At 71.4% G+C, this 56,542-nt stretch carries 56 protein-coding genes (1 of these 56 cut by a window edge); 9 read left to right on the forward strand and 47 right to left on the reverse strand.

All coding sequences use genetic code 11. The features are described from left to right. The first annotated feature begins 508 nt into the window (after window positions 1-508). Window positions 509-1,783, forward strand: a complete 1,275-nt coding sequence (locus WFI00_RS11320) for a CoA transferase (RefSeq protein ID WP_336632417.1) — start codon at window positions 509-511, stop codon at window positions 1,781-1,783. An 83-nt stretch (window positions 1,784-1,866) separates the two neighbouring features. Here WFI00_RS11320 and WFI00_RS11325 read toward each other — a convergent pair whose 3' ends face one another. The 6 genes from WFI00_RS11325 to tyrS form a co-directional block, all read right to left on the reverse strand. Beyond that, window positions 1,867-2,985 carry a sugar-binding protein gene (locus WFI00_RS11325; RefSeq protein ID WP_336632418.1) on the reverse strand — a complete coding sequence of 373 codons (1,119 nt, stop codon included), beginning with the start codon at window positions 2,983-2,985 and terminating at the stop codon, window positions 1,867-1,869. A gap of 47 nt (window positions 2,986-3,032) precedes the next feature. After that, entirely contained in the window at window positions 3,033-4,376 is a 1,344-nt protein-coding gene (gene mmsB / locus WFI00_RS11330) for a multiple monosaccharide ABC transporter permease (protein WP_336632419.1), read from the reverse strand. Continuing rightward, window positions 4,373-5,920, reverse strand: coding sequence for a multiple monosaccharide ABC transporter ATP-binding protein (gene mmsA / locus WFI00_RS11335; protein WP_336632420.1), 1,548 nt, complete (start codon window positions 5,918-5,920; stop codon window positions 4,373-4,375). Before mmsA ends, mmsB begins: the two co-directional genes overlap by 4 nt. Before the next feature lie 140 nt (window positions 5,921-6,060). Further along, window positions 6,061-7,116 (reverse strand): LacI family DNA-binding transcriptional regulator, encoded by a 1,056-nt coding sequence (locus WFI00_RS11340; RefSeq protein ID WP_336632421.1) that lies wholly within the window; start codon window positions 7,114-7,116, stop codon window positions 6,061-6,063. A gap of 51 nt (window positions 7,117-7,167) precedes the next feature. Continuing rightward, window positions 7,168-7,992, reverse strand: coding sequence for a DUF4184 family protein (locus tag WFI00_RS11345; RefSeq protein ID WP_336632422.1), 825 nt, complete (start codon window positions 7,990-7,992; stop codon window positions 7,168-7,170). A 13-nt stretch (window positions 7,993-8,005) separates the two neighbouring features. Further along, a complete protein-coding gene (gene tyrS, locus WFI00_RS11350; RefSeq protein WP_336632423.1) occupies window positions 8,006-9,337 on the reverse strand; it encodes a tyrosine--tRNA ligase in 1,332 nt (443 codons plus the stop codon). 73 nt (window positions 9,338-9,410) lie between these two features. Between tyrS and WFI00_RS11355 the strand changes: the two genes are divergently transcribed. Beyond that, on the forward strand, window positions 9,411-10,013 hold the full coding sequence (locus WFI00_RS11355; RefSeq protein ID WP_336632424.1) for a hypothetical protein: 603 nt from the start codon (window positions 9,411-9,413) through the stop codon (window positions 10,011-10,013). A 4-nt stretch (window positions 10,014-10,017) separates the two neighbouring features. On the opposite strand, the gene WFI00_RS11360 is transcribed toward WFI00_RS11355, so the two are convergent. The 21 genes from WFI00_RS11360 to infC form a co-directional block, all read right to left on the reverse strand. Then, a complete protein-coding gene (locus tag WFI00_RS11360) occupies window positions 10,018-10,671 on the reverse strand; it encodes a SatD family protein (RefSeq protein WP_336632425.1) in 654 nt (217 codons plus the stop codon). Between the two features lie 62 nt (window positions 10,672-10,733). Continuing rightward, entirely contained in the window at window positions 10,734-12,164 is a 1,431-nt protein-coding gene (gene argH / locus WFI00_RS11365; RefSeq protein WP_336632426.1) for an argininosuccinate lyase, read from the reverse strand. Window positions 12,165-12,173: 9 nt separating this feature from the next. Then, window positions 12,174-13,295: a DUF418 domain-containing protein gene (locus WFI00_RS11370; RefSeq protein ID WP_336632427.1), complete on the reverse strand. Its 1,122-nt coding sequence runs from the start codon at window positions 13,293-13,295 to the stop codon at window positions 12,174-12,176. Beyond that, window positions 13,274-14,197 carry an ornithine carbamoyltransferase gene (argF, locus tag WFI00_RS11375; RefSeq protein ID WP_336632428.1) on the reverse strand — a complete coding sequence of 308 codons (924 nt, stop codon included), beginning with the start codon at window positions 14,195-14,197 and terminating at the stop codon, window positions 13,274-13,276. Before argF ends, WFI00_RS11370 begins: the two co-directional genes overlap by 22 nt. Beyond that, a complete protein-coding gene (locus WFI00_RS11380; RefSeq protein WP_336632429.1) occupies window positions 14,194-15,459 on the reverse strand; it encodes an acetylornithine transaminase in 1,266 nt (421 codons plus the stop codon). Before WFI00_RS11380 ends, argF begins: the two co-directional genes overlap by 4 nt. Then, a complete protein-coding gene (gene argB, locus WFI00_RS11385; RefSeq protein ID WP_336632430.1) occupies window positions 15,456-16,364 on the reverse strand; it encodes an acetylglutamate kinase in 909 nt (302 codons plus the stop codon). The genes WFI00_RS11380 and argB overlap by 4 nt, the downstream gene beginning before the upstream one ends. After that, window positions 16,361-17,518, reverse strand: coding sequence for a bifunctional glutamate N-acetyltransferase/amino-acid acetyltransferase ArgJ (gene argJ / locus WFI00_RS11390; RefSeq protein WP_336632431.1), 1,158 nt, complete (start codon window positions 17,516-17,518; stop codon window positions 16,361-16,363). The genes argB and argJ overlap by 4 nt, the downstream gene beginning before the upstream one ends. Then, window positions 17,515-18,564, reverse strand: coding sequence for an N-acetyl-gamma-glutamyl-phosphate reductase (gene argC, locus WFI00_RS11395; RefSeq protein WP_336632432.1), 1,050 nt, complete (start codon window positions 18,562-18,564; stop codon window positions 17,515-17,517). The genes argJ and argC overlap by 4 nt, the downstream gene beginning before the upstream one ends. A gap of 239 nt (window positions 18,565-18,803) precedes the next feature. Further along, a complete protein-coding gene (locus WFI00_RS11400; RefSeq protein WP_336632433.1) occupies window positions 18,804-19,784 on the reverse strand; it encodes an NAD-dependent epimerase/dehydratase family protein in 981 nt (326 codons plus the stop codon). Between the two features lie 96 nt (window positions 19,785-19,880). Next, window positions 19,881-21,464, reverse strand: a complete 1,584-nt coding sequence (locus WFI00_RS11405) for a hypothetical protein (RefSeq protein WP_336642364.1) — start codon at window positions 21,462-21,464, stop codon at window positions 19,881-19,883. Beyond that, window positions 21,446-22,216 (reverse strand): ABC transporter ATP-binding protein, encoded by a 771-nt coding sequence (locus WFI00_RS11410; RefSeq protein ID WP_336632435.1) that lies wholly within the window; start codon window positions 22,214-22,216, stop codon window positions 21,446-21,448. The genes WFI00_RS11405 and WFI00_RS11410 overlap by 19 nt, the downstream gene beginning before the upstream one ends. A 48-nt stretch (window positions 22,217-22,264) precedes the next feature. Next, the gene (gene pheT, locus WFI00_RS11415) at window positions 22,265-24,772 is read right to left on the reverse strand and encodes a phenylalanine--tRNA ligase subunit beta (RefSeq protein ID WP_336632436.1); all 2,508 of its coding nucleotides are present in this window, start codon (window positions 24,770-24,772) and stop codon (window positions 22,265-22,267) included. Then, window positions 24,772-25,812: a phenylalanine--tRNA ligase subunit alpha gene (gene pheS / locus WFI00_RS11420; protein WP_336632437.1), complete on the reverse strand. Its 1,041-nt coding sequence runs from the start codon at window positions 25,810-25,812 to the stop codon at window positions 24,772-24,774. The genes pheT and pheS overlap by 1 nt, the downstream gene beginning before the upstream one ends. A gap of 56 nt (window positions 25,813-25,868) precedes the next feature. After that, a complete protein-coding gene (locus WFI00_RS11425; protein WP_336632438.1) occupies window positions 25,869-26,819 on the reverse strand; it encodes an amino acid ABC transporter permease in 951 nt (316 codons plus the stop codon). After that, window positions 26,816-27,463: an amino acid ABC transporter permease gene (locus tag WFI00_RS11430; protein WP_336632439.1), complete on the reverse strand. Its 648-nt coding sequence runs from the start codon at window positions 27,461-27,463 to the stop codon at window positions 26,816-26,818. The genes WFI00_RS11425 and WFI00_RS11430 overlap by 4 nt, the downstream gene beginning before the upstream one ends. A gap of 80 nt (window positions 27,464-27,543) precedes the next feature. After that, window positions 27,544-28,461, reverse strand: coding sequence for a glutamate ABC transporter substrate-binding protein (locus WFI00_RS11435; RefSeq protein WP_336632440.1), 918 nt, complete (start codon window positions 28,459-28,461; stop codon window positions 27,544-27,546). 68 nt (window positions 28,462-28,529) lie between these two features. Next, window positions 28,530-29,318 (reverse strand): amino acid ABC transporter ATP-binding protein, encoded by a 789-nt coding sequence (locus WFI00_RS11440; RefSeq protein ID WP_336632441.1) that lies wholly within the window; start codon window positions 29,316-29,318, stop codon window positions 28,530-28,532. A 107-nt stretch (window positions 29,319-29,425) separates the two neighbouring features. Further along, window positions 29,426-30,226, reverse strand: a complete 801-nt coding sequence (locus WFI00_RS11445) for a TrmH family RNA methyltransferase (protein WP_336632442.1) — start codon at window positions 30,224-30,226, stop codon at window positions 29,426-29,428. 79 nt (window positions 30,227-30,305) lie between these two features. Beyond that, the gene (gene rplT / locus WFI00_RS11450; RefSeq protein WP_336632443.1) at window positions 30,306-30,686 is read right to left on the reverse strand and encodes a 50S ribosomal protein L20; all 381 of its coding nucleotides are present in this window, start codon (window positions 30,684-30,686) and stop codon (window positions 30,306-30,308) included. A 45-nt stretch (window positions 30,687-30,731) separates the two neighbouring features. Continuing rightward, complete coding sequence (gene rpmI, locus WFI00_RS11455; protein ID WP_005048908.1) at window positions 30,732-30,926, reverse strand: 50S ribosomal protein L35; 195 nt, start codon at window positions 30,924-30,926, stop codon at window positions 30,732-30,734. A 63-nt stretch (window positions 30,927-30,989) separates the two neighbouring features. Continuing rightward, complete coding sequence (gene infC, locus WFI00_RS11460; protein ID WP_336632444.1) at window positions 30,990-31,658, reverse strand: translation initiation factor IF-3; 669 nt, start codon at window positions 31,656-31,658, stop codon at window positions 30,990-30,992. Window positions 31,659-31,957: 299 nt separating this feature from the next. Between infC and WFI00_RS11465 the strand changes: the two genes are divergently transcribed. After that, window positions 31,958-32,311, forward strand: a complete 354-nt coding sequence (locus WFI00_RS11465; protein WP_336632526.1) for a DUF1844 domain-containing protein — start codon at window positions 31,958-31,960, stop codon at window positions 32,309-32,311. A gap of 25 nt (window positions 32,312-32,336) precedes the next feature. On the opposite strand, the gene WFI00_RS11470 is transcribed toward WFI00_RS11465, so the two are convergent. From WFI00_RS11470 to WFI00_RS11495, 6 genes are all read right to left on the reverse strand, one after another. Next, the gene (locus tag WFI00_RS11470; protein WP_336632445.1) at window positions 32,337-33,134 is read right to left on the reverse strand and encodes an SseB family protein; all 798 of its coding nucleotides are present in this window, start codon (window positions 33,132-33,134) and stop codon (window positions 32,337-32,339) included. Next, the gene (gene priA / locus WFI00_RS11475) at window positions 33,118-33,864 is read right to left on the reverse strand and encodes a bifunctional 1-(5-phosphoribosyl)-5-((5-phosphoribosylamino)methylideneamino)imidazole-4-carboxamide isomerase/phosphoribosylanthranilate isomerase PriA (protein ID WP_336632446.1); all 747 of its coding nucleotides are present in this window, start codon (window positions 33,862-33,864) and stop codon (window positions 33,118-33,120) included. The genes WFI00_RS11470 and priA overlap by 17 nt, the downstream gene beginning before the upstream one ends. Window positions 33,865-33,940: 76 nt before the next feature. Then, window positions 33,941-34,585 carry an imidazole glycerol phosphate synthase subunit HisH gene (gene hisH, locus WFI00_RS11480; protein ID WP_336632447.1) on the reverse strand — a complete coding sequence of 215 codons (645 nt, stop codon included), beginning with the start codon at window positions 34,583-34,585 and terminating at the stop codon, window positions 33,941-33,943. Beyond that, window positions 34,582-35,193 carry an imidazoleglycerol-phosphate dehydratase HisB gene (gene hisB, locus WFI00_RS11485; protein ID WP_336632448.1) on the reverse strand — a complete coding sequence of 204 codons (612 nt, stop codon included), beginning with the start codon at window positions 35,191-35,193 and terminating at the stop codon, window positions 34,582-34,584. The genes hisH and hisB overlap by 4 nt, the downstream gene beginning before the upstream one ends. 40 nt (window positions 35,194-35,233) lie before the next feature. Next, the gene (locus WFI00_RS11490) at window positions 35,234-36,328 is read right to left on the reverse strand and encodes a histidinol-phosphate transaminase (protein WP_336632449.1); all 1,095 of its coding nucleotides are present in this window, start codon (window positions 36,326-36,328) and stop codon (window positions 35,234-35,236) included. A 49-nt stretch (window positions 36,329-36,377) separates the two neighbouring features. Further along, window positions 36,378-36,752: a LysM peptidoglycan-binding domain-containing protein gene (locus WFI00_RS11495; protein WP_336632450.1), complete on the reverse strand. Its 375-nt coding sequence runs from the start codon at window positions 36,750-36,752 to the stop codon at window positions 36,378-36,380. Window positions 36,753-37,042: 290 nt separating this feature from the next. On the opposite strand from WFI00_RS11495, the gene lexA reads away from it, so the two are divergent. Genes lexA through WFI00_RS11510 form a run of 3 tightly spaced genes read left to right on the forward strand, consistent with a single transcriptional unit; the run spans window position 37,043 to window position 40,705 of the window. Beyond that, window positions 37,043-37,705 (forward strand): transcriptional repressor LexA, encoded by a 663-nt coding sequence (gene lexA / locus WFI00_RS11500; RefSeq protein ID WP_336632451.1) that lies wholly within the window; start codon window positions 37,043-37,045, stop codon window positions 37,703-37,705. Between the two features lie 46 nt (window positions 37,706-37,751). Beyond that, window positions 37,752-38,765 carry a hypothetical protein gene (locus tag WFI00_RS11505; protein ID WP_336632452.1) on the forward strand — a complete coding sequence of 338 codons (1,014 nt, stop codon included), beginning with the start codon at window positions 37,752-37,754 and terminating at the stop codon, window positions 38,763-38,765. Then, window positions 38,765-40,705: a S9 family peptidase gene (locus tag WFI00_RS11510; protein WP_336632453.1), complete on the forward strand. Its 1,941-nt coding sequence runs from the start codon at window positions 38,765-38,767 to the stop codon at window positions 40,703-40,705. Before WFI00_RS11505 ends, WFI00_RS11510 begins: the two co-directional genes overlap by 1 nt. 21 nt (window positions 40,706-40,726) lie before the next feature. Here WFI00_RS11510 and WFI00_RS11515 read toward each other — a convergent pair whose 3' ends face one another. Next, window positions 40,727-41,776: a methionine synthase gene (locus tag WFI00_RS11515; RefSeq protein WP_336632454.1), complete on the reverse strand. Its 1,050-nt coding sequence runs from the start codon at window positions 41,774-41,776 to the stop codon at window positions 40,727-40,729. Next, window positions 41,773-42,777: a putative oxygenase MesX gene (locus tag WFI00_RS11520; protein ID WP_336632455.1), complete on the reverse strand. Its 1,005-nt coding sequence runs from the start codon at window positions 42,775-42,777 to the stop codon at window positions 41,773-41,775. The genes WFI00_RS11515 and WFI00_RS11520 overlap by 4 nt, the downstream gene beginning before the upstream one ends. A gap of 125 nt (window positions 42,778-42,902) precedes the next feature. Here WFI00_RS11520 and WFI00_RS11525 point away from each other — a divergent pair, with 125 nt between their 5' ends. Then, window positions 42,903-43,844: a LysR family transcriptional regulator gene (locus WFI00_RS11525; RefSeq protein ID WP_336632456.1), complete on the forward strand. Its 942-nt coding sequence runs from the start codon at window positions 42,903-42,905 to the stop codon at window positions 43,842-43,844. A 27-nt stretch (window positions 43,845-43,871) separates the two neighbouring features. Here WFI00_RS11525 and hflX read toward each other — a convergent pair whose 3' ends face one another. After that, window positions 43,872-45,422 (reverse strand): GTPase HflX, encoded by a 1,551-nt coding sequence (gene hflX, locus WFI00_RS11530; protein WP_336632457.1) that lies wholly within the window; start codon window positions 45,420-45,422, stop codon window positions 43,872-43,874. A 71-nt stretch (window positions 45,423-45,493) separates the two neighbouring features. Here hflX and WFI00_RS11535 point away from each other — a divergent pair, with 71 nt between their 5' ends. Together WFI00_RS11535 and WFI00_RS11540 are read left to right on the forward strand one after the other, a co-directional pair. After that, the gene (locus tag WFI00_RS11535) at window positions 45,494-46,141 is read left to right on the forward strand and encodes a class I SAM-dependent methyltransferase (RefSeq protein WP_336632458.1); all 648 of its coding nucleotides are present in this window, start codon (window positions 45,494-45,496) and stop codon (window positions 46,139-46,141) included. Further along, window positions 46,134-47,102: a Dyp-type peroxidase gene (locus WFI00_RS11540; protein WP_336632459.1), complete on the forward strand. Its 969-nt coding sequence runs from the start codon at window positions 46,134-46,136 to the stop codon at window positions 47,100-47,102. Before WFI00_RS11535 ends, WFI00_RS11540 begins: the two co-directional genes overlap by 8 nt. 13 nt (window positions 47,103-47,115) lie before the next feature. Here WFI00_RS11540 and dapF read toward each other — a convergent pair whose 3' ends face one another. The 11 genes from dapF to WFI00_RS11595 all read right to left on the reverse strand — a co-directional run. After that, window positions 47,116-47,982, reverse strand: coding sequence for a diaminopimelate epimerase (dapF, locus tag WFI00_RS11545; RefSeq protein ID WP_336632460.1), 867 nt, complete (start codon window positions 47,980-47,982; stop codon window positions 47,116-47,118). Between the two features lie 19 nt (window positions 47,983-48,001). Then, window positions 48,002-48,427 carry a GNAT family acetyltransferase gene (locus WFI00_RS11550; protein ID WP_336632461.1) on the reverse strand — a complete coding sequence of 142 codons (426 nt, stop codon included), beginning with the start codon at window positions 48,425-48,427 and terminating at the stop codon, window positions 48,002-48,004. Beyond that, a complete protein-coding gene (gene miaA, locus WFI00_RS11555) occupies window positions 48,424-49,359 on the reverse strand; it encodes a tRNA (adenosine(37)-N6)-dimethylallyltransferase MiaA (RefSeq protein ID WP_336632462.1) in 936 nt (311 codons plus the stop codon). Before miaA ends, WFI00_RS11550 begins: the two co-directional genes overlap by 4 nt. Continuing rightward, window positions 49,356-50,903, reverse strand: a complete 1,548-nt coding sequence (gene miaB / locus WFI00_RS11560) for a tRNA (N6-isopentenyl adenosine(37)-C2)-methylthiotransferase MiaB (protein WP_336632463.1) — start codon at window positions 50,901-50,903, stop codon at window positions 49,356-49,358. Before miaB ends, miaA begins: the two co-directional genes overlap by 4 nt. 68 nt (window positions 50,904-50,971) lie before the next feature. Further along, complete coding sequence (locus tag WFI00_RS11565; RefSeq protein WP_336632464.1) at window positions 50,972-51,634, reverse strand: regulatory protein RecX; 663 nt, start codon at window positions 51,632-51,634, stop codon at window positions 50,972-50,974. After that, complete coding sequence (recA, locus tag WFI00_RS11570; RefSeq protein WP_336632465.1) at window positions 51,631-52,686, reverse strand: recombinase RecA; 1,056 nt, start codon at window positions 52,684-52,686, stop codon at window positions 51,631-51,633. The genes WFI00_RS11565 and recA overlap by 4 nt, the downstream gene beginning before the upstream one ends. A gap of 249 nt (window positions 52,687-52,935) precedes the next feature. Then, window positions 52,936-53,157: a DUF3046 domain-containing protein gene (locus tag WFI00_RS11575; RefSeq protein WP_336632466.1), complete on the reverse strand. Its 222-nt coding sequence runs from the start codon at window positions 53,155-53,157 to the stop codon at window positions 52,936-52,938. 1 nt (window position 53,158) lies between these two features. Then, the gene (locus WFI00_RS11580; protein WP_336632467.1) at window positions 53,159-53,476 is read right to left on the reverse strand and encodes a helix-turn-helix domain-containing protein; all 318 of its coding nucleotides are present in this window, start codon (window positions 53,474-53,476) and stop codon (window positions 53,159-53,161) included. A gap of 158 nt (window positions 53,477-53,634) precedes the next feature. Continuing rightward, window positions 53,635-54,180: a CinA family protein gene (locus WFI00_RS11585; protein WP_336632468.1), complete on the reverse strand. Its 546-nt coding sequence runs from the start codon at window positions 54,178-54,180 to the stop codon at window positions 53,635-53,637. Beyond that, window positions 54,177-54,755, reverse strand: a complete 579-nt coding sequence (pgsA, locus tag WFI00_RS11590; RefSeq protein ID WP_336632469.1) for a CDP-diacylglycerol--glycerol-3-phosphate 3-phosphatidyltransferase — start codon at window positions 54,753-54,755, stop codon at window positions 54,177-54,179. Before pgsA ends, WFI00_RS11585 begins: the two co-directional genes overlap by 4 nt. Window positions 54,756-54,780: 25 nt before the next feature. Beyond that, window positions 54,781-56,542: the 3' portion of an FtsK/SpoIIIE family DNA translocase gene (locus WFI00_RS11595; RefSeq protein ID WP_336632470.1), read on the reverse strand. 959 nt of this gene lie beyond the right edge of the window; the window shows 1,762 of its 2,721 coding nt (coding positions 960-2,721); the start codon falls outside the window, past its right edge; the stop codon is at window positions 54,781-54,783.

Below are 56,542 nucleotides of genomic sequence, written 5' to 3' on the forward strand. Positions count from 1 at the left end.
TTGAACTGACCAAAGAGATACTCATTGCTGACTATCCGAATGCCGACACCCAAAGATGCCGGACTTTGATCCAAAGGAATCTCACCCAACCAAAAAGGTCGAGTCGAGGTTATTTGGCATATGACAAGTGCACGCTGTTGAGTTCTCAAGGATCGGACGCTCCCACACACCAGCCTCACAGCCAGCACACAGGGCAACTTCACCAGGCGGCTTGCGCCGCCGGTTCCGTCGCGATTCGTCGAAGACGATGTCACGAACGGATGACCCCTCACGAATCATCTCGCCGAGAAAGACTCGGGTTCTGATCGGTGTGGGGGTGGTTCTCCGCTTGAGGGGGCGAGGCCTTCCGGCTCTCCGCTCTTCCCTGTGGGGCGAACAAGTAATAACTTACGCGGGTCCCGGGGATCCGGCAAATCATGCTCGCATCCCGGGCGTGTCGCGCACCGCCGTCGTCGCGAATCCCCCGATCGGCCTGGGATTACGCGACCCCGCGGCGTACGGTTCCTCCATGAGCGCTCCCCTGGGGCTTCCCGCCCGCACCGATGTCGTCGGCCTCGCCGGGCGGTCGGTCGGCGCCGCGGCGGATGCCGCCGCGAGCCTCGCCGGGGTGGCGAGCCCGCTCGCTCCCGATCCCGTGCGCGTGAGCGTCGCCTACTCGAGCGAGCGCTGGTTCCGCGTGGACGGCGAACCCGTGCGCGCCTTCGCGCCGCTGTCCGGCTTCTTCCGCACCCGCGACGGGTGGGTGCGCACGCATGGGAACTATCCGCACCATCGGGCCGCGCTGCTGCGCGGCCTGGGGCTCTCGCCCCGCGACGGCGATCCCGCCGGCGAGCGCGACGCCGTCGCCGAGGCTCTCGCTCGGCGGGAGACCGCATCCGTCGTGACCGCCGTCGCCGCGGAGCACGGTCTGTGCGTGGCCGTGCGACCCGAGGACCCTCGCGCGGACGCCGCGCTCCGGTCCACCCCCGTCGTGGCGGTCCGCCCTCTCGGCGACGCCGCGCCGGTCCCCCTCCCGCAGGAGGATCCGGCGGCGCCCCTGCGGGGCGTCCGCGTGCTGGACCTCACACGGGTCATCGCCGGTCCCGTCGCGACCCGGACCCTCGCACTGCTCGGGGCGCAGGTCCTGCGCCTGGACCCTCCCCGCCTGCCGGAGCTGCCGAACCAGCACCTCGACACGGGGCACGGCAAGCGCTCCGCCCTGCTGGATGTCGCCACGCCCGCCGGAGCGGCGCGGTTCGACGAGCTCCTGGCGGCGGCCGACGTCGTCGCCCTCGGCTATCGTCCCGCGGCTCTCGACCGACTCGGGCTCTCCCCCGAGGCTCTCGCCGCCCGCCACCCCGGGACCATCGTGCTGCGCCTGTCGGCCTGGGGCGAGCCCGACCGACGCGGCTTCGACAGCCTCGTGCAGGCGGCGTGCGGCGTCGCGCTGATCGAGTCCGCCGCCGGTGAGCCGGGCGCCTTGCCCGCACAGGCGCTCGATCACAGCGCGGGGTACCTCCTTGCGGCGGCGGCGATGCGGCTGCTGCACCGCCGCGCCCGGAACGGCGGCTCGTGGCTCGCCGAGACGTCGCTGCGGCGCGTGGCGGCGGAGCTGCTCGGGATGCCGCGCACGGACGCCCCCGAGCCGCCTCCGCGGATCGGTGATCCCGCCGATCACACGCAGACGTTTGACGTGTTGGGCACCCGGATCACCACCGCGGCGCCCGCTGTGCGCTACCCGGGCGGCCCCGTGGAGTTCGCGCCGCCCCGCCCGTGGGGCGGGGACGAGCCCGCCTGGTGGTGATGCCCTCGTCATGCACGGCCGACGGCCCCCGCTCCGCAGAGCGAGGGCCGTCGGTGTGTGTGCTGCGTTCGCGCCGGTGCGGGTCAGCCCGCGGCCTTCACGATCTCGAGGAGCTTCGGGTTGTTGGCGTAGGCCTCGGCCGCGTTCTCCTTCGTGACGATGACGGGCTTCAGCAGGTACGCCGGGACGACCTTCACGCCGTTGTCGTACTGCGTCGTGTCGTTGACCTCGGGCTCCTGACCCTTCTGCAGCGCCTCGATCATGGTGATCGTCTGCTTCACGAGGAGGGAGGTGTCCTTGTTGATCGTCGAGTACTGCTCACCGGCCATGATCGACTTGACCGACTCGACCTCGGAGTCCTGACCCGTGACGGTGAACTTCGCGATGTCGGTGCCCGCCTGCTTCACCGAGGTGATGATCGCGCGCGCGAGGGTGTCGTTGGGCGAGAGGACGCCGTCGATCGGGGTGGAGCCGTAGTTGGCCACCATGAGCGAGTCCATGCGGCTCTGCGCGTTCTCGGCCTTCCAGCCCTGGGTCGCCGTCTGCGCGATCTCGGTCTGGCCCGACTTCACGACGAGGGTCCCGTCGTCGATCTTCGGCTGGAGCACCTTCATCGCTCCGTTGAAGAACACGGCCGAGTTCGCGTCGTCCGGCGAGCCCGAGAAGAGCTCGACGTTCCACGGTGCACCGTGGCCCGAGCGCTGCGCCAGTCCGTCGAGCAGGGCCTGGCCCTGCAGCTCGCCGACCTTGAAGTTGTCGAACGCGACGTAGAAGTTGACGTTCGGGGTGTTCTCGATCAGACGGTCGTACGCGATGACCGTGACGCCGGCATCGGCAGCCTGCTGGAGCTGCGTGCCGAGCTGCTTGCCGTCCTTCGCGCCGATGACGATGACCTTCGCGCCGTTGGTGATCATGGCGGAGATCTGGTTCTGCTGCTCGGCGACCGTGTTGGACGCGGGTGCGTACTGCACGTCGGGCTTGAAGCCTGCGTCCTTGAGGCCCTGCGTGAACAGGTCTCCCGCGAGCACCCAGTTCTCGGAGGTCTTGTCCGGCAGGGCGATCCCGATGGTCGCGTCGGCTGCGAAGCCCGCCGCCGCGCTCTCGGTGGCGGCGCCGCCGCCGCGCCCGGAGCCCGAGCAGCCGGTCAGCGCGAGTGCCGTGACGGCGGCCACAGCGGCTGCCGCAAGAGCGATTCTCTTCATTGATTCATCACTTTCTCTGGTGAGGGTGAGGCGAGTCGTTCCCGGACCTACACCTTGGGGAGGTCGGCCGGCTGGCTCGACTCGTTCGTGCCCGACGTCGGGACGACGGCGGGGACGGTTGTGATCACATCGGCGGTCTTCTCACGCCGACGCATGATCAGGCCGATGATGGAGGGGCCGCCGCGACGCTTGCTGATGACGTCGACGGCGACGGCGAGCAGCAGCACGAGGCCCTTGACGATCGAGACGGTGTCGGCTCCGGCGCCGATCAGCTGCAGACCGTTGTTGAGGAAGGCCATGACGAGCCCGCCGATGATCGAGCCGATGACGGTTCCGATGCCGCCCGAGACGGCGGCTCCGCCGATGAAGACGGCGGCGATGGCATCCAGCTCCCAGCCGTTGCCGTCCTGCGGTCCCGAGGCGGTGGCGCGTCCGACGTAGATCATGCCCGCGACCGCGGCGAGGACCGACATGTTCATCATGACCAGGAAGTCGACGCGGCGGTCCTTGACGCCCGACAGCGCGGCGGCGAGGCGGTTGCCGCCGACGGCGTAGATGTGCCGGCCGAACACGGTGTTGTTCGTGAGGAAGGAGTACACGACGACGAGCACCAGGAGGATCACGCCGGAGATCGGGAAGCTCGTGCCGGGGCGACCGGTCGCGAAGAGCCACGCGGCCCACAGGATCGCCGCGGACAGCAGCACGACCTTCACCGCGGACACCCACACCGGAGCCGAATCCGCGCCGATCGTGCGCTGCTGGCGACGCAGGCGGATCTCGTTGTAGACGATCCAGCCGACGCCCACGAGTCCGAGCAGCATCGTCAGGACGTTGAAGTCGAGCGCGATGGGCAGCTCGGGCAGGTAGCCCGACCCGATGAAGCTGAACTCGGGCGGCACGGGCGTCGTGGTCGACTGCCCGATCGCCTGGTTGGCGCCGCGGAAGATCAGCATGCCGGCCAGCGTCACGATGAACGCCGGGACGCCGACGTAGGCGACCCAGAAACCCTGCCACGCACCGACGAGCACACCCACGACGAGACCGACCGCGATCGCGAAGGGCCACGGCACGTTCCACTCGCTCATCGACTTGGCGACCACGATGCCGACGAAGGCGGCGACGGAGCCGACTGAGAGGTCGATGTGGCCCATGATGATCACCATCACCATGCCGATGGCGAGGATGAGGATGTAGGACTGCTGGCTGACCACGTTGATCAGGTTCTGCGAGGACAGCGTCGTGCCGCCCGTCCACACCTGGAAGACGAGGATGATCGCGATGAGGGAGGCGAGGATGCCGAACTGGCGCAGGGACGACGTCCCCGCTCCGAACATCTTCTTCAGGTCGGAGAGTCCGCCGCTGGACTTCGTGGAAACCGTCTCGGTGGTCATCGGTGTGCTTTCTGTCGTACGGAGGTCATGCTGCGCATGAGGGTCTCGGGGGTCGCTTCGGCCACGGGCAGATCGTCGGTGATCTGCCCCTCGAAGATCGTGTAGATGCGATCCGAGATGCCGAGCAGCTCCGGCAGCTCGCTGGAGATGAGGATCACGCCCTTGCCCTGCGCGGCGAGCTGCTGGATGATCGCGTAGATCTCGTACTTCGCGCCGACGTCGATGCCGCGCGTCGGCTCGTCGAGGATCAGCAGATCGGGGTCGGTGAACATCCACTTCGCCAGGACGACCTTCTGCTGGTTCCCGCCGGAGAGCTTGGAGACCCCGACGTCGACGTTCGGCGTCTTGATGCGCAGTCGCTTGCGGTAGTCCTCCGCGACGTCGCTCTCCGCATAGGGGTCGATGACCCCGCGCCGGGCGATCTTGCGCAGCTTCGCCGAGACGACGGAGCGCTTGATCGTGTCGAGCAGGTTGAGGCCGAGCACCTTGCGGTCCTCGCTGACGTAGGCCAGGCCGTGGTCGATCGCGGCTTCGACGTCCTTGAGGACGACCTCCTCGCCGTCGATGAAGATCTGGCCCGACTCCCACACGCCGTAGGAGCGCCCGAAGATGCTCATCGCGAGCTCGGTGCGCCCCGCGCCCATCAGCCCGGCGATGCCGACGATCTCACCGCGCCGGACGTACAGGTTCGAGTGCTTCGCGACGAGGCGCTCGGGGATCTGCGGGTGGCGCACCGTCCAGTCGCGCACCTCGAAGAACACCTCGCCGATGTGCGGCGTGCGGTCGGGGAAGCGGCTCTCCAGCGAGCGGCCGACCATCCCCCGGATGATCCGGTCCTCGTCGACGCCGCCGCCGCGCAGATCGAGCGTCTCGATCGTGCGGCCGTCGCGGATGATCGTGATCGAGTCGGCGATCTGCTCGATCTCGTTGAGCTTGTGGCTGATGATGATCGACGTGATCCCCTTGCCCTTCAGCGACAGGATCAGATCGAGCAGGTGCTGGGAGTCGTCCTCGTTCAGGGCCGCGGTCGGCTCGTCGAGGATGAGGAGCTTCACGTCCTTGGCGAGCGCCTTCGCGATCTCGACGAGCTGCTGCTTTCCGACGCCCAGGTGCTTGATCTGCGTGTCCGGGTCGTCGCGCAGGCCGACGCGCGCGAGCAGGTCGACCGCGCGCAGTCGCGCCCGGCCCCAGTCGATCACGCCACCGCGCTCGATCTCGTTGCCGAGGAAGATGTTCTCGGTGATCGACAGCTCGGGGATGAGTGCGAGCTCCTGATGGATGATCGCGATGCCGGCCTGCTCGCTGGCGCGGATGTCCTTGAACTGCACGACGCCGCCCCGGAACCAGATCTCACCGCTGTAGGTGCCGTGCGGGTACACCCCGGAGAGCACCTTCATGAGGGTCGACTTGCCGGCCCCGTTCTCGCCGCAGATCGCGTGCACCTCGCCCGCCTCGACCGTGATCGACACGTTGCTGAGCGCCTTGACGCCGGGGAACTCCTTCGTGATGGAGCGCATCTCGAGGATCGGAACTGCATCCGTCATTGTGCGCGACCTCCTCGTCGTCTCATGGTGGTCAGTCGTTGACTCGCAATGTGACCGTTCACATCGCTTGATCATCGTGCACCCTCGACGCGCCCGTGTCAATCGCGTCGTCGGGCCGTTATCGCCCTGTTATCGAGACGTCATCGACCGTGTGCGGCGGGCGGTGCGGAGGACTCGCGGGCGATGAGTCGGGGCTCCACATCGAGCTGCGTCGGCGCCGCGACCTCCGTCGCATCGGCCGAGCCGGGCTCCGCGCCGATCGCGCGCAGCAGCGCCTCGACGGCCCGTTCCCCGAGCCCGGCGAAGTTCTGATGCACCGTCGACAGGGGGGGCCACGCGTGGCGCGCGATGGGGATGTCGTCGAAGCCCACGACGCTCAGCTGGCGCGGGAGGTCGAGTCCGACGTCGCGGAATCCGTGCAGGAGACCCAGCGCCATGGCGTCGTTGGCCGCGAACACCGCCGTGAAGTCGAGCCGGCGGGACAGCTCCATAGCCGCGTGGTAGCCGAAGTCGGCCGTCCAGTCGCCGAGGATCGGCGGGCGCGTCGGGAGGTCGGCGTCCGACAGCGCGTGCAGATAGCCGCGCATGCGGCTCTCCGCCTCGATCCAGTCCTGGGGACCGGCGAGGTGGAGGATCTCGACGTGCCCGAGGGCGATGAGGTGCTCGGTCGCCAGCCGCGCGCCGCGCATCTGGTCGTCGGCGATCTCGGCGATCCCGCGCGCCGCCGAGTGCAGGCCGAGGTAGGGAACGTCGACGTCGAGGTCGGCGAGGACGTCGAACACGCGCACCTGAGGGGCGTGCACGATGATCCCCTCGACCGCCTGGCGGCGCAGGTGCTCCACCGCGGCGCGGATCGTCTCGGGACGCGTGTCGCCCAGGTACGCCGAGTTGACCCAGTACCCGCGCGCCCGGGCGGCGTCTTCGAGCGCGGCGACACTGGAGGACGGGCCGTACTCCCCCCTCGACCCGAGGATCACGCCGAGGGTGCGCGAGCGGCTGGTGACGAGGGCGCGTGCCGCCTGGTTGGGCCGGTACCGCAGCTCCGCCATCGCGTCCAGGACGCGCTGCTTGGTCTCGGGCCGGATGGACGGATGCCCGTTCAGCACGCGCGAGACCGTCTGGTACGACACGTCGGCGACGCGTGCGACATCGCGGATGCTCGCGGTGCGCGTGCGTTCCTCGCCTGTCGACACCATGCCCTCGCCTTCGATGCGCACGTTCACATTACCCTGCGACCAGGTGTTCGGCTATTCGCGTCCCGCGCGGCCGAGCTGCCGGCGGCGGAAGACGATCACCGCGCACAGCGCGACGGTGAGAGCGCCCCACACCGCACAGGCGGGGGGCAGCACCCGGTAGGCGAGATGCCGGACGGTCCACTCCGGCGTGAGCGGCCCGTAGACCGCGAGCCCGATGCCGACGGCCAGGACGAGCAGCAGCGGGAGGGCGGCGACCCAGGCGACGCGGACCCCGCGCGGCAGGACCCGGGGCGTCGGCGGGACGGTCGGACGGCGCGACAGCCACAGCGCGCCGAACACGGCGAGGACGACGAGTCCGAGCGCGCTCGACGCGTGCTGCACCCACGTGTAGCCCGCGAGGGGCCCCCAGGTGTCGGCGAGCGCCGGGAACAGGCGCGTCCCCCAGCGCCCCTCGTGCGTGAAGGCATCCCACGCGATGTGCGAGGCGACGCCCAGGAGCGCGGAGACGATCAGGAGGGCGATCCACGCCGCGGGCCCGCGCCACACGGCGGAGCGGGCCCCGGGACGGGAGGCCCGCACCGCGCGCCACGCGGCGACGCCCGTGGCATCCCACTCCTCCGGCAGCCGCCGCGCGATCGGCTCGGGAGCCAGTTCGCGCACGGCGGGCCGCAGCAGCAGCCACCAGACGAGGCACAGGGCGAGCGCGAGGCCCGCCGACAGCGCGAGGTTCGTGTGCGTCGTCTGGTAGCTGAACGGCGCGATCCGCACGAACAGCGGGAGGTCGGGTGCCATCGCACCGATGGCGATGGCCGCCGGGACCAACGGCGTGCGCGCGAACGGCAGCGCGACCACCGCGTGCGAGGGCGTGAACGGCATGGCGTCCGCGCGCTCAGCGCCCGGCGACGAACAGGCCCGCGAGCGTCTTCTTGCCGCGGCGCAGGACCGAGACCCCGCCCGGCAGTCGCCCCTCGACGCTCGCCCCCTCGTCCTCCACCCGGACGCCGTCGATCGAGACCCCGCCCTGCGCGATCGCCCGTCGGCCCTCCGAGAGGCTTGCGACCAGCCCCGTGTCCACCAGCGCCTGGAGCACCGAGGACCCCGGAGCGACCTCGGCGTGCGGCAGCTCCTCGAGCGCACTGCGCAGGGTCGACGCGTCCAGCGTCGCAAGATCGCCCTGCCCGAAGAGCGCCTCGGAGGCCGCGATCACGGCGGCCGCGGCCTCCGCGCCGTGCACGAACGTCGTCACCTCGAGCGCGAGCCGCTTCTGCGCCGCACGCCGGAAGGGCTCCTCCGCGACGAGGCGTCCGTACTCCTCGATCTCCGCGCGCGTCAGGAACGTGAAGATCCGCAGTCGCTCGAGGACGTCGGCGTCGTCCGTGTTCAGCCAGAACTGGTACATCCGGTAGGGACTGCACATGGCGGGATCGAGCCAGACGGCGTTCCCCTCGCTCTTGCCGAACTTCGTGCCGTCGCTGTTGGTGATCAGCGGCGTGCCGATCGCGTGGACCGACGTCCCCTCGACCCGGTGGATGAGGTCCGTGCCGCTCGTGAGGTTCCCCCACTGGTCCGAGCCGCCGGTCTGGAGCACGCAGCCGTACTGCCGGTACAGCTCGAGGTAGTCCATGCCCTGCAGGATCTGGTAGCTGAACTCCGTGTAGCTGATCCCGGCCTCGGAGTTCAGGCGCGCGCTGACGGCGTCCTTCTTGAGCATCGTCCCGACGCGGTAGTGCTTGCCCACCTCGCGGAGGAAGTCGATCGCGGACAGCGGAGCCGTCCAGTCGAGGTTGTTGACCATGCGTGCGGCGTTGTCACCCTCGAAGCTCAGGAAGCGCTCGACCTGCGAGCGCAGGTAGCCGACCCACTCGGCGACGGTGTCCTTGGTGTTGAGGGTGCGCTCGGCCGTCGGACGCGGATCACCGATGAGCCCCGTCGACCCGCCGACGAGCCCGAGGGGCTTGTGGCCGGCGAGCTGCAGACGGCGCATGGTCAGCAGCTGCACGAGGTTTCCCAGGTGCAGGCTCGGGGCGGTCGGATCGAACCCGCAGTAGAACGTGATCGGATCGCCCGCGAGCAGCTCGCGCAGCGACTCCTGGTCGGTCGAGACGTGCACGAGTCCGCGCCACACGATCTCGTCCCAGACGTTGTCGAAGGCCGGGTCGTTGGCGGGCGTCAGCGCGCGCGCGGGCGCATCGCCGGTCGGGGTCGCGACGTGTTCAGGCACGCGTCCCAGGCTATCAGCGCCTCTGCGGCGCTCCCGGGCGCCGATGTCCGCCGCCCGTGCCAGACTGGCCCGCGTGAGCGCGCCCGGCCTGGACCAGATCGCCCCGATCGTCGTGGCGGTCTTCGTGTTCCTCGCACTGTGCGGCGCGCTCGTGCTCGTGACGGTGTCCGTGCGGCGGCCGCGGACGGTGCCGCTGCTGGTGGCGGGAGGGCTGGTCGCCCTGTGCCTCGTCGTCGTCGCCGTCCTGCCCTGGCGCCTCTCGCCCGTCGTCGGCGCGGTGATCGCGCTGCTCGCTGTCGCCCTCGCCACGTTCGGCGGCGACCCCTTCGTGCGCTGGGTGCTGAGCATCGCGGACGGCGGCAAGACGGCCGAGGGCGATCGCGGCGGCATCCTCGTCGAGCTCATGGCGGACCGAGGCACGACCGGCGGCGCCCCGCGCCAGGAGGAGATCCTGCGCGGGGGGACGACGATCGGCTACCTCGAGCGTGTGGCCGCCGCGCTCAGCATCGTGGCGGGCTTTCCGGCGGCGATCGCGGTCCTCGTCGCCCTCAAGGGCATCGGCCGCTTCAGCGAGTTGGCCACCCCGGCCGCGCGCGAGCGCTTCATCGTGGGAACCCTCGCGAGCCTGCTGTGGGCGTGCGCGGTGGCCGGGATCGTGCCGCTCGCGCTCGTATGATCGCTCACGCCGCGCCCGCGGCGACCAGCTCCTCGTAGGCGGCGACGATCGCGGCGGCCCCGGCGGAGGAGAGGCTCTGCGACACCGCGGACTGGCTGACGCCCTCCGCCTCGGCGAGCTCCCGCTGCGTGGCGCCGCCGATACGGCCGGCGACGAGGCGACGTGCCCGGTCGTTCCACTGGCCGATGACGCGGTCACGCGCGAGCAGCCCCGCGTTGGCGATCCGGACGAGGTCGGCGGTGCGGGGCTCGTCCGTCGAGGCCCGCACCCACGTGCGCGCGGACGGCACGTCGCGTCGTGCGAGCTCCTCAGCGTGCTCGACGGCGGCGCGGGCGGCCCACCATGCCGGCCCCTCGGAGAGCTCTCCGACGGCGGAGGGCACCTGTTCGATCTCGCCGAGACCGATGCCGAACCGCAGGTCGATCCCGCTCGGGAGCAGGAGCCGCTGGAGCAGGGTCGCGGCCAGGGCGCTGCGCAGATCGGCGAACGTGCCCTGCAGCTCGTCGCCCACCACCGCACGAAGGGGGTGGATCCGGGTGACGGTGGGCGGGAGCATCTCCTCCGCTCGGGCCAGGGCCTCCTCGAGGGCGGCCTGGGCGGCGGCTCGGTCGGCGATCCCGCGCGATCCGACGATGTCGGCGATGACGGCAGCGATCATCTCATCAGTATATTACTGATACTTCCACAAAAAGAAGCCCCGGACTTATTTGATGGCGATGATCAGGCGAGCAGCGATGCCGCACTCGACTGCGCTCTCGCGATGAGCGCGGCGCGCTGCTCCGCCACCCGCACTCCCGCCGTCCCGCCGACGCCGGTGCGGCTGGCCACCGACCCGTCGATCGAGAGGACATCGCGCACCGCGGGCGTCAGCAGGGGCGACACCGCCGAAAGGAGGGCGTCGTCGGCATCCTCCAGGCCCATCCCCCGCTCCTCGCACGCCCGCACCAGCTCGCCGGAGATCTCGTGCGCGTCGCGGAAGGGGACGCCCTGCTTCACCAGCCACTCCGCGACATCCGTCGCGAGCGAGAACCCCGCCGGTGCGAGCGCGGCCATCCGATCGGTGTCGAAGCGCGCCGTAGCGACCATGCCCGCGAACGCGGGCAGCACGACCTCGAGCGTGGCGACCGAGTCGAAGACCGGCTCCTTGTCCTCCTGCAGGTCGCGGTTGTATGCCAGCGGCAGTGCCTTCAGCGTCGCGAGCAGCCCCGAGAGATTGCCGATGAGCCGCCCCGCCTTCCCCCGGGCGAGCTCCGCGATATCCGGGTTCTTCTTCTGCGGCATGATGCTCGAGCCGGTCGAGTAGCCGTCATCGAGCGTGAGGAAGCCGAACTCCCGCGTGTTCCAGATGATGATGTCCTCCGCGAAGCGCGAGAGGTCGACGCCGATCATGGCGGCGATGAACGCGAACTCGGCGACCACGTCGCGCGCCGCCGTGCCGTCGATGGAGTTCTCCGCGGGGCGGGCGAGACCGAGACGTTCCGCCACGAGCTGGGGATCGAGGCCCAGGGTCGCGCCGGCGAGCGCCCCGCCGCCGTACGGCGACACGGATGCACGCACGGACCAGTCGCGCAGACGCTCCAGGTCCCGCACCAGCGGCCACGCGTGGGCCTGCAGATGATGCGCCAGGAGAATGGGCTGCGCGTGCTGGAGGTGGGTGCGCCCGGGCATGATGGCATCCGGATGCGCCTCGGCCTGTGCCACGACGGCGTCGATGACGCGTAGCAGATCGCGCGCGATGATCCGGGCGTGGTCGAGCAGGTACAGCCGCACGAGCGTCGCGATCTGATCGTTCCGGCTGCGTCCCGCGCGGAGCTTGCCGCCCAGCTCGCTCCCGACCTCGGCGATCAGCGCCGCCTCCAGGGCGCCGTGGACGTCCTCGTCGCCCTCCGCCGCGACGAGCCTGCCGTCCGACCAGGCGGAGAGCAGGGCGTCCAGCCCCGCGTGCATCCGCTCCTCCTCGTCCGCCGTCAGATATCCGGCGGCAGCGAGCGCCGCCGCGTGGGCGTGCGATCCGGCCAGGTCGTACGGCGCGAGCACCCAGTCGAAGTGCGTGGAACGGCTCAGCGCCGCGAGCTCGGGCGACGGGCCGGAGGCGAAGCGGGCGCCCCACAGTGCGCCCTCGTTGGTGCCGTGCGCGGAGGTATCAGTCACCGGCCCAGCCTACAGAGCCCCGATCCCCCGCTTCGATCCCGTGCCCTCGGGCGGGACGACCCATCGGACCGCGCGCGCCACGAGACGCTCGAGCGGTCCACGGCCCCACCGCATCGCCCACAGCGTGCAGAACGACACCGTCCCTATCGCGAACGCCCAGAACAGCCCCAGACGCCGCATGCCGCCCAGATCCCCCACGTCGCCGAGCACGGCGGCGGCGACGACGGCCCACACCAGGATCTGGCCCGTGTATGCGGTCAGCGGCATCGAGCCGACCGCGCGCAGCGGGAAGGAGACCGCGGCCGCGGCGTCGAGGCGGCACACGAGCAGGCACAGACCGACCACTGCGAGCGCGAAGCCGCCCGAGCCGGCGACCTCCAGCAGCCCGCCGGAATGGGGGCGGGCGCTCAGGACCGTCGCGAGGAAGGAGCCGTCACCCCGGCTGCCGATCCCGGTCACGGCATCGAGGGCGGCGGCGAGTGCCGCGACCCCGCCACCCGCGGCCAGGAGCGCGACCGGCGTCCGCGAGGCCGTGAGGTCGGAGCGCGCCGCGGCGAGGCCCGCCACGAGGAACGTCGCCCAGATCGGCGCGGGGTAATGCCATCCCACCACCAGCATGAGCACCGCGCCCGATTCGCCGTGCCAGAGCGGCAGCGCGTCGACGACCGGCTGCAGCCACGGCGTCACGAGGGCGAGCGCGCCCGCGAGCACCCACAGCGTCCGCGCGCGCAGCCGGAGGAGCGGTACCGCGAGGAGGAACAGCAGCGCATAGGCGGGGAGGATCACGAACACGGGCACGTGCGTGGCGATGAGGCCGAGACCGATCACCCACAGCAGCGCCGCACGCGCCGTCAGCGCCCGCCGGGCGCGTGCCGGAGCGGGCCCGGGGGGAAGCGGCCGCGAGCCGCCGGTCACGAGCCCGATCGAGACCCCGGCGAGGGTCGCGAACAGGATGGACGAGCGCCCGTTGACGATGTCCGTCCACGTCGCGGGGTCGCGCCAGTCCCACGTCGGCAGGGCCACGAGGTGCGCGGCGAGCATCCCGAGGACCGCGAGCCCGCGCGCCAGATCGATGCCCTGCAGGCGCGCAGGGCCGGAGATCGCGCGGGCTACTGCTGACGCAGCAGCCACACCAGCAGAGCCTTCTGGGCGTGCAGCCGGTTCTCCGCCTCGTCCCACACGACGCTCTGCGGGCCGTCGATGACGGCGGCGTCCACCTCGTATCCGCGGTCGGCGGGCAGGCAGTGGATGAAGATCGCGTCGGCCGCGGCGAGGGCCATCGTCTCGGCCGTCACCTTGTACGGACCGAGGTCGCGCAGGCGTGCGGCCTTCTCCTCCTCCTTGCCCATGGACACCCACGTGTCGGTGACGATGACGTCGGCGCCCGCGGCCGCTTCGTCGGGGTCGGTGTACAGCGTCACCGAGCCGCCGGTCGCCTGCGCGATGCGGTCGGCGTCGGCGACGACGTCGGGGCGAGGCGCGTAGGACTCGGGCGAGGCGACGCGGACGTGCATCCCGGCCGTGACACCGGCGAGCACGTACGAGTGACCCATGTTCGAGGTCCCGTCGCCGAAGAAGGTCAGAGTCAGGCCCGTCAGCTCGCCCTTGTGCTCTCGGATCGTCAGGAGGTCGGCGAGCAGCTGACAGGGGTGGAAGTCGTCGCTCAGCGCGTTGACGACGGGCACGGTCGTCCCGCGGGCCATCTCCTCCAGGCCCGCCTGCGCGTAGGTGCGCCACACGATGGCGGCGACCTGACGCTCCAGCACGCGCGCGGTGTCCGACGGGGTCTCCTTGCCGCCCAGCTGGCTGTTGGCCGTCGAGATGATCAGGGGCGAACCGCCGAGGTCGGCGATCCCCACGGCGAACGACACGCGCGTGCGCGTCGAGCTCTTGTCGAAGATGACCGCGACGGTCTGCGGGCCGGCGAGCGGCTTCAGCTTCCAGCGGTCCTGCTTGAGCGAGAGCGCGAGATCGAGGATCTCGGCCTGCTCGGCGGGGCTCAGGTCGTCGTCGCGCAGCAGGTGGCGGGTCATGCGGGAACCTCCGTGGGTGTCTCGTCGAGGAGCAGGGCGTCCTGCACGGTGTGCAGGGCGCGGGCGAACAGGTCGACGAACTCGTCGATCTCGACGTCGCCGATCGTCAGGGCCGGAGCGATGCGGATCGTCGACTCGTTCGCCGCGTTGACGATGAGTCCGTGCTGCTGGGCGGCGGCGACCACCGCCGTCGCGACCGGCGCGGTGAGGGCGATCCCCACGAGCAGACCGCGGCCGCGGCATTCCGCCACGAGCGACGAGTCGATCCCGGCGATGGCGGCGCGCAGCTGCTCGCCGCGCACCCGCGCGTTCTCGACGAGCCCGGCGCGATCGATCTCGCCGAGGACGGCGAGCGCCGTGGCCGTGGCGAGCGGGTTCCCGCCGAACGTCGAGCCGTGCGTGCCCGGGGAGAACAGGTCGCTCGCCGCGCCGAACGTGATGAGCGCACCGATGGGGAAGCCCCCGCCGATGCCCTTGGCGACGGTGATGGCGTCGGGGACGATACCCTCCCGCTGGAAGGCGAACCACACGCCCGTGCGGCCGGCGCCGGTCTGGATCTCGTCGATGATCAGGAGGGCGCCGTGGCGCGCCGTGATCTCGCGGGCGGCGGCGAGGAACCCCTCGGGCAGGTCGAGGACGCCGGCCTCGCCCTTGATGGGCTCGACGATCAGAGCCGCGACGCGGTCGTCCATCGCCGCCTCGAGCGCCTCCACCGTCGATTCGATGAACTCGACGCCGGGCACCATCGGCAGGAACGGCGCCCGCATCTGCGGCTTGCCGGTCAGGGCGAGCGTTCCCATCGTCCGACCGTGGAAGGCGTTCTCCAGCGCCAGGATGCGCGGCTTGGCGGGGATGCCCTCACGTGCGGCGCCGTGCAGCCGCGCGAGCTTGAACGCGGCCTCGTTGGCCTCGGCGCCGGAGTTCCCGAAGTAGACGCGACCCTGCGGGCCCGTCCCGGCCAGACGCTTCAGCTCCGCGGCCAGGGCGAGCTGGGGCGGCGTGGCGAAGTAGTTGGAGACGTGCGCGAGCGTCGCCGCCTGCGTGGCGACCGCCTCGACGAACACGGGATGGGCGTGACCGAGGGAGGTCACCGCGATCCCGCCGAGGAAGTCGAGGTAGCGGCGCCCGTCCTCGTCCCACAGCGACGAGCCCTCGCCGCGCACGAAGAGCGCCAGCCGGTCGCCGGAGTTGCGCACGAGGTCGCGGGCCGCGTCGTCCCGCCAGATCGTCGTGCCGGTCTGCTGTTCTTCTGGCGCGGTCACCTCGCCACCACCTCTGTTCCGATTCCGTGTTCCGTGAAGATCTCCACCAGCACCGAGTGGGGCTGGCGTCCGTCGATGATCGCCGCCGTGTCGACACCCTGGTCGACGGCGTCGAGGCACGCCTGCATCTTGGGAATCATCCCCGACTCCAGGCGCGGCAGCATCTCGCGCAGCTCGTCGGCCGTCAGGTGCGAGACGAGCGAGTCGCGGTTCGGCCAGTCGGCGTAGAGGCCGGGCACGTCGGTGAGCACGACGAGCTTCGACGCGCCGAGCGCGACGGCGAGGGCGGATGCCGCGGCATCCGCGTTGACGTTGAGCGAGCGTCCCGGGCTGTCGCCGTCGGGTGCGATCGAGGAGACCACGGGGATGCGCCCCGCGGCGAGCTGGTCGAGCACCGACTGCGGGTCGACGGCCACCACGTCGCCGACCGCGCCCAGGTCGTGCTCGGTGCCGTCGATGACGACGCCGCGACGGCGCCCCCGGAACAGGCCCGCGTCCTCGCCGGAGATGCCGACGGCGAAGGGGCCGAAGGCGTTGATCCGCGCGACGAGCTGGGGGTTCACCTGGCCGGTGAGGACCATCCGGACGACGCTGATCGCCTCCGTGGAGGTGACGCGATAGCCGCCCTTGAACTCGCTCGGGATCGCGAGGCGGTCGAGCATCTGCGAGATCTGCGGCCCGCCGCCGTGGACGACGACGGGCTTGACCCCGACGAAGCGGAGGTAGGCGATGTCCTGCGCGAAGGCGTCCTGCAGCTCTTCGGAGACCATGGCGTTGCCGCCGTACTTGACGACGACGATCTGGTCGCGGAAGCGCTGCAGCCACGGCAGCGACTCGATGAGGACGGCGGCCTTCTCGGCCGCCTCCTCGGGCGTCGTGTGCTGGACGTTGTCGGCGCCGGTCATGAGCTGTACGCGCTGTTCTCGTGGACGTAGTCGTGCGTCAGGTCGTTCGTGAGGATCGTCGCCGCGGCGTCGCCCGCCCGGAGGTCGATGAGCACGTCGGTGGCGCGCGGCGTCAGGTCGACCTCCTCGCGCGGGCGGTCGGGGGCCCCCGCGCTGCACAGGCGGACGCCGTTGAAGCTCACGTCGACGGCGTACGGGTCGAAGGACGCCCGGGTCGTGCCGATCGCGGCGAGCACCCGCCCCCAGTTGGGGTCGTTGCCGAAGATCGCGGCCTTGAAGAGGTTGTTGCGGGCGACCGAGCGGCCGACCTCGACGGCGTCGTCCTCGGAGGCGGCGCCGACGACGCGGATCGTGATGTCGTGACTCGCCCCCTCCGCATCCTCCTGGAGCTGACCGGCCAGGTCGAGGCACACGTCGTGGAGCGCGGTGCGGAACGCGTCGGGGTCGGGCGTCGCCCCGCTCGCGCCGCTGACCATCAGTGTCACCTGGTCGTTCGTCGACATGCAGCCGTCGGAATCCAGCCGGTCGAAGCTCACGCGCGTCGCCGAGCGCAGGTGCGCGTCGGCCTCCTCGGCGGTGAGGACGGCGTCCGTGGTGATGACGACGAGCATCGTCGCCAGGCCCGGGGCGAGCATGCCCGCGCCCTTCGCCATCGCGCCGATCGTCCAGCCGTCGCCGCGGAACGTGCTCGTCTTGGGTACCGTGTCGGTCGTCATGATGGCCCGCGCGGCGTCCTCGCCGCCCTCGGGGGTCGCCCCCGCGATCGCGAGCTCGGTGCCCTGGAGCACCTTCGCGCGGAAGACCTCGTCGCCGGTGCCGATGAGGCCCGTGGAACAGACGAGCACGTCGCCCGGGCTCACGCCGAGGAGCTCCGCCGCCTTCTCCGCGGTCTGGTGGGTGGTCTGGAAGCCGAACGCTCCGGTGAAGCAGTTCGCCCCACCCGAGTTCAGCACGATCGCCTCGACGAGGCCGTCCTGGATGACCTGCGTGGACCAGAGGATGGGGTTGGCCTTCGCACGGTTGCTCGTGAAGACGGCCGCGCCGACCTTGAGAGGGCCCTGATTGACGACGACGGCGACGTCGGGCTTGCCGGTCGACTTGAGACCGACCGCGACGCCGTCGGCGGTGAATCCTGCGGGGGCGGTGACGCTCACGGGGCCACTCCGTTCACGGTCAGGCCCGTGGCCTCGGGGAGGCCGAGGGCGATGTTCATCGACTGGATGGCGGCACCCGCGGTGCCCTTGACGAGGTTGTCGACGGCGGCGACCACGACCACGCGGTTCGCCGCGCGGTCGATCGCCAGGCCGAGCAGGGCGGTGTTCGCCCCGAGGACGTCGGCCGTCCGGGGGAACCGCCCCTCGGGGAGGAGCTGGACGAACGTCTCTCCCCCGTAGGCCGCCTCCCAGGCATCCCGGACCTGCGCATCGGTGACGCCCGGGGCGAGCGGAGCGGTCGAGGTGGCGAGGATGCCCCGCGCCATCGGCACGAGGACCGGCGTGAACGAGATCCGCACGTCGCCGGCGGCGCCGGCCGCGACGAGCGACTGCCGGATCTCCGGGATGTGCCGGTGCGTGCCGCCGACGGCATACGGGTTGGCGGTGCCGAGGATCTCGGATGCCAGGAGGTTCGTCTTCAGGCTCTTGCCCGCGCCCGAGGGCCCGACCGCGAGGACCGTGACGATGTCGGACGCATCGATCACCCCCGCGGCGACGCCGGGGGCGAGACTGAGCGCGACCGTCGAGGCGTTGCACCCGGGGGCGGCGATCCGGGTCGCTCCGGCGAGCGCCTGCCGCTGCGTCCCACCGCCTGCGAGCGGCAGCTCGGGCACGCCGTACGCCCACGGCTCGCTGAACGCGCCGCCGTAGAACCGATCCCAGGCATCCGCCGACGTCAGCCGGTGATCGGCACCGGCGTCGATGACGAGGGGCACGTCGGCGAGGGCATCCGTGTACTGCGCGGACTGACCGTGCGGCAGGGCGAGGAACACGATGTCGTGGCCGGCGAGGACCTCGGGCGTCGTGTCCTGGAGGGTCAGGTGCGCGAGCGAGCGCAGATGCGGCTGGTGGTCGATGAGCGGCTGCCCGGCGTTCGCGTGCGCGGTGACGGTGCGGATGTCGATGTCGGGATGGGCGGCGAGCAGGCGCAGGATCTCGCCGCCGGCGTAGCCGGAAGCGCCGGAGACGGCGACCGAGTAGGTCATTGTTCAACCTTATTGTCTGGGTGGGTGCCGCCCCGCACGATGCGGGCGGCCGGGACCGGCGACGGCGACTCCCACGGCTCGACCCGGATGGCGGGGAGCGCGCGAGGTCGCCTAGAGTCGGCGGTCGCCCAGACGGGCGGGGCGTCGGCGCACGACGGACACCGTCGAGACGGTGGTCGCGGCCGAGAGCATGCCGTGACGATAGCGCCCCCGAACCCGCCGGGGCAAATCGAGGGGACTCACGGATGGCGACCGGTGAGCACCTCGAGCTCCTCGGCGCGGGTGAGCCCGGCCCGGCGCGGCCGGTCGAGACCGCGCCGGCGTTCGTCGGCGAGGGTGGCGTCGAGGGTGTCGCGCAGCGGGCGGAGCCGACCGCCGCACCGCAGGAACTCGGTGTGGGAGCGCGTCGCGAAGCCGGGCATGTCGGCGGGGAGCCACAACGGGAGCGAGCGCGGCCCCGCCCAGTGGCCGACGCCGAGGGCGAGGAGCTCGTCGGGCGCGACCGCGACGAGCCCGCCCGTGTGCCCGGCGGCGTCGCGCGCGGCGGCGATCATCTCCCCGAAGGGGACGACCTCGCCGACGGCGTTCACCGTCCGCGCGACGGCGTCGCGCCCGAGTCCGACGATGAACGCGGCGAGGTCGTCGACATCGATCACCTGCACGGGGGCATCCCGCGCGTCCGGGATCAGCACGGGTCCGTCGCCGGCCATCGCGAAGCGCGAGACCCAGTAGCCGAATCGATCGGTGGGATCGCCCGGGCCGACGATGAGTCCGGGCCGGACGACCGCCGCCCGGCGGGGGACGGCGGCGCGCACCGCGGCCTCGGCGGCCGACTTCTCGCGCGCATAGTCGGGCGGGTCGCCCGCCCGGGCGGGCGCGACCACCTCGGCGCCTTCGTCCGCGCCCCGCGTGGCCGAGTCGGCGTACACCGAGACGCTCGAGACGTAGGTCAGGTGCCGGGCGGAGCCCGCCAGCGCCGCGGCGGCCGCACGCACCTGCTCCGCCGACGAGGAGACGTCGACGACCTCGTCCCACTCCCCCTCGCGCACCGCGTCGTAGGCGTCGGACGCGTCGCGGTCGGCGACGATCAGGCGCGCTCCGTCGGGCGCCGGTCGTCCCCCGCGCGCGAGACAGGTCACGGAGGCACCGGAGGCCAGCCACGACGCCGCGATCCGGCCGCCGAGCCATCCGGTGCCGCCGAGGAGGAGAACGCTCGTCATCCGCCCACCCCATCACAGCGGGTCGTGGCGCGCACCCGTCGTCGCCGCGCGTTCTCTCTCGGCGCATCGGACGCCTCGCCTCGGCGCCGTGCGCGATCAGGCCACGGGGAACGCCTTGATCCGCTGGAGCAGGTCGGGTCCGGTGCGCTCCAGCGTGCGTCCGCCGACCGCGACGCCCACCGCGACCGCGACCGCGCCGACAGCGATTCCGACCCCGAGGGCGAGCCAGCCGAAGAGGCCCTGCCCGGTGCCCACCGCGATGCCGGTGAGGATGAGGGCGGGGGCGGCGAGCACGGCGCAGGCGGCCAGGACGACGAACACGAGCAGGCCGCTCACGAACGTCTGGCCCGGCACGGACTTGAACGGGTTGTCGCCGGGCGCCGCCACCGGGGTGACGAGGAGCGCGGAGGACACCGCGCTCACGGCGTATCCCGCGAGCAGGAGCCCCAGCGCGCCGCCGAGGATCGCGGGGAGGAGGCCGACGTGCCCGCCGATCACGGCCGTGACCACCGCCGTCAGCAGCGTGAGGGGAACCCCCACGCAGGCGGCGCCCAGGATCCGGCCCCAGCGATCCTGGCGCCCGCGGATTCCGCTGGAGAGCACCGACGCGAACGCGGTGCCGTCGTACGACACGTCGCTGTAGCCCGTGATGCACAGCACGAAGGCGACGAAGATGGGCGACGCGGCGAACATCGGCCCCTCCACCCCGCTGGTGAACGCGAAGAGGATCGGGAACACGGGGGCCGCGATCAGCTGGCGGAGGTACCGCGGATCGCGCAGCCACCCGGTGAGGGACCGGGCCCACGTCGCCCCCACTCCCCCGGTCGGCATGACGCCGAACAGGCCCAGCGCACCGGGCTTGACCGTGCGGGTCGCCGCCCGCGGGGGCGAGACGAGGGCCTGCTCCAGCGCCCACCGCCAGCACAGCCAGAGAGCGGCCGCGCTCGCGAGGGCGATGACCAGCTTCAGCGCCGCGATCAGCGGCGCTCCCGCCGCGATCTCGGCGGGCACCGACCACACCGCACCGAGGGGCGTCCAGGCGAGCACGCCGGCGGCCTGGCCGAGCTGGACCGCGATGTCGCGGGTGTCCGACACGACCGCGAGGATGCCGGAGAGAAGCGGGCCGGCGAAGATCACCAGGATGAGCACGATCGTGCCGACGATCTCCCGTCCGCGCCGCCCGCTGCCGAGCCCGCCCGCGAGGGACGCGGCGAGACGTGTCGCGAGGACGCACGTGAGGACGGCGAGGAGGGCGCAAGGGACGGCGACGATCGCCGCGACCGGCCAGGCGAGCCACAGGACCGCGCTGGCGAGCGCCGCGACGGTCGTCACGATGCCCGGGATGCCCGTCAGACCCGTCGCCGTCAGGATCGTCATCACCTGGCGCGTGCTCAGCGGGAACGGCGCGAGCTTGCCGGCGTCGACCGTCGCGTCGATGCCGGCGACCACGAGCGGGCCGAGCACCCACCCGATGAGCAGCGCCGAGCCGCCCAGCACCGCGATCGCCCGCGACACGGCGAGATCGTGCGCGGCCCCCGCGACCACGAGACCCGCGATCGCCGTGACGAGGATCGACAGCCCCCACAGGACGCCGAAGCAGAAGCCGACGAGCTGCCAGGGCCGACGCAGAAGCGTGTTGCCGAGGACGCGGTACCGCAGCCTCAGGACTGTCGCAACCACTGCGGCCCCTCCGAGGTGTGGCGCCCGCCCACGAGCGAGACGAACCGATCCTGCAGCGTCTGGCCCGCCCGCACCTCGTCGATCGTGCCGGCGGCGAGCACCCGGCCCTCCGCGATCACGGCGACGTGATCGCACATCCGCTGGACGAGGTCCATCGAGTGGCTCGAGACGATGACCGAGCCGCCGGACGCCGTGTACGACCGCAGCACGTCCTCGATGTTGGCCGCGGAGACGGGGTCGACCGATTCGAACGGCTCGTCGAGCACGAGGAGTCGCGGTGCGTGGACGAGCGCACAGGCCAGGGCGACCTTCTTGGTCATGCCGGCGGAGTAGTCCGCCACGACGGTGCCGGCGGCGCCGGTGAGATCCATGAGCTCGAGCAGATCGTGCACGCGCGGGGCGATGTCCTCGCGCCGCAGCGAGAACATCATCGCCGTGTAGGTGATGAGCTGCTCCCCCGTCAGCCGATCGAACAGACGCACGCCGTCGGCGAGGTTTCCGATCATCGCCTTGGCGGCGACGGGGTCGGACCAGACGTCCACGCCGTGCACCCACGCGGTGCCCGCGTCGGGTCGGAGAAGACCGGTGGCCATCGACAGCGTCGTGGTCTTGCCTGCGCCGTTCGGTCCGACGAGGCCGTAGAACGACCCGGACGGCACGACGAGGTCTATGCCTGCGACCGCGACCTTCCGATCGAAGTGCTTGACGAGGCCGGCGAGCTGGAGGGCGGGGGGATTCGGTGTCTCGCTCATCCCTGCCGAGCCTACTGGGTGCACGGCGGCGCACCCGGGGCGGCGCCGCTACTCCCGGATGGTCGCGCCGTAGCGCGCCGCGGCGACCCCCACGCCCGCGAGCTTCGCATCGGTGGCCTCCGCCGCCGTGAGGGTGCGATCGGGAGCGCGGAAGCGCAGCGCGAACGTCAGGCTCTTCGTCCCGTCGGGAACGCCCGCGCCGCGGTATTCGTCGACGAGCCGGAGCGACTCGAGCAGCTCGCCGGCCCCCTCGGCGAGCGCGTCCGCGACGTCGCCGGCGACGACATCGGACCCCACGACGAGGGAGACGTCCTGCGTCGCCGCGGGGAAGGCCGACAGCGACGCGGCCACCTCGGGCGCCGCGGCGAGCGCCAGCACACCGTCGAGGTCGAGCTCGACGACGTACACCCGACCGGGCAGGTCGGCCTGCGCCGACACCGCCGGGAGGACCTCGCCGAGGTAGCCGACCTCGACGCCGCGGACCGACAGGACGCCGGTACGACCCGGATGCAGCGCCGCGCGCCGGCCCTGGGCGATGTCGATCGCGACTCCCGCAGACACCGCGATCACGCGCACCGCCTCCACCGCGTCCGCGAGGTCGACGGGCACGGCGGGGCGTCCGGCCCGCTTGGCGACCACGTTCCCCGTGAGGAGCACCGCGACGTGACGCGGCTGCGGAGGGATCGACGCGTCGAGCTCGGCCAGCGTCGCATCGTCCGGACGCGCTCCCAGCGGCGGCACCGACGGCGTCCCGTAGGCGACACCCTCCTCCGGCGCGAACACGAGACCCGTCTCGAACAGGGCGAGATCGGTGAAGCCGCGGGACAGGTTGCGGTGCGCGACCTGCAGCAGGCCCGGCACGAGGGAGCGGCGCAGGCAGGGCGCCTGACCGTCGAGCGGATTGGCGAGGCGGATCGAGGCGACCGGCTCGCCCGATGCGGACCCGTGCAGCGCGTTCGCCTCGGCGCTCGTGAAGGGGAACGACGGGGTCTCGACGAACCCGGCGGCGGCGAGCGCGTTCGCGACGCGGCGGCGGCCCTTCTGCAGTGCGGTCAGCCCGCGGCCTCCGGGCGGGGTCGGCAGGATCGAGGGGATCCGGTCCAGCCCGTGGATCCGCGCCACCTCTTCGGCGAGCGTCCACCGGTCGGTGAGGTCGGGGCGCCACGAGGGCGGGATGACCTCCCACCCGTCGTCCGTCACGGACACCTCGCAGCCGATCGTCTCGAGGGCGCCCGTGATCTCGGCATCCGTGTAGTCGACGCCGATCAGCTGCGGGACGAACGCGCGGGGCAGCTCGATCGAGGCGAGGAACACCTCGCCGTAGAGCGCGCCGCCCAGCTCCTCGTCGAGGGTGCCGCCGGCGAGGTCGACCATCAGCTCGGCGACCCGGCGCGCGGCGACGAACGGCAGGAGCGGATCGACGCCGCGCTCGAACCGGCGCGACGCCTCGGAGGGCAGCTTGTGACGCCGCGCGGTGCGGGCGATCGTCACGGGGTCGAAGGTGGCGGCCTCGATGAGCACGGTGCGCGTCGCGTCCGTCATCTCGGTCGTGCCGCCGCCCATGACCCCGGCGAGGCCGATCGGACCGGAGTCGTCGGTGATCAGCAGGTCCTCGGGGCTGAGCGAGCGCTCCTTGCCGTCGAGGGTCGTCAGCTTCTCGCCGGGAGCGGCGCGGCGGACGGTGATGCCGCCCTGCAGCAGGTCGAGGTCGTAGCCGTGGACCGGGTTGCCGAGCTCGATCATCACGTAGTTGGTGATGTCGATCAGGATGCCCAGCGAGCGGACCCCGGCGAGGGTGAGACGCGAGATCATCCACGGGGGCGTCGGACGGGTCGGGTCGACCCCGCGGACGACGCGGACGACGAACTCGCTCGCGCCCACCCGGCCCCGGATGGGGGCTGCGTCGTCGACGACGACCGGGAAGCCGGCGCCGGGGCGGACGTCCTCCCACTCGTGCGCGGCGGGGTCGCGGAAGGCGGCGCCCGTCGCGTGGGCGTACTCGCGCGCGATGCCGCGCATCGACAGCGCGTAGCCGCGGTCGGGAGTCACGTTCACGTCCACGGCCACGTCGTCGAGGCCGAGCAGCGCGATCGCGTCGACGCCGACCTCGGGGTCGAGGCCGAGCTCCGCGAGCCGCAGGATGCCGTTGTGCTCGTCGCCGAGACCGAGCTCGCGCGCCGAGGCGATCATGCCGTCGGAGACGTGGCCGTAGGTCTTGCGCGCCGAGATCGGGAAGGGGCCGGGCAGCACCGCGCCGGGCAGCGAGACGACGACCTTGTCGCCGGGGGCGAAGTTCGACGCACCGCAGACGATGCCGCGCACTCCCCCGTTCGCCTCGCCGACGTCGACGCGGCACCACCGGATGGTCTTGCCGTTGGACTGCGGCTCGGACTCGAACGAGAGCACCTGACCGACCACGACCGGGCCGGTGAGCCCGAAGCCGATCGCCTCCTCCTCCTCGAAGCCGACCGAGACGAGCGCCGCGAAGACGTCGTCGGTCGTGGCATCCTCGGGAAGCTCGACGTACTCACGGAGCCACGACAGAGGGACGCGCATCAGACCACCATTCCGAACTGCTCGCTGAAGCGGACATCACCCTCGGCCATGTCGCGCATGTCCTGCACGTCGGAGCGGAACATCAGCGCCCGCTCGACGCCCATCCCGAAGGCGAAGCCCGAGTACACCTCGGGATCGATCCCCGCCGCGCGCAGCACGTTCGGGTTGACCATGCCGCAGCCGCCCCACTCGATCCAGCGTGCGCCGCCCCGGAAGGTCGGGTGCCACAGGTCGAGCTCGGCCGACGGCTCGGTGAAGGGGAAGAAGTTGGTGCGGAACCGCGTCTTGGCCTCCGGACCGAACAGCTGACGCGCGACATGGTCGAGCGTGCCCTTCAGGTTCGCCATCGAGATGCCCTTGTCGACGACGAGGCCCTCGAACTGCACGAAGGCGGGCAGGTGCGTCGCGTCGAACTCGTCGGTGCGGTACACCCGGCCCGGGCACAGCACGTAGATCGGCACCTCGCGCTCGAGCATCGAGCGCACCTGCACGGGGCTCGTGTGGGTGCGCAGCACGAGGTGGCGGTCGACGGGATCCACGAAGAACGTGTCCTGCATCTGGCGTGCGGGGTGATCGACGTCGAAGTTCAGCGCGTCGAAGTTGAACCACTCGTGCTCGAGCTCGGGGCCTTCGGCGATCTCCCACCCCATGCCGACGAAGAGGTCGGCGATCTCCTCCTGCAGGAGCGAGACCGGATGCCGCGCTCCTACGCGGCCGCGGGGGGCGATCGCGGTGATGTCGACCCGCTCGGCCTCGAGCCGCGCGGCGTCCTCGGCGGCGGCGAGCTCCTCCTCACGGGCCGCGAGCGCCTGCGTCACGCGGCCGCGCGCCTGGCCCACGAGCTTCCCGAATGCGGCCTTCTGATCGTTCGGGACGTGCCGCAGCAGCGCGTTCAGCTGCGCCAGCGGCGAGCCGTCGGCGGAGTGCGCGGCGCGTGCCGCCTTCAGGTCGGCCGTGGAGGCGGCCGCATCGATCGCCGCGAGGGCATCGGAGACGGCGGCATCCACTCGTTCGGGAGAGATCTCGGGTGCGTCGGACACGAGAACCGAGTCTACCGGCGGGGCCGCACCCGCTTCCCCCGTACGCCGGAGCGGGGTCAGCGGCGGCGACGCGGCAGGCGCGACATCCCGCCGCCCTCGTTGCCGGTCGCCGCGTCGGTGGCGGCCTGCAGACCGATCAGCTGCGTGTCGGTGGTCTCGGCGACGGGGTGGTGCGGCTGGCCGCCCTCCGCCTCCTGCTGCCGCTGGCGCCGCTTCGTCCGCTGCTCGATCCGGTAGGCGACGTAGCTGAGCGCGAGACACATCGCGACATAGATCGCTCCGCCCACCAGCGCCGTCTGGATGAGCGGCGAGTGGTACACGGCGTTCGAGCCGAGGAGCTTGATGACGTAGAGCAGCTCCTGGTAGGTGATGATGAACCCGAGCGCCGTGTCCTTCAGGGTCACCACGAGCTGGGCGACGATGACGGGCATCATCGCGCGGATCGCCTGCGGGAGGAGGATGAGCCGGAGGACCCCCGCCTTGCGCAGTCCGATCGCGTAGCCCGCCTCCCCCTGCCCGCGGGGCAGGGACTCGACACCCGCGCGGATGACCTCGGCCAGCACCGAGCCGTTGTACGCGACGAGGGCGATCACCACGGCCCAGTACGGCTCCATCTTGATGCCGACGACGGGCAGGCCGTAGTACAGCAGCATCATGAAGATGAGCACGGGGATGGCGCGGAGCACCTCGGTGATCGCGCCGACGGGCACCCGGATCCACGCGTGATCCGACAGACGCCCGATCGCGAGCACGAAACCGAGCACCAGGGCGCCGACCGCGGCGGCGGCGAAGGCCGAGAGCGTGGCGATGGCGCCGTCGAGCAGCCGCGCCCAGATCGCGCCGTAGGTGAAGATCTCCCACTTGTCGGCGCTGAACTGGCCGGTGTCGGCGAACCGCCAGATCACCCAGCCGATGATCGCGAGGATCAGCAGGATCGTCACGACGCCGAGGACGCGGTTGCGGGCGACGGCCTTCGGGCCGGGGACGTCGTACAGCACGGATGTCATCGCGCGACCTTCCACTTCCGCTCGACCGCGCGCTGCAGCCACGCGAGCAGCAGCACCAGGACGATGAAGATGACCATCACCCACAGCAGCACGGCGAGCTGGTTCTCCCCGCGCTCGCTGAGGTTGCTGCGGATCGATCCGAGGTTGAGGACCGAGAAGCCGGCGGCGACCGTCGTGTTCTTCAGCAGGGCGATGAACACGCTCATCATCGGCGGGATGACCGAGCGGCCGGCCTGCGGGAGCACGACGAGCGTCATGACCTGGCCGAACGTGAGCCCGAGCGCGCGCGCGGCCTCCGCCTGCCCGACGGGCACGGTGTTGATGCCCGAGCGGATGGTCTCGGCGACGTAGGTGGCGGTGTAGATGCCGAGGGCGAGCGTTGCGAGCGTGAGCGCGTCGATGCGCCCCCGCAGCAGGATCGGCAGGCAGAACGCGAAGAAGAACATCACGAGGGTCAGCGGGGTGTTGCGGATCCAGTTGACGTAGACCGCGCCGACCGAACGCGCGATGGGGACGGGCGAGACCCTCATCGCGCCCACGATGAGGCCCAGGACGAGCGCGATCGCGCCGCCGCCCACGAAGAGCACGAGCGTGCCCCTCAGCGCCTCTCCCCACAGGTCGAGGTTGTCGGTGATGACCCCCACGGGTCCGCCCTTCGTTCGCGTCTTGTCGTCTGTCAGGTGGTGCCGGCGGCGGCGCGGGAGAGCGCCGCCGCCGCACCGGGTCAGCCGACCGGGTCGACCTCGGGCTGGGTGGCCTTCACGCCCGAGGCGCCGAGGTTCTTCTCGAAGATCGCCGTCCAGACCGAGCCGCCGTCGGTGAACATCGTGTTGATGAACTCCTGGAAGGCCGTGTCGCCCTTGGCGATGCCGACGCCGTAGCGCTCCTCGCTGAACGGCTCGCCCACGACCTTCAGCTGGTCGGGCGCCTGGGCCGCGTAGCCGATGAGGATGGCCTCGTCGGTCGTGACGGCGTCGACCTGACCGTTCTTCAGGTCCTCGACGCACGCGGAGTACGTGTCGTACTCCTTCGTCTTGGCCGGGGTGGTGTCCTTGATCCGCTGGATCGAGGTCGATCCGGTCGCCGAGCACACGACGTCGTCCGCCGTGAGGGAGTCCTTGCCGGTGATCTTGTCGTTGTCCGCCGCCACGAGCAGGCCCTGCCCCGTGATGAAGTACGGACCGGCGAAGGAGATCTGCTCCTTGCGCTTGTCGGTGATCGAGTACGTGCCGACGTAGTAGTCGATGTCGCCGTTCACGATCGCCTGCTCGCGGTTGGCGGACGGGATGGCCTGGAACTCGATCTTGTCCTCGTCGAAGCCGAGCGAGGCGGCGATCCACCGCGCGATGTCGACGTCGAAGCCGCTGCGGGTGTTCGTCACGGGGTCGAGGTAGCCGAGACCGGGCTGGTCCTCCTTGACGCCGATCTTCACGACGCCGGCGCTCTTGATGTTGTCGAACGTCGGGCTGCCTTCGATCGTGACGTCGGTCGCGACGGTCCAGGGGTTGCCCGCGGGGGCGTCGCCCGTGGCGTCGCCGGACCCCTCCGGCGCGGCGCCGGGCGTGCCGCTGTTGCACGCCGTCAGCGCGAGAGCTGCGATCGCGATGCCGGCGAACGCGCCGGCGATTCGTGTCTTCCGCATGTGTTCCTCGTTTCGTATCTCTTTCGGGGTGCCGCGCCGGTGCAGGGGCGCGGACGTCTCGGGTGCGCTCAGTGGGTGATCAGCTTGGAGAGGAAGTCCTTCGCACGGTCGCTCCTGGGCGCGGTGAAGAAGTCGCCCGGCGCCGCCTCCTCGACGATCTCGCCGTCGGCCATGAACACGACACGGTCGGCCGCCTTGCGGGCGAACCCCATCTCGTGGGTGACGACGATCATCGTCATGCCGTCCTGGGCGAGGCCCACCATCACGTCGAGGACCTCGTTGATCATCTCCGGGTCCAGCGCACTGGTCGGCTCGTCGAAGAGCATTACCTTCGGCTTCATCGCCAGCGCGCGCGCGATGGCGACGCGCTGCTGCTGACCTCCGGAGAGCTGGGCGGGGAGCTTGGACGCCTGGTGGCCCACCCCGACCCGGTCCAGGAGCACCTTGGCCTCGGCCTCCGCCTCGGCCTTCTTCATGCCCTTGACCTTGATGGGGCCCAGCGTCACGTTCTCGAGGATCGTGAGGTGGGAGAAGAGGTTGAAGGACTGGAAGACCATCCCCACGTCGGCCCGGAGGGCGGCGAGCGCCTTGCCCTCCTTCGGCAGCTCCTTGCCGTCGATCGTGATCGACCCGCTCGTGATGGTCTCGAGCCGGTTGATCGTGCGGCACAGGGTCGACTTGCCGGACCCCGACGGACCGATCACCACGACGACCTCGCCGCGGTTGACGGTCAGATCGATGTTCTTCAACGCATGGAAATCGCCGTAGTGCTTCTCGACGTCCGTGACGACGACGAGGGGGTCGCCGCGACGGACGGTGATGTTCGACGTCGCGGGTGCGGGGTCTGGATTCGCCATTCCCTCACCCTAGACAGGCCCGTTCGCTTCTCTCAGGCTGTGCACAGGATCTTGACCGCATCGTGACCCGGCCGAAACATCCCGTGGCGGAGCCGTCCGACGGATGCTCAGCCGTCGGCGCGTTGCGCGAAGGCCGTCTCGTAGAGGCAGACGCTGGCGGCCGTCGCGAGGTTCAGCGACTCGGCCCGCCCGTAGATCGGCAGGCGCAGGGCGAGGTCGGCGAGTCCGCGCGCGGACTCCTCCAGCCCACGGGCCTCGTTGCCGAAGAGCCACGCGGTCGGCTCCGCCAGAAGCGCGCGGCCGGACAGGAAGTCCTCCCCGCCGACATCCGCGGCGATGACCCGCATCCCCGCGGCGTGGGCGCGCTCGACGACGGCGGCGAGGTCCGCCCCGACGGCGACGGGCAGGTGGAAGAGGGACCCCGTCGTGGCGCGGACGACCTTGGGGTTGTACGGGTCGACCGTGCGGCCGGTGAGGACGACCGCGTCCGCGCCCGCCGCGTCGGCGGCGCGGATGATCGTGCCGAGATTGCCCGGGTCGCGCACCTCTTCGCAGATCGCGATGAGACGCGGCGCATCGGCGAACACGTCCTTGAGCGCGGTGGGCGACTGACGGGCGACCGCGACGATGCCCTGCGGGGTCACGGTGTCGGCCATGGCGTCCACGACGCCCTCGCTCGCGAACACGACCTCGAGCCCCGCCTCGCGAGCCGCGTCGCGCACGTCCTGATGCCGCTCCATCGCGGTCGGTGTGGCGAACAGCTCCACGAGCGTGTCCGGCCGATACGCCAGGGCCTCCCGGGCCGCCTGGGGACCTTCGAGCAGGAAGAGCCCCGTCTCCTGGCGCGCGCTGCGCTTGGTCAGTTTGGCGACGGCGCGCACACGCGGGGACCGGGGGTTCTCGAGCACGATCTCATCCTACGAACAAAGGGTGTCCCCCCACGGGAGGACACCCTTCGTCGTGCTGTGCGACGTGCTGTGCGTGTGATTACGCCTTGGCCGCGTTCACGTCGGCCGGGAGCGCCTTCTTCGCCGTCTCGACGAGCGAGGCGAAGGTCGCGGGCTCGTTGACCGCGAGCTCGGCCAGGATGCGGCGGTCGACCTGGACGCCGGCCAGGCCGAGGCCCTGGATGAAGCGGTTGTACGTGAGGCCGTTCTGGCGGCTCGCGGCGTTGATGCGCTGGATCCACAGGCGGCGGAAGTCGCCCTTGCGCTTGCGGCGGTCGCGGTACGCGTAGACGAGCGAGTGGGTGACCTGCTCCTTCGCCTTCCGGTACAGGCGCGAACGCTGTCCGCGGTATCCGGAGGCGCGCTCGAGGATGACGCGACGCTTCTTGTGGGCGTTGACGGCCCGCTTGACTCTAGCCATTTCTTCTACTTCCTAATTCTTCGGTGACACTCGGGCGCGCGGCGCTCAGATGCCGAGGAGCTTCTTGGCGACCTTCGCGTCGCCGGGAGCCAGGATCTTGTCGGCCGACAGGCGGCGCGTGCGCTTGGTGGGCTTGCCCTCGAAGTTGTGGCGGAGGTTCGCCTGCTGCTTCTTGATCTTCCCGCTACCGGTGACCTTGAAGCGCTTCTTGGCACCCGAGTGGGTCTTCTGCTTCGGCATGTCTCTATCCTTCGTTGTGTGTCCCGACGAGCGGGAGTCTGTGGGGCCGCGCGGCCCGCCGCGTCACTCCGCGGCGGCCGGGGCCGGGGTGTCCGTCGCGGCCGGGGCCTCGCCGGTGGCGGTGCGCGCCTGGCGCGCCGCCTCCTTGTTCGCAGCGCGCTGGGCGTTCTGCTCGGTCTTGACCTCGGACTTGTTCTTGTGCGGTGCGATCACCATGACCATGTTGCGACCGTCGATCGTGGGGTTGGACTCCACGGTGCCGAACTCGGCGACGTCCTCCGCGAACTTGCGGAGCAGGCGCACACCCTGCTCGGGTCGCGACTGCTCGCGACCACGGAAGAGGATCATGGCCTTGACCTTGTCGCCGGCCTGCAGGAAGCCCTCGGCGCGCTTGAGCTTCGTGGTGTAGTCGTGGGCCTCGATCTTCAGGCGGAAACGGACCTCCTTGAGGACCGTGTTGGCCTGATTGCGTCGCGCTTCCTTGGCCTTCTGCGCCGTCTCGTACTTGAACTTGCCGAAGTCCATGATCTTGACCACGGGCGGCTTCGAGTTCGGGGCGACCTCGACGAGGTCGAGATCCGCCTCCTGTGCGAGGCGGAGCGCCACCTCGATGCGGACGACGCCGACCTGCTCACCCGCGGGGCCGACGAGGCGGACCTCGGGGACGCGGATGCGGTCATTGGTGCGGGGATCGCTGATGCGGAACTCCTCTGTCGTGCGGGTGGGTGCCACCGGACACGGGAGTGTCGCGGGCGGAAGAGTCGCACATCCCCCGCGCCCACCCCGGCGACGCGGACGTCGTCGGAGAGTTCTGCACCCTGGACCACGTGCCGTGGCTACCCCGTGTCAGCGGGGCGGAGTGCGGGACCCGGTAGCCTGGAGCGGCAAGCGCGGGTGGGATGTGATCCACTTTCGATCCGGAGCAGAACACTCCGGTGCGCGCCGAGTCTATCAGAAAGCGAACCGTGGACACGACTTCTCCCTCCCCCGACCATCTCCCCGGTGCTCTCCCCGATGCCGAGGACGACCGGATCGCCCGCTGGGAGGCGCAGGAGCGGGCGGCGGCCGCCGCGAGCCGCGACATCGCCGACGTCCCCGCGGTGGAGGTCATCACCACCGCGGCGGTCCACCTCATGAGCGCCGCGGCGGTCAAGGTCGGACTCGCCGACGACCCGGCGACCCAGACCGACCTCGACGAGGCCCGCAAGCTCATCAACGCCCTCGCCGGGCTCATCACCGCCGGCGCCCCCGAGATCAGCGACATGCACGCACGGTCCCTGCGCGACGGTCTGCGCTCCGTGCAGCTCGCCTTCCGCGAGGCATCCGTCATCCCGGACCCGATCGGCCAGGGCCCCGGCGAGAAGTGGACCGGCCCCGTCACCTGACCCCCACTCGCGAGGCGGTGCGGCGTCAGGCGCGCAGGAGCTTGACCGTGAGGGAGTCGACCAGGACGGCGATGCGGTCGTCCGCCGCCCACCGGGAGGCGAGGCGCTGCAGGATCGCATCCAGCGCCGCCTGCTCCAGCCCGTCGACGAGGTGCAGCCGCACGACGAGCTCCGGGCCGCGCAGCCGCGCCTGCGGATCGCCGTCGGCCACCGACAGATCCACGACCCCCAGCTCCGCCCCGATGCTCTCCTGCAGGCCGGCGACGACCTCCGGAGACAGGTGCGCCGGCTCCCACGGCTGCCCCTGCCCGATCGCCCACACGGCGGGGCGGCGCAGGACGAACTCCGTCGGCGAGCCCGGGTCGATCACGATGAGGTCGGTGTCGTCCGCGGCCGCGGACAGCGCGGTGCGCACGCCGTCGACGGGTACCGGCCGCGCGGACGCATCCCACGCGGCGAGGGTCTGCACGGAGGTGAACACCGGCAGCACGCGCCGCCCGTCGGGTGCTGCGACGGTGACGATCGACAGCTCCTGGGTCTTGTCGACGACGTGACCCGACGGTGCGACGCCGACGTCGCCCGCCTCGGCGACCAGCGGGATCAGCAGCCGCGCCGCACGGTACGCGTCCACGACGGCGGCACTCCCGCCGTGGCCGTCGCGGAACGCCGTCAGGGCGGCGAGCAGCGCGGGGTCCGCGGATCCGTCGTCGCCCGCGTGCGGGTTCGACTCGAAACGGCGCCCCTCCCAGGGCACGCCGGCCGAGTCCGCCGGCGCGCAGGCGTGCGGCGCGCCGCCGGACGGATCGTCAGCCTGCGGCGACATCCAGCGCCTCGGCGAGCGTGAACGCCCCCGCGTACAGGGCCTTGCCGACGATCGCGCCCTCGACGCCGAGCGGCACGAGCTCGCGCAGCGCGGCGATGTCGTCGAGGCTCGAGATGCCGCCGGAGGCGACCACCGGGCGGGTCGTACGGGTCGTCACCTCGCGCAGCAGTTCGATGTTCGGGCCCTTGAGCGTGCCGTCCTTGGTCACGTCGGTGACGACGTAGCGGCTGCAGCCGGCGTCCTCGAGCCGGTCGAGCACCTGCCACAGGTCGCCGCCGTCACGGGTCCAGCCCCGGGCGGCCAGGGTCGTGCCGCGCACGTCGAGCCCGACGGCGATGGCCTCGCCGTAGCGCCCGATGACGTCGGCCGCCCACTCGGGGTTCTCCAGCGCCGCCGTGCCCAGGTTGATGCGGGACGCGCCGGACTCGAGCGCGGCCTCGAGCGTCGCGTCGTCGCGGATGCCGCCCGAAAGCTCGATCTGCACGCCGCGCAGCTGCTTGATCACCTTGCGGATGACCCCCGCGTTGCTGCCTCGCCCGAAGGCGGCGTCGAGGTCCACGAGATGGATCCACTGCGCACCGTCGCGGGCCCACGCGAGCGCGGCCTCGACCGGGTCGCCGTAGCTCGTCTCGGTGCCCGCCTCACCCTGCGTGAGACGGACGGCCTTGCCGTCGGCGACATCGACGGCGGGCAGGAGGATCAGTTCGGGTGTCGATGCGAAGTCGTTCATGGCTCCAGGGTGGGTGGGGCGCTGCCCGTCGAGGGCTCGCGCGGAGAGTCCGGGCGCCGGAGGGCGCTAGGAGAGACTATCGGGCGGGCGGCAGCGACGTGATCCAGTTCGCGAGCAACCGGATGCCCGCCTCCCCACTCTTCTCCGGGTGGAACTGGGTCGCCGACAGCGGACCGTTCTCGACCGCCGCGAGGAACGGCGTGCCGTAGTCGCACCACGTGAGCGTCGGCTCACGGAACGGCCTCACGACGTCGAGGGTCCAGTGCTGCGCACCGTAGGAGTGGACGAAGTAGAACCGCTCGTCCTCGATCCCCTCGAACAGCGTCGATCCGGAGCCCACGCGCACGGTGTTCCACCCCATGTGCGGGAGCACGGGGGCATCCAGCTCGGTCACGGCGCCGGGCCACTCGCCGAGGCCCTCCGTGTCGATGCCGCGTTCGACGCCGTGTTCGAACATGACCTGCATGCCCACGCAGATGCCGAGCACCGGCAGGCCGCCGGACAGGCGCCGCTCGATCAGCTCGTCGCCGCGGCTCGCGCGGAGCGCCTGCATCACGGCGCTGAACGCGCCGACGCCGGGCACGACGAGTCCCGCCGCATCCTGGATCAGTCCGCGGTCGGCGGTGAGGCGTGCGTCCGCCCCCGCGGCGACGAGCGCCTTGACGGCGGAGTGGACGTTCCCCGAGCCGTAGTCGAGGACGGCGACCAGCGGCGCCGTCACAGAGCGCCCTTCGTGCTCGGGATGCCGCGCACGAGCGGGTCGAGCGCCTTGGCCTGGCGGAACGCGCGCGCGAACGCCTTGTACTCGGCCTCGGCGATGTGGTGCGGATCGCGACCCGCGAGCACCCTCACGTGCACGGTGAGGCCCGCCTGGAACGCGATCGCCTCGAACGTGTGGCGCACCAGGGACCCGGTGAAGTGGCCGCCGATGAGGTGGAACTCGTAGCCGGCGGGCTCGCCCTCGTGCAGGAGGTAGGGGCGGCCGCTGATGTCCACGACCGCCTGCGCGAGCGCCTCGTCGAGCGGGACGAGGGCGTCGCCGTACCTCGAGATCCCCGACTTGTCGCCCAGTGCCTCGCGGATCGCCTGCCCGAGGACGATGGCGACGTCCTCCACCGTGTGGTGGGCGTCGATGTGGGTGTCGCCGGAGGCGCGGACCGTCAGGTCGGTCAGCGAGTGCTTCGCGAAGGCGGTCAGGAGGTGGTCGAAGAAGGGCACCGAGGTGTCGATGTGGCTCTGGCCGGTGCCGTCGAGGTCGAGCTCCAGCTCGACGGTCGACTCACTCGTCGCGCGGCGGATCGAGGCCGTGCGGGGGGCGGTGTCGCTCATGGCACGAGTCTAGCGAGGCGGGCGGATGCCCCACCGCGGACTAGGCGTGCGCGCCCCCGGGCCCGAGCGACGCGAGCGCATCGAGGAACGCCGTCGACTCGGACTCGGTGCCCGCGGTGACGCGCAGGCTCCGCGGCAGACCCACGTCGCGGATCAGCACGCCCCGGTCGTAGAGGCCCTGCCACGTCGCGGAGGGTTCGTCGACACCACCGAACAGCACGAAGTTCGTCCAGCTCTCGAACGGCTCGTATCCGAGGGCATCGAGGGTCGCCGAGATGCGGTCGCGCTGCGCGATGATGTCGTCGACCGTCGCGAGCATGACGGGGGCGTGCCGCAGGGCGGCGACGGCCGCGGCCTGGGTGAGGGCGCTGAGGTGGTAGGGCAGTCGCACCAGGCGCAGGGCGTCGATGACGGCCGGATCGGCGGCGAGGTATCCGACGCGAGCACCGGCGAACGCGAATGCCTTGCTCATCGTGCGGGAGACGACGAGCCGCTCGCGCCCCGGCAGAAGGGTCAGGGCGGACCGCGCGTCGCGCGGTGCGAACTCCTGATACGCCTCGTCCACGATGACGATGCCGTCGGTCGCGTCGTACACGGCCTCCACCACGTCGAGGGAGAGCGGCGTCCCGGTCGGATTGTTCGGCGAGCACAGGAACACGATGTCGGGCGCCGCATCCTCGATCTGGCGACGCGCATCGTCGACGTCGAGCGTGTAGTCGACGCCTCGGGTGCCCGCGACGTAGGTCGCGCCCGTGGCCCGCGTCAGCAGCGGGTACATCGAGTAGGTCGGAGCGAAGCCGAAGGCCGTGCGGCCCGGCCCGCCGAACGCCTGCAGCAGGTGCTGCAGCACCTCGTTGGACCCGTTGGCCGCCCAGATCTGGTCGGGGGTCAGTCCGTGGCCGAGGTAGTCCGCGAAGCCCTCGCGCAGCAGCGTGAACTCCCGGTCCGGATAGCGGTTGACCTCACGCACCGCCCGCGCGATCGCGTCGACGATGTCGTCCGCGACCTCGTCGGGTACGGGATGGGTGTTCTCGTTGACGTTGAGCGCCACCGGCAGAGGCGCCTGCGGTGCGCCGTAGGGCGTCAGGCCGCGCAGATCCGGTCGTAGGGGCAGGTCATCCACACTCGCACTCACAGCCCCATCGTAGAGCGGCCCGCGCGGGGACGCCCTGCTCGTCACCGGATCAGTCGGCGGACGAGTACTGCAGCGGAAGGGCGAGGCGCTCCCCCGCGGCCACGGCGCCGGACGGCAGCGCGTTCAGCCGGATGATCTCATCGACCACGTCCCGGGGATCGGCGTCCGGCGCGATGTCGCCGGCGATGGACCAGAGCGTGTCGCCGGGCATCACCGTGATGTGCGAGAACGTGCCCGCGGGCGCCCCGCCTTCGCCGGATGCCAGGGCTCCCCCGCTGGACACGATCGCGATGCTGAGCGCGATCACGGCGGGGAGGGACGCGAGGGCCGCGATCACGCGACGTCCACGGGCGGTGAGGCGCAGTCGCGTCGCGGGGATGCGCGCGCTCACGACCGGGGTGCCGGAGATGTCGATGGTGGTCATGGTCCCTCCTCAGGGCGAGGCCTCGGATGTCGGGATCTTCGCATCCGGCCCTCGGGCCGGAGGGCCGGGTGCGAAGTTCTCTTCCGAAGCTATCTTCGATAATGTGTGCTGTCAACCGGCATCCGTGTCGGAGAAGAATCGAACGCGACACGCGGATGCCTGCCGGTCGAATCGGCCGAGGCCGGATACGGTTTCGATACAGAGACCCCATCACCGACCTCCGACATTCGAAGAAGAGCGCTGGTCGCCGGGTGGATCGGGACGGACAGGACGATCAGAAGGAGTGCGCCATGGAACGACCGCAGACGCGTCGGCGGAAGAACCTCAGCGAGAAGCAGCTGGCGATCCTCGACATCATCCAGCAGTCGATCGCGCGCCACGGGTACCCGCCGAGCATGCGTGAGATCGGCGACGCCGTGGGCCTGAAGTCGCTCTCGAGCGTCACGCATCAGCTCAATCAGCTCGAGCTGAGCGGGTACCTGCGCCGCGACGCCGGGAAGACGCGCGCGATGGAGGTGCTGATCGACCTCCCCGGAGCGTCCACGGAGAACCCCGCCGACCTCGCCCCCGCCGTCGGCGACGCAGCCCTCGTCCCCCTGGTGGGCAGGATCGCGGCCGGCGTGCCGATCACGGCCGACCAGCAGGTCGAGGAGATCTTCCCGCTGCCGCGCCAGCTCGTCGGCAAGGGCGACCTGTTCATGCTCAAGGTGAGCGGCGAATCGATGATCGACGCCGCGATCTGCGACGGCGACTGGGTGGTCGTACGCTCGCAGCCCACGGCCGACAACGGGGACATCGTCGCGGCGATGCTCGAGGGCGAGGCGACGGTGAAGACCTTCCGCCAGCGCGACGGGCACACGTGGCTCCTGCCGCGCAACTCCGCCTTCGAGCCCATCCTCGGAGACGACGCCGTCGTGCTCGGCAAGGTCGTCGCCGTTCTGCGGGCGGTCTGACGCCGGGTCCGTCCCCGCATCGCCCCGCATCCGCCACAATGACGGGGTGAGCGCACATATCTCCACCGACGGCCGCGCGTGGCGTGCGTGGCTCTCCGCGACCTGCATCGTCGTGGCGGCGATCCTCGTGCCCGTCGCGATCGTCGCCGCGTGGGCGCGGGTGCAGCTCGTGGACGAGGACGCGTTCGTCGCGACGCTCTCGCCCCTCGCCGGCGACGCGGACGTGCAGGCGATGGTGGTCGACGAGACGATGGATGCCCTCACGGCGCAGGTGGACTTCGGCGCGATGGCCTCGAGCGTCGTCGACGGCGTCGCCGCGCTGGGGCTGCCCGCGAGAGCGGTCGCGGCGCTGCGACTGCTCGAGGAGCCCGCCGCCGAGGGGCTGAGGAGTGCCGCCGAGCGCGCGGTCACGCGGGCCGTCGGCTCGGAGGCGTTCACGGACGTCTGGGCGACGGCCACGCGCGCCGCGCACCGGGGTCTGGTCACCGCGGCCACCTCCGACGGGCGCGGACTCGTCGTGCGGACGGACGACGGCGTCGGCATCCAGCTGGGCGCCGTCGTGGCGCAGATCAGGCAGAGCCTCGCGGCCCGGGATGCCGCCGTCGCAGACCTCATCCCCGCCGTGGACCGCGTCGTGATCCTCGGCGACGGCGAGACTCTCGCGCTCCTGCGCGGCGGGTACGCCCTCGCCGTGTCGGTCGGCCTGTGGCTTCCGGTGCTCGCCGCGGCTCTCCTCGCGGCGGGCGTCCTCATCGCGCGGCGGCGCACGACCGCGCTGCTCGGCTCGGGCGTCGCACTGCTGGTCGGCGCCGGGGCGGTGTGCGTCGGCGTCGCCGTGGGCGGCTCGCTGGTGGGATCGGTCGCGGCCGACGCCGGCGTGTCCGCGCCCGGCCTCGACGCCGTCTACGTCCAGCTCACGGACGCGATGGTGCGGACAGCCGTCGTGACGGCCGCCCTCGGCGCCGTGCTCGCACCGGTGGTGTGGTCCCGCAGCCGGTGGCGCGTCCCCGCGGTGCTGCGCGCGCGACGCCCTGCGTCCGCGGCGGATAGCGTGGGGTGATGGTCTCCGCGCTCCCCTTCGGTTCCTGGCCCTCCCCCCTCACGGCGCAGTGGGCCTCGGCCGCTGCGCCGCGGTACGAGGGGGCCGCGTTCGTCGGCGACGAGGTCTGGTGGGGCGAGTCGCTCCCGGAGGAGGGCGGGCGCACGGCGGTGCGCCGACGCGATGCGGCGGGCACGGTCGAGACACTCCTTCCCGCGCCGTGGAGCGCGCGCTCCCGTGTGCACGAGTACGGCGGGGGCGCCTGGACGGTCACCGGCACCGGCACCCTGCTGTTCGTCGAGAAGACCGACCAGCGCGTCTGGGCACTCGATCCGGGTGAGGCGCCGCGCGCGCTGACGCCCGTCGATCCCGCGGCACGCTACGGCGGCCTGCGATGGCAGCACGGCACGCTCCTCGCGGTCCTGGAACGCGAGACCGGCGCGGTTCCGCACCGCGCGATCGTGCGCGTCTCGCTCGACGAGACCGATCCGTCGGTGACCGAGCTCGTCTCGGGAAGCGACTTCGTCGCACAGCCGGAGCTGTCCCCCGACGGGTCTCGCCTCGCGTGGGTCGCCTGGGATCACCCGCACATGCCGTGGGACCGCACCGAGGTGCGCGTCGGACGCATCGAGTCCGGTCGTGTCGCGTCGTGGCGCGCCGTGACCTCGGGCGAGACCGCGGCGCTCCAGCCGGCGTGGCGCACCGACGACGAGCTCGTCTGCATCGACGAGCCCACCGGCCGCTGGAACCTGTGGGCCGTCGACCTCGCGACCACCCGCACCGACACCGACACCGACACCGACGATGCCCCGCGGGATGTCGCGCGGCGTCCTCTGGCGCCCGCCGACGCCGACACGGGCGGAGGCCTCTGGGTGCTGGGCCTGCGCTGGTACGCGCTGCTCTCGGAGGGGCGGATCGGCGCGATCCGCACCGACGGGGCGGACCGCCTCGTGATCGTGCAGCCAGACGGGACGTCCCGGGACGTCGAGATCCCCGCGACGGCGCGCCTCGGGGTCGAGGATGCCCGCTCCGACGGATTCCTCGTCTCGGGCTCCGGTCGCACGGGGACGGGGATCTGGCTGGTCTCCGCGGACGGCGGGGTGACACGCGTCGCCGGCGAGGACACGGCGGAGGCGGCGTGGATGCCCGTGGGCGTGCCGGCGACCTTCGCGGGCCCGCATGGCGAGGTGCACGCGTTCGACTTCGCCCCGACGAACCCGGACGCCCGGGGCCCCGAGGGAGAGCACCCGCCGTACGTCGTGTTCGTACACGGCGGGCCGACCTCTCACGTCGGCGGGGTCGCCGACGCCAAGACCGCGTTCTTCACGAGTCGCGGCATCGGCGTGCTGGACGTGAACTACGGCGGGTCCACCGGCTACGGCCGCGCCTACCGCGAGCGCCTGGCCGGACAGTGGGGCATCGTCGACGTCGACGACGTCGCGGCCGCGGCATCCGGCCTGGCCGCCTCCGGGGGCGCCGACGCCGCGCGCCTCGCGATCGAGGGGGGCTCGGCGGGCGGCTGGACCGTCCTCGGCGCCCTCGTGCGCACGGAGGTCTTCGGAGCGGGCATCTCCCGCTACGGCGTCGGCGACGCCCGCGCGCTCGCGGAGGACACGCACGATTTCGAGGCCCGCTATCTCGACGGGCTCATCGGCCCCCTCCCCGAGGCCGAGGCCGTCTACGTCGAGCGCTCACCGCTCAGCCACCCCGACCGGCTGCGCGCGCCGATGCTGATCCTGCAGGGCGGCGACGACGCCGTCGTGCCGCCCGCACAGGCGGAGGCCATCCGCGACGCGCTCGCGGCGCGGCAGGTGCCGCACGCGTACGTGCTCTACGAGGGCGAGGGCCACGGCTTCCGCCGAGCGGAGACGATCGTGCACGCCCTCGAGAGCGAGCTCGCGTTCCTCGGCGCCGTGTTCGGGTTCGACACCCCGGGCATCCCGCCGATCCATCTGGACTGAACGCGACGCGCGCGGCGCGGATCAGGCGAGCTCGTCCCGGACGATGCGCGCCCCCGCACTCAGCGCGCTCAGCTTCTGCAGGGCGACGCCCCGCGGGAACGGCGCCATCCCGCAGTTGGTGCTCGGGATGAGCTTGTCGGCGTCGACGAACGAGAGCGCCCGGCGCAGCGTGTCGGCGACCTGCTCCGGCGTCTCGACGGTCTCGTTCGCCACGTCGATGGCTCCGAGCATGACCTTCTTGCCGCGGACGAGCTCGACGAGGTCCATCGGGACGTGCGAGTTCTGGCACTCCAGCGACACGATGTCGATGGAGGAGCGCTGCAGCAGCGGGAACGACTCCTCGTACTGGCGCCACTGCGGCCCGAGGGTCGCCTTCCAGTCGGTGTTCGCCGTGATGCCGTAGCCGTAGCAGATGTGCACGGCGGTCTCGGCCCGCAGTCCTTCCGCCGCCCGCTCGAGAGCAGCCACGCCCCAGTCCTTCACCTCGTCGAAGAACACGTTGAACGACGGCTCGTCGAACTGGATGACATCCACTCCCGCCGCCTCGAGGGCCTTCGCCTCCTCGTTCAGGATGGTCGCGAACTCCCACGCGAGCTTCTCGCGGCTCTTGTAGTGCGCGTCGTAGAGCGTGTCGACCATGGTCATGGGCCCCGGGAGGGCCCACTTGATCGGGCGGTCGGTCGTCGAGCGCAGGAAGATCGCGTCATCGACGAACACGGGGCGATCCCGCCGCACCTCCCCGACGACGGTCGGCACGCTCGCGTCGTACCGGTCACGGATGCGCACGGTCTCGCGCCTGTCGAAGTCGACCCCGCTCAGGTGCTCGATGAACGTCGTGACGAAATGCTGCCGCGTCTGCTCGCCGTCGCTGACGATGTCGATCCCGCGGTACGTCTGCTCGTGCACCGCGATGCGGAGGGCGTCCTGCTTCCCCTCGGCCAGGGCATCGCCGTCCAGGCTCCACGGCGACCAGAGCACTTCCGGCTGGGCCAGCCAGGACGGCTTGGGCAGGCTGCCGACGATCGTGGTCGGCAGGAGCGCGGGGACGGAGGACGATCCGGCCGCGGTCATGCGACCGGCGCCGCGACGTCGAGGATCCACCGCTCCAGCACATCGCGGTGCGGATCGATGAAGTGCTCCTTCGTGTACCTGCCCTGCGTGAGCGCGAGCCTGCTGCGCTCGCCGCGGTCGTAGTCGATCTGCGTGCGCGAGAAGTCCTGCGCATCCAGGCGCGGCCGGTACACGGCGGGCGCGGCCGAGTTGGCGTTGTAGATCTCGGGGCGGTAGATCTTCTGGAAGGTCTCCATCACGGCGATCGTGCCGGCGAGCTGCAGGTCGGTGTAGTCGGTGAGGAGGTCGCCGGAGAAGTAGAAGGCGAGCGGCGCGACGCTCCCCCGCGGCATGAAGTAGCGCACCTGCAGGCCCATCCTGCCGAAGTACTCGTCGGTCAGCGACGAGGCCTCTTGACGGTACTCGACACCGAGGATCGGATGACGGTTGTCGGTGCGCCGATACGTCTTGCTCGTCGAGACGCTGATGCAGATCACCGGGGGCTGGCCGAACCGCTCGCGATACGCCGCCGATTCGAGGAAGCGGCGGAAGAGCCTGCCGTGCAGCTCGCCGAAGTCCTCGGGGACGACCGGGCCGTCGCCCGTCTCGTTCGCCCGTTCCGCGGCCGCCGGCAGCAGCACGCTGAAGTCGTAGTCGCGCACGTAGGACGAGAAGTTGTTCCCCACGATCCCGTGGGTGCGCACGCCGGTCTGCCGATCGAGGATGCCGATGTCGAGGACCTCGAGCAGGGGGAACCGCCGGTCTGCACCGTCGGCGTCGAAGTCGAGCTGCGCCGAGACGATCTCGAGCTCGAGGGTGTAGCGGTCCCCGACGGGGTTGTCCCACTCCGCGAGGTCGTTGAATCTGCGGTCGATCATCGTCAGGGCGTTGCGGAGGTTCTGCCTGCGGTGCTCGCCCCGCGCGAGATTGGCGAAGTTGGTCGTGATGCGCGAGCTCTCCGCGGGGGTGTAGTCCTCGTCGAAGCGGGTCGTGGTGATGCTGAACGAGAAGTCGTCCGTCATGAGCGGCCAATCCTGGGGGTGTGCGGCCGTGCTCGGCCTGGGGCGGTGACGTCCTCCCCATGGTGCAGGCGAGCCGTGGATATCGGGTAACTCGCCGTGACTATGGGCGCATATAGTCTCTCCCTATGGCACAGGGAACCAGCGGTCTCACCCTCCAGCACCTGCGGTACTTCATCGACGTCGCGGCGGAGGGCTCGATCTCGGCCGCCGCCGACCTGCTCTACGTCGCGCAGCCCACGATGTCGGCGGCGATGAAGGACCTCGAGTCACGCGTGGGCCGCACCCTGCTCACCCGCTCCGCCCGGGGCGTCGCCCTCACGCCGGACGGCGCGGAGTTCCTCGGGTACGCCCGGCAGGTGGTCGAGCAGGTGGAGCTGCTGGAACAGCGCTACCTGGGCCGCGCGCCGTCACGGCGCCTGCTCGGGATCTCCACGCAGCACTACTCGTTCGCCGTGGACGCATTCGTCCGCATGGTGAAGGCCAGCGGCGCCGCGCAGTACGAGTTCGCCCTGCGGGAGACGCGCACCTGGGACATCATCGACGACGTCCGCACGCTCCGCAGCGAGCTCGGCATCCTCTACCGCAACGACTTCAACCGCAAGGTCATCGACCGGCTGCTCCGCGACAACGGGCTCGCCTTCCATCCGATCTTCGTCGCCGACCCGCACATCTTCATCTCGCGACGCAATCCGCTCGCCGCCCAGGAACGCGTGACCCTGGCGGACCTGGAGGGGCTGCCGCGCCTCAGCTTCGATCAGGGGGCGAACAACGCGTTCTACTTCGCCGAGGAGATCCTCTCGACGTCCTCGAGCGCCCAGGAGATCCGGGTGTCGGACCGCGCGACGATCTTCAACCTCATGATCGGGCTCGACGGATACACGATCTCCACCGGCATCATCAGCGACCAGCTCGACCCCGAGATCGTCGCGATCCCGCTCGAGGTCGACGAGCGCATCGAGATCGGATGGATCGGCCACGCGGCGATCCCCCTCACCGAGCAGGCGCAGCGCTACCTCGCCGAGGTGCGCGCCGTGGTCGCGGGCTTCGGCGTCGCTCTGCAGGACTGACCCCGCCCGATCCCGGCCGCCGGCGGGTCAGACGGCGTACGGCGCGAGCCGCCCACCCAGGATCGCGGGCACGTGCGCGTGGAGCAGGGTGCCCTCGGCACCGTGCTCCTGGCTGAGGATGATGCCGTGCTCGTGCACCGCGGACATGAGGTCGCCGCGGTCGTAGGGCACCACGGCGCGGATCTCCATCGCCGGGAGCGGAAGCGTCCGTTCGATCGTCTCGCGGAGCTCGTCGACGCCCTCGCCCGTGCGCGAGGAGACGAACAGCGCCTGCGGCGCGAGCCCGCGCAGCACGAGCCGCGCGTCGTCGTCCACGAGGTCGGCCTTGTTGAAGACCACGATCTCGGGGAGATCGCGGGCACCCACGTCCCCGATGACGTCGCGGACCGTCGCCAGCTGCGCCGCCGGATCGGGATGCGACCCGTCCACGACGTGCACGATGACGTCCGCCTCGCCGACCTCCTCGAGGGTCGAGCGGAACGCCTCGACCAGCTGATGCGGCAGGTTGCGCACGAAGCCGACCGTGTCGGTCAGCGTGTAGACGCGCCCGTCAGAGGTCTCGGAACGGCGGACGGAGGTGTCGAGCGTGGCGAAGAGCGCGTTCTCGACCAGGACGCCCGCGCGCGTCAGACGGTTCAGCAGGCTCGACTTGCCCGCGTTGGTGTAGCCGGCGATCGCGACGGCGGGGATCGTGTTGCGGCGGCGCTCGGCGCGCTTGGCCTCACGGGCCGGCGCGAAGTCGCGCAGCTGTCGGCGCAGCTGCGCCATCTTGGTGCGGATGCGGCGCCGGTCGAGTTCGATCTTGGTCTCGCCGGGGCCGCGCGAGCCCATGCCGGCCCCGCCCGCGCCGACCTGGCCACCCGCCTGACGGCTCATCGACTCGCCCCAGCCGCGCAGGCGCGGCAGCAGGTACTCGAGCTGGGCGAGCTCGACCTGCGCCTTGCCCTCGCGGCTCTTGGCATGCTGGCTGAAGATGTCGAGGATCACGGTCGTCCGGTCGATGACCTTGACCTTGACGACGTCCTCCAGCGCACGGCGCTGGCTGGGCGCGAGCTCGGTGTCGGCGATCACGGTGTCGGCGCCGACGGCGGCGACGAGGTCGCGCAGCTCGGCGGCCTTGCCGCGGCCGATGTAGGTCGCCGGATCGGGGTGCGGGCGGCGCTGCAGCACGCCGTCGAGGACGACCGCGCCGGCCGTCTCGGCGAGCGCGGCGAGCTCGCGCAGCGAGTTCTCGCCGTTCTCGTGCGAGCCCTGCGGGTAGACCCCGACGAGGACCACGTTCTCCAGTCGCAGCTGGCGGTACTCGACCTCGGTGACGTCCTCGAGCTCGGTCGACAGGCCGGGCACGCGGCGGAGGGCGGCGCGCTCCTCGCGGTCCCACTGATCGCCGTCGGTGTCGCCGTAGGACACGGTGTCCGCGTCCTGAAGCGCCTGGGCCGCGCCGAAGACGCGCGCTCCCGTCCGGGACTGGGCGTGCGAAAGGACCCGGTCGACGGGGTCGATCGGGTCGGACGCGACCTCCGCTCCCTCGGGGACGGCGGTGTCCGGGGCGGCGATGTCGTCGCTGGTGTGAGTCATTCGATCCTTCTGGTTCTGAGCCTCGTAGTTTAGCCTCCCCGTGCGACGCACGGCTCCGGTACGCTCGCAGGGTGGCGAGCGACCATTACTTCAGCGCGTCGCCGTCGAGCGAGGAGCACCTGCGCCGCATCCGCGTCACTCTCGCGGGCCGCGCCGGAGAGGTGACGACCGCGGGCGGTGTCTTCAGTCCCGACCATGTCGACGGCGGGACGGCGGTGCTCCTGGCGAACACGCCTCCCCCGCCCTCGGGCGGCCACCTCCTCGACCTCGGCTGCGGCTGGGGTCCCATCGCGCTCAGTCTCGCGGTCGCGTCGCCGCACGCCACGGTGTGGGCCGTCGACGTCAACGAGCGCGCCCTCGACCTCGTGCGACGAAACGCCGCTGCGTGGGGGCTCGACAACGTCAACGCCGTGACCCCCGACGATGTTCCGGACGACGTCACGTTCCGCTCCATCCGCTCGAACCCGCCGATCCGCGTGGGCAAGAACGAGCTGCACGGGCTCCTGGAGCGGTGGGTCCCGAGGCTCGACGAGCGCGCCGACGGGTGGTTCGTCGTGCAGCGCAACCTCGGCTCGGACTCCCTCCAGCGATGGCTCGCCGCGACGTTCCATCCGGGGTACACGGTCACGCGGGCGGCGACGGGGCGCGGATTCCGCGTCCTCAAGGTGCGACGGCACGGCAGCCCGCCCACCGCTCCCGTGGACGTCGTCCATGAGTGAGGACACCGGGTCCGCCCAGCGCCGCGTCCCGATCGAGCCGCAACGCGTCGATGCGCCGCTCACCTCGTCCGCGGTGCTCTTGACCCTCGAGGTGACGGATGCCGCCGACGCGGTGGCCACCGTCCGCGACGTGCTCGCGAGCGTCGAGGACATCACGAAGAACGTGGCCTTCCGCGATCTGTCGGCGGCGCTCGCCTGCACGGTCGGCATCGGGAGCGCGGTGTGGGACGCCGTCACCGGTGCGGCTCGACCGGCGGAGCTGCATCCGTTCCGCGAGGTGCGCGGCGCCGTGCACACGGCGCCCGCGACGCCGGGCGACCTCCAGTTCCACATCCGCGCGAACAGGCGCGACCTGTGCTTCGAGCTCGAGCGCCAGCTGCTCGATCGGTTCGGCGACAGCGTGCGCGTCGCCGACGAGACGGTCGGCTTCCGGTACTTCGACGCGCGCGACCTCCTCGGCTTCGTCGACGGGACGGCCAATCCGGTCGGCGCCGCCCTCCCGGAGGCGACCGTCGTGGGCGACGAGGACCCGGCGGGCGCGGGCGGCAGCTACCTCGTCGTGCAGAAGTACGTCCACCGGATGGCCGCGTGGAATGCCCTCACCGCGGAGCAGCAGGAGGCCGTGATCGGCCGCACGAAGAGCGACAACATCGAGCTGCCCGACGCGGGCGCGGCCGAGCAGAAATCGCACAAGACCCTGTCGACCATCGTGGACGACGCGGGCGTCGAGCACGACATCCTGCGCGACAACATGCCCTTCGGCGCGCCCGGGCACGGCGAGTTCGGCACCTACTTCATCGGCTACACGCGACGCCTGTGGGTGATCGAGCGCATGCTCGAGCGGATGTTCGTGGGCGACCCGCCGGGAAAGCACGACCGCCTCCTCGACGCGTCGGAGGCGCTCACCGGGGGCGTCTTCTTCGTGCCTCCCGCCGGCGTGCTGGCCTCCCTCGGCGACTGAACGCCGAGTCGCGTCAGGCGAGCGCGACCTCGCCCGAGAAGACGAGCGTCGCCGGCCCCGACAGCAGCACGTGGGCGCCCTCCTCGCCCGCGACGACGCGGACCCCCAGGGTGCCGCCGGGCACCTCGACCGTCCAGGTATCCGGCGCGGCGGGCCCCGCCCAGTGCCGCACGGCGAGGGCCGCCGCGGCCACACCCGTGCCGCAGGACAGCGTCTCGCCCACCCCGCGCTCGAAGACGCGCATCCGGATTGATCCGACGCCGCCGCGCACGAGCGGGTCGGCCGGCACCACGAACTCGATGTTGGCCCCGTGCGGCGGCGCTGGGTTCAGGATCGGCTGCGTGGTGAGGTCGAGTGCCTCGAGCTCGGCGACGGAGCCGAGGGCGACCACGACGTGCGGATTGCCGACGTCGATCCCGACCCCGGGGCGGGCGATGTCGAGACCGCGCGCACGGACGAGGACGTCCGCCTCGTCGACCGAGAACCGGCCGAGGTCGACCTCGAAGCCCAGGGGGCTGCGGGTCAGGGTCTTCACGCCCGCGCGCGTGCCGATGCGCAGCGGCGCGTCGTCGATGGCGGCGAGCCCCGCCTCCACCAGGTAGGCGGCGAACACCCGCGTGCCGTTGCCGCACATCTCGGCGATGGAGCCGTCGGCGTTGCGGTAGTCCATGAACCACTCGGCCTCCGGGGTCGCGTCTCCCGCCGGGAGCGCGCGCGAGCGGACGACCCGCAGGATGCCGTCCGCTCCGATGCCGAACCGGCGGTCGCACAACGCCGCGACCTGGGCCTGGCCGAGGTCGAGCGCGCCGTCGGGGTCGGGCACGATCACGAAGTCGTTGCCCGTGCCGTGTCCCTTGGTGAACGCGATCGCCTGTGCCACGCGGAAAGTCTACGGCGGGTCAGTCGGAGATCAGGCGCTTGCCGGTGGTCCAGGTGTCGAACGGCTCGTAGCCCAGACGGGCGTAGAAGTCGTGGACGCCGCCGTTCTCGGGCCGGACCATCAGCTGCACCTTCGGGCATCCGAGCGCGAGGAGTCGCTCCTCCGCCGCCTCGACGAGTCGCCGGCCGATGCCCTCTCCCCTCCGCGCGGGCGTCGCGGCGAGGTAGTAGAGCCAGCCGCGGTGACCGTCGTAGCCGGCCATCACCGATCCGACCACGTCGTCCGCATCGACCGCGACGAGGAAGAGCTCGGGCTGGACCTCGAGCTTGCGGCTGATGTCCTGGTAGGGGTTGTTCCAGGGGCGCGTCAGCCCCGTCGCCTGCCACAGGGAGACGACGCCCTCGGTGTCGGCGGGGGTGAAGGGGCGGATGTCGACGCTGCTCATCCGACCGAGTCTGCCAGAGCTCCCGCGTCCTGTCCGGGGGGCACCCAGCGGATGCCGTCGTACCGGCGGAACCACGAGACCTGCCGTCGCGCGTACCTCCGCGTGAGCGCCTGCGTCCGGGCGATCGCCTCGTCCTCGTCGATGCGGCCGGCGAGCTGGTCGAGGGCCTGCGCGTATCCGATGGCGCGGCTCGCCGTCGCTCCCCGCTCGAGCCCGCGGGCCCGCAGCTGCGACACCTCGCCGAGGAGCCCCGAACGCCACATCTGCTCGACCCGCCGGTCGAGGCGCGCCACCAGCTCGGCGCGATCGAGCGCGACCCCGATGACCGTCGTGGGCTCGTGCCACAGCGCCGGAGCCTCCGGCAGGCTCGCGCCGTGGCCGCCGCCGCCCTGCAGGGCCACCTCGAGCGCACGGACGAGCCGGCGACCGTTGCGCACGTCGACGCGATCGGCACTCGCCGGGTCGAGCTCCCGCAGCCGCGCGAACAGTGCCGCCGCGCCCTCGCGCGCGAGCTCGCCCTCCAGACGGGCGCGCAGCTCGTCGTCCCTCGGGGGGAAGCGGAAGTCGTGGATGACGCTCGAGACGTACAGCCCCGAGCCGCCCACGAGGATCGCGTCGGCACCGCGGGCGAAGATCCCGTCGATCGCCGCGCGCGCGTGGGCCTGGTAGGACGCGACCGCGGCCTCGTCGACGACGTCCAGAACGTCGAACAGATGGTGCGGGATGCCGCGCCGGTCGGGCTCGGCCAGCTTCGCGGTGCCGATGTCCATCCCGCGATACAGCTGCATCGCGTCGGCGTTGACGATCTCCGCGGAGCGGCCCCGCGCCGCGAGCGCCTCGGCGAGGCGGAGCGAGAGGTCGGTCTTGCCTGTTCCCGTGGCACCGACGACGGCCCACAGCCGCAACGTCGGGACTGCGGCGGCAGCGGTCACGTGAGCCGGAGCGTCGGGATGCCCAGGCCCACGCTGCGGGGGGCGCCCGACGAGCCGACGGGGGCGGGCACGCCGCAGGACTCCGCCTGCGTGCGATCCCACGCGTCACCGGCCCGCGTGCGGCGGATGCGCAGCGGTGCGCCGTCGAGGCTGTCGGCGAGCAGATGGAACGGCGCCGCATGCGTCACGCCGACCGTCACGACGTCTCCCGGGCGAGGGGTCTCGCTCCCGGCGGGGAGCTCGAAGTGCACGAGCCGGTTGTCCTCGGCGCGACCGGTGAGACGGTGGGTCTCGGCGTCCTTCTTGCCCTCGCCCGTCGACACGAGCACCTGGAGCTCCCGGCCCACCTGTGCCCGGTTCTCGTCCAGGCTGATGCGGTCCTGCAGGGCGACGAGACGCTCGTAGCGCTCCTGCACGACGGCCTTGGGCACCTGATCGGGCATCGTCGCCGCGGGGGTGCCCTCGCGGATCGAGTACTGGAAGGTGAAGGCGCTCGCGAAGCGGGCCTGCTCCACGACGCGGAGCGTGTCCTCGAAGTCCTCGTCGGTCTCGCCGGGGAAGCCGACGATGATGTCGGTGGAGATCGCGGCGTGCGGGATGCGGTCGCGCACCCGGTCGAGGATGCCGAGGAAACGGTCGCTGCGATACGACCGGCGCATCGCCTTGAGGATGCGATCCGAGCCCGACTGCAGCGGCATGTGCAGCTGGGGCATGACCTGGGGCGTCTCCGCCATGGCGTCGATGACGTCGTCGGTGAAAGCGGCGGGGTGCGGGCTCGTGAAGCGGATGCGCTCGAGCCCCGGGATCTCGCCCGCCGCGCGCAACAGCTTGCCGAACGCCCCGCGGTCGCCGAACTCGACGCCGTAGCTGTTGACGTTCTGTCCGAGGAGGGTCACCTCGATCGCCCCGTCGTCGACGAGCAGACGGATCTCGTTCAGGATGTCGCCCGGGCGGCGGTCCTTCTCCTTGCCGCGCAGGTGCGGGACGATGCAGAACGTGCAGGTGTTGTTGCAGCCGACAGAGATAGAGACCCAGCCGCTGTAGACCGAGTCGCGCTTGGTCGGGAGGGTGGAGGGGAAGACCTCCAGCGACTCCAGGATCTCCAGCTCGGCGTCGCCGTTGTGACGGGCCCGTTCGAGCATGCCGGGAAGGGAGCCCATGTTGTGCGTGCCGAAGACGACGTCGACCCACGGGGCCTTCTCGAGCACGGCGTCCTTGTCCATCTGCGCGAGGCATCCGCCGACGGCGATCTGCATCCCCTCGTGCTTGTCCTTGCGGCTCTTGAGGTGCCCGAGCGTGCCGTACAGCTTGCCGGCGGCGTTGTCTCGCACCGCGCACGTGTTGATGACGACGACGTCGGCCTCGGTCCCGGCGTCGGCGCGCACGTAGCCGGCCGACTCGAGCGAGCCGGACAGACGCTCCGAGTCGTGGACGTTCATCTGGCATCCGAACGTGCGGACCTCGTAGGTGCGCACGCGGCCGTCCGCGGCGACGGCGGCGTCGGAGGGCGCGATGACGGTGGGGGCGGCGGACGGTGACGACATGATGAGTGCCATTCTACGATCCGTCTCCGTCGGCGGGCCCGGATGCAAGTGCCGCCGGGCCCAGCCCACTACTCGAAGCGGACGACGCCGCGCGGCGGGCGCGCCGCCTCCTCGAGCGCGGTGCGCGCCGCGTCGAGGGCGTACGCGCCGTATCCGCGTCGCGCGAGCTGTCCGGACAGCCGCCGCAGCGCGACATCGCGCTCGAGCGTGCGCATCGCCGGAGCCTTGGTGCGGGCGAAGGCGAGCGCGCGTTCGCGTTCGTCGTCGGGGAGCTCGTCGATCGCCGCGTCCGCGACCTCACGAGGGATGCCGCGCTGCGACAGCGCCCGCGAGACGGCCATCCGACCCTGCCCCTTGCGATCGACCGCGGTGTGGATCAGCTGCTCCGCGAGCTTCGCGTCGTCGAGGTAGCCGTGGTCGACGAAGCGTGCGATCACCGCGTCGGCCGATGTCTCGTCGATCTCCTGCCCGATCAGAACCGACCGCGCCTCGCGCACCGAGAGCGAGCGCGTGCGGAGCTTGCGCAGCAGCGCGGCCTCGGCGGCATCGACACGCTCCGCCACGTCGGCATCCGCGGGTGTCTCGACGGCGGGGGCGGGCGAGCCCGTCCAGGTGGTGTGCCAGGACGGGCCGCCCGCCTCGTCGATCCGCGCATCGTGATCGCCGTCGACGGGAACTGCCCCTGCGAACAGCGGGATCACGGGCGCGATCGCGCCGTCTTCTCCGCTCACGCCGGGCGGCGCTCGGCCAGATCGGCGACGGGCGCCGCACCCTCGGCGTTCTTCGGCTGCCCGATCCCGAGCTTCTGCAGGATCTTCTGCTCGATGTCGGCGGCGATGTCGACGTTCTTGAGCAGGAAGTTGCGCGCGTTCTCCTTGCCCTGGCCCAGCTGCTCGCCGTCGTAGGTGTACCAGGCACCCGACTTCTTGACGATCGCGTGCTCCACGCCGAAGTCGATCAGCGAGCCCTCGCGCGAGATGCCGACGCCGTAGAGGATGTCGAACTCGGCCTGCTTGAACGGCGGCGCCATCTTGTTCTTGACGACCTTCACGCGCGTACGGTTGCCGACCGCCTCCGTACCGTCCTTCAGGGTCTCGATGCGACGGATGTCGAGACGCACCGACGCGTAGAACTTCAGCGCCTTGCCGCCGGCGGTGGTCTCGGGCGACCCGAAGAACACGCCGATCTTCTCGCGGAGCTGGTTGATGAAGATCATCGTGGTGCCCGTCTGGTTGAGGCCACCCGTCAGCTTGCGGAGGGCCTGCGACATCAGGCGCGCCTGAAGGCCGACGTGCGAGTCGCCCATCTCGCCCTCGATCTCCGCCTTGGGGACGAGGGCGGCGACGGAGTCGATCACGACCAGGTCGATGGCACCGGAGCGCACGAGCATGTCGGCGATCTCCAGCGCCTGTTCCCCCGTGTCGGGCTGCGACACGAGGAGCTGGTCGATGTCGACGCCGAGCTTCTGCGCGTAGTCGGGGTCGAGCGCGTGCTCGGCATCCACGAACGCGGCGATGCCGCCGGCGCGCTGGACGTTGGCGATCGCGTGGAGGGTCAGCGTCGTCTTACCCGACGACTCCGGTCCGTAGATCTCGACGATGCGACCGCGCGGGAGGCCGCCCACGCCGAGGGCGACGTCGAGGGCGATGGAGCCCGTGGGGATGACGGCCACGGGCGCGCGCTCGTCGCTGCCGAGACGCATCACCGAGCCCTTTCCGAACTGCCGGTCGATCTGGGCGAGGGCCGATTCGAGGGCCTTCTCGCGGTCGGCGGGTGATGGCATGACGTGCTCCTTCGTGTCGCGTGTCCGTCGCCTGTAGGCTGTCGCGCCCCTCCCGACGGGAGGCGGTCTGCGACAAGGCGGAGGTGTCGTGATGACGTCCCCCACGTTACGAAGGGCCTCCGACATCGGCCGGACGATCCTGCGGAACGGGGGAAGACCTCTCGGCGATCCCTCGTGTGCAGGAGCCTAGAGCGCTGTCGAACAAAAATACGACGACACGCCGGAGGGCGTTCCGAACACGCTGACGATTCAGCGGCGCGGGTCGAGCAGGCCCACGCCGTGCCGGCGCTCCTCCGGGACGTCCGCCTCGACGCACAGCGCCAGCCAGATCTCGCGCGGGTCGACGCCGTCCGCGAGGGCCTGCGCCGCCGTGCGGTAGCCCACCCCGCCCAGACTCAGATCGGAGACGACCGACGTGGCGCGCGCGCCGAACTCGTCGTCGACGGCACGCAGGAACTCGCTGCGGCGCACGTCAGCGCAACGAGAGCTGGGGCTCGATGTCCCGATCCAGGGCGACCAGGTCGTCCGGGACGACGTCGGGGAAGACCTGCAGGCCCTCGAGCACCGAGATGCGGTCGCCGACCTCGCGCATGATCGTGGAGATGGGGACGTCCAACGCCTCGGCGACCGATGCGAGGATCTCGCTCGACGCCTCCTTCTGACCACGCTCGACCTCGCTCAGGTAGCCGAGGGCGACGCTCGCGCGCCCCGCGACCTGGCGGAGGGTGCGCCCCTTCTGCAGGCGGAAGTCGCGCAGGACTTCGCCGATCTCCTGACGTACCAGGATCATGTCGGGCCCCCTCCTCTGACGTTGAAACCGCGTCCCGGGTGGACAACAGTACAGGACTCGATGGTCACCCTAGCCCCGCGGTGCTGGGGAATGGGTGGGAATCATCGATACGTAACAGGGACGTCACATCCGCTATTCCCCGGCGTCCGGCTGAAGCGTCAGAGCGCGTCGAGGGCGACCCGGATCGCCAGGGCCGCCGCCTCTTCGCGGATCTCGGCGCGACCGCCGCTTAGCTCCACCGACTCGACGCGCGATCCGAGGGGTGTGGAGACGGCCACGTGCACCGTGCCGACGGGCTGGCCGTCGGGCGACACGGGCCCGGCGATGCCCGTCGTCGAGATGCCCACGTCCGCCGCGACGCCGTCGTGGGCGAGCGTGCGGCGGATGCCCTCCGCCATCTGCCGGGCGACGCGCGGATGGACCGGCCCGTGCGCCTCGAGCAGGGTCTCCTCGACACCGAGCAGCGAGGCCTTCACGTCCGTCGCGTAGGCGACCACGGCGCCCCGCAGCACGCTCGAGGCTCCCGCCACCGAGACGATCGTGGCCGCGACCAGCCCGCCGGTGAGGGACTCGGCGACGCCGAGGGTCCAGCCTAGCTCCCGGAGCCTCGCCACGAGACGCTCCGCATCGGTGGGACGGCCCGTCGACACCTGGGTGCTCTCGAGCTCCTCGGGAAGATCGGGGACGGGATCGAACCGGGTCATGGCCGGGCGCCCGCCGCGTCCCGACGGGATCCGCGCACTTCCGCGACGACATAGTCGATGCCGCTCGCGATCGTGAGGGTCACGGCGATCCACATCGTGATCGCGTTGACGACGTGGATCCACTCCCCCACGATCGTCCACAGCGGCAGGAGGGCGAGGGACAGAGCCACCGCCTGGGCGACCGTCTTCAGCTTGCCCATCCACGCGGCGGCGACGACGTGGCTGGACGCCACGACCAGCCGGTGCACGGTGATGCCCACCTCGCGCACCAGGACGACGATCGTGACCCACCAGGGCAGCTCGGCGAGGATCGAGAGCCCCACGAACGCACAGCCCGTGAGCGCCTTGTCGGCGATCGGATCCAGCAGCTTGCCGAGGTCGGTGACGATCTCGTAGCGACGGGCGAGGTATCCGTCGATGCCGTCGGTCGCGATCGCGACGATGAACAGCACGGCCGCCCCCCATCGCAGCGGGCCGTCCGCCCCCGCGTCCGCCAGCAGCATCCACAGGAACACCGGCGCGCACAGGATGCGCACGATCGTGATCGCGTTCGGGAGCTGCCTCGGAATGGTCACGTGCCGAGCCTATCCGGCCGGTGGATCAGTCGCGGCCGGTGAGCCCCCAGGCGTCTTCGGAGCCCTCGTCGGACTCCACGACCTCGTAACCTGCGAACTGGTCCGCGACGGCGTCCGTCCCGTAGGAGTCGCCCTCCGCCCCGCCGGCCGGGGAGGGCGGATCCTCACCGCGCAGACGTGCGAGCACCTCCGGTAGCTGCTCGGGCGTCACCAGGACGTCGCGCGCCTTCGACCCCTCGGAGGGGCCGACGATCTCGCGCGACTCGAGCAGGTCCATGAGGCGACCGGCCTTCGCGAAGCCGACCCGGAGCTTCCGCTGCAGCATGGAGGTCGACCCGAACTGGGTGGAGATGATCTGTTCGGCGGCGGCGAGCAGCAGATCGAGGTCGTCACCGATGTCGGCGTCGATCTCCTTCTTCTCCGCGACCGCCTCGACGTCCTTGCGGTACTCGGGCCGCGCCTGGTTCTTGACGTGGTGGACGACCTTCTCGATCTCGCTCTCGGCGACCCAGGCGCCCTGCACGCGCAGCGCCTTGGAGGCGCCCATCGGGAGGAACAGGCCGTCGCCCTGACCGATCAGACGGTCCGCGCCGGGCTGATCGAGGATGACGCGCGAATCCGTCACGCTCGTCACGGCGAACGCGAGGCGGGACGGCACGTTCGCCTTGATGAGGCCCGTCACGACGTCGACGGAGGGACGCTGGGTGGCCAGCACGAGGTGGATGCCGCTCGCGCGGGCGAGCTGCGTGATCCGCACGATCGAGTCCTCGACGTCGCGCGGCGCGACCATCATGAGGTCGGCGAGCTCGTCGACGACGACGAGGAGGTAGGGGTACGGCTTGAGCACGCGCTCGCTGCCGACGGGGAGGTTGATCTCGCCCGCGACGACGGCCCGGTTGAAGTCGTCGATGTGGCGGAAGCCGAACGACGCGAGGTCGTCGTACCGCATGTCCATCTCCTTCACGACCCACTGCAGCGCCTCGGCGGCCTTCTTCGGGTTCGTGATGATGGGGGTGATCAGGTGCGGGACCCCCGCGTAGCTCGTGAGCTCCACGCGCTTCGGGTCGATCAGCACCATACGAACCTCGGAGGGCTTCGCACGCATGAGCAGGCTCGTGATCATCGAGTTCACGAAGCTCGACTTGCCCGAGCCGGTGGAGCCGGCCACGAGCAGGTGGGGCATCTTGGCGAGGTTGGCGACGACGTAGCCGCCGCCGACGTCCTTGCCGACGCCGATCGTCATGGGATGGGTCTGGCTCGTCGCCGCCTGCGAGCGCAGCACGTCGCCGAGGGTCACGATCTCGCGGTCGGTGTTGGGGATCTCCACGCCGATCGCGCTCTTGCCGGGGATCGGCGCGAGGATGCGCACCTCGTTGGAGGCCACCGCGTAGGCGATGTTGTTCGTCAGCGCCGTGATGCGCTCGACCTTCACGCCGGGGCCGAGGGCGATCTCGTACTGCGTGACCGTCGGGCCGCGCGAGAAGCCCGTGACCCGGGCATCCACGTTGAACTGCTCGAACACGCCCATGATCGCGGCCACGACGCGGTCGTTCGCCTCGGAGCGCGCCTTGGGCGGGTCGCCCTGCGCGAGCGAGGCGACGGCCGGCAGCCGGTACGGGGCCTGCGGCGGGCGGCCGTCGTGGTCGTCGCCGAGCCCGGAGATCCCGGGCAGGATGCCGTCGTCGAGGACGATCTCGCCGCTGTCCTCGCGGATGCCGGTGTCGACCCGCCCCGCGCGGCTCGCCGCCTTCTTGGCGCTCGCGATGACGGCGGGGTCGATGACCTCG

The organism is Microbacterium sp. MMO-56 (assembly GCF_037146215.1).
In the GTDB taxonomy this organism is placed as follows: domain Bacteria; phylum Actinomycetota; class Actinomycetes; order Actinomycetales; family Microbacteriaceae; genus Microbacterium.

Excerpts from the sequence above, each read along its gene's own strand:
- WFI00_RS11470 (WP_336632445.1), bottom strand. The coding sequence starts at position 33,134 with ATGTCGCCGCAGGCTGACGATCCGTCCGGCGGCGCGCCGCACGCCTGC.
- WFI00_RS11425 (WP_336632438.1), bottom strand. The coding sequence starts at position 26,819 with ATGACATCCGTGCTGTACGACGTCCCCGGCCCGAAGGCCGTCGCCCGC.
- WFI00_RS11410 (WP_336632435.1), bottom strand. The coding sequence starts at position 22,216 with ATGAGCGAGACACCGAATCCCCCCGCCCTCCAGCTCGCCGGCCTCGTC.
- hflX (WP_336632457.1), bottom strand. The coding sequence starts at position 45,422 with ATGACTCACACCAGCGACGACATCGCCGCCCCGGACACCGCCGTCCCC.
- pheT (WP_336632436.1), bottom strand. The coding sequence starts at position 24,772 with ATGCGCGTCCCTCTGTCGTGGCTCCGTGAGTACGTCGAGCTTCCCGAG.
- WFI00_RS11510 (WP_336632453.1), top strand. The coding sequence starts at position 38,765 with ATGGTCTCCGCGCTCCCCTTCGGTTCCTGGCCCTCCCCCCTCACGGCG.
- hisB (WP_336632448.1), bottom strand. The coding sequence starts at position 35,193 with ATGAGCGACACCGCCCCCCGCACGGCCTCGATCCGCCGCGCGACGAGT.
- WFI00_RS11550 (WP_336632461.1), bottom strand. The coding sequence starts at position 48,427 with ATGAGCAGCGTCGACATCCGCCCCTTCACCCCCGCCGACACCGAGGGC.
- mmsA (WP_336632420.1), bottom strand. The coding sequence starts at position 5,920 with ATGACGGATGCAGTTCCGATCCTCGAGATGCGCTCCATCACGAAGGAG.
- WFI00_RS11345 (WP_336632422.1), bottom strand. The coding sequence starts at position 7,992 with ATGCCGTTCACGCCCTCGCACGCGGTGGTCGCGCTGCCGTTCGCGCGC.
- WFI00_RS11340 (WP_336632421.1), bottom strand. The coding sequence starts at position 7,116 with ATGGTGTCGACAGGCGAGGAACGCACGCGCACCGCGAGCATCCGCGAT.
- recA (WP_336632465.1), bottom strand. The coding sequence starts at position 52,686 with ATGCCATCACCCGCCGACCGCGAGAAGGCCCTCGAATCGGCCCTCGCC.
- WFI00_RS11525 (WP_336632456.1), top strand. The coding sequence starts at position 42,903 with ATGGCACAGGGAACCAGCGGTCTCACCCTCCAGCACCTGCGGTACTTC.
- rpmI (WP_005048908.1), bottom strand. The coding sequence starts at position 30,926 with ATGCCGAAGCAGAAGACCCACTCGGGTGCCAAGAAGCGCTTCAAGGTC.
- mmsB (WP_336632419.1), bottom strand. The coding sequence starts at position 4,376 with ATGACCACCGAGACGGTTTCCACGAAGTCCAGCGGCGGACTCTCCGAC.
- WFI00_RS11400 (WP_336632433.1), bottom strand. The coding sequence starts at position 19,784 with ATGACGAGCGTTCTCCTCCTCGGCGGCACCGGATGGCTCGGCGGCCGG.
- WFI00_RS11585 (WP_336632468.1), bottom strand. The coding sequence starts at position 54,180 with ATGACCCGGTTCGATCCCGTCCCCGATCTTCCCGAGGAGCTCGAGAGC.
- WFI00_RS11495 (WP_336632450.1), bottom strand. The coding sequence starts at position 36,752 with ATGACCACCATCGACATCTCCGGCACCCCGGTCGTGAGCGCGCGCATC.
- argB (WP_336632430.1), bottom strand. The coding sequence starts at position 16,364 with ATGACCGGCGCCGACAACGTCCAGCACACGACGCCCGAGGAGGCGGCC.
- WFI00_RS11520 (WP_336632455.1), bottom strand. The coding sequence starts at position 42,777 with ATGACGGACGACTTCTCGTTCAGCATCACCACGACCCGCTTCGACGAG.
- argF (WP_336632428.1), bottom strand. The coding sequence starts at position 14,197 with ATGACCCGCCACCTGCTGCGCGACGACGACCTGAGCCCCGCCGAGCAG.
- rplT (WP_336632443.1), bottom strand. The coding sequence starts at position 30,686 with ATGGCTAGAGTCAAGCGGGCCGTCAACGCCCACAAGAAGCGTCGCGTC.
- WFI00_RS11540 (WP_336632459.1), top strand. The coding sequence starts at position 46,134 with ATGAGTGAGGACACCGGGTCCGCCCAGCGCCGCGTCCCGATCGAGCCG.
- WFI00_RS11580 (WP_336632467.1), bottom strand. The coding sequence starts at position 53,476 with ATGATCCTGGTACGTCAGGAGATCGGCGAAGTCCTGCGCGACTTCCGC.
- WFI00_RS11515 (WP_336632454.1), bottom strand. The coding sequence starts at position 41,776 with ATGACCGCGGCCGGATCGTCCTCCGTCCCCGCGCTCCTGCCGACCACG.
- WFI00_RS11320 (WP_336632417.1), top strand. The coding sequence starts at position 509 with ATGAGCGCTCCCCTGGGGCTTCCCGCCCGCACCGATGTCGTCGGCCTC.
- miaB (WP_336632463.1), bottom strand. The coding sequence starts at position 50,903 with ATGTCGTCACCGTCCGCCGCCCCCACCGTCATCGCGCCCTCCGACGCC.
- WFI00_RS11360 (WP_336632425.1), bottom strand. The coding sequence starts at position 10,671 with ATGATCGCTGCCGTCATCGCCGACATCGTCGGATCGCGCGGGATCGCC.
- lexA (WP_336632451.1), top strand. The coding sequence starts at position 37,043 with ATGGAACGACCGCAGACGCGTCGGCGGAAGAACCTCAGCGAGAAGCAG.
- WFI00_RS11440 (WP_336632441.1), bottom strand. The coding sequence starts at position 29,318 with ATGGCGAATCCAGACCCCGCACCCGCGACGTCGAACATCACCGTCCGT.
- WFI00_RS11435 (WP_336632440.1), bottom strand. The coding sequence starts at position 28,461 with ATGCGGAAGACACGAATCGCCGGCGCGTTCGCCGGCATCGCGATCGCA.
- priA (WP_336632446.1), bottom strand. The coding sequence starts at position 33,864 with ATGAACGACTTCGCATCGACACCCGAACTGATCCTCCTGCCCGCCGTC.
- WFI00_RS11325 (WP_336632418.1), bottom strand. The coding sequence starts at position 2,985 with ATGAAGAGAATCGCTCTTGCGGCAGCCGCTGTGGCCGCCGTCACGGCA.
- argC (WP_336632432.1), bottom strand. The coding sequence starts at position 18,564 with ATGACCTACTCGGTCGCCGTCTCCGGCGCTTCCGGCTACGCCGGCGGC.